Source organism: Streptoalloteichus hindustanus (assembly GCF_900129375.1).
Classification (GTDB): Bacteria; Actinomycetota; Actinomycetes; order Mycobacteriales; family Pseudonocardiaceae; genus Streptoalloteichus; species Streptoalloteichus hindustanus.
On record NZ_FQVN01000001.1, the window covers coordinates 683,857 to 741,336 of the forward strand.

The window sequence follows — 57,480 nt, forward strand, 5'->3', positions numbered from 1 at the left end:
CGGGCGGGGCGTAGCCGCCGGTCGGGTCGGGGTAGCCGCCGGGCTGCTGCCCGTAGCCCTGGTCGTAACCCGGCTGGCCGCCGTAGCCCTGGTCGTAGCCGGGCTGGCCGCCGTAGGCCGGCTGCTGGCCGTAGCCCTGGTCGTACCCGCCACCGGGCTGCTGGGCGTAGCCCTGGTCGTAGCCACCGGGCTGCTGGCCGTACCCGCCGGGCTGCTGGCCGTAGCCCTGGTCGTAACCCGGCTGGCCGCCGTAACCCGGCTGCTGCTGCTGCTGGCCGTACGGGTCGGTGTAGGCCTGCTGCTGCTGTTGCTGCTGCTGGCCGTAGCCCTGGTCGTAGCCGTACTGACCTTGGCCCTGACCTTGGCCGTGCGCGTAGCCCTGGTCGTAGCCGTACCCCTGTTGGCCCTGCTGTCCGTACGGGTCGCCCTGGGGGGGGTACTGGCCGGGTGGCTGGCTCATGGGTCGGTCTCCTGCGGTGCGAGAGGTCGCCGGCCGTTGGCTCGGCGATGCGTCGGGGTCGACGGACGAGCTGGTGCGGAACTGTCCGGTGTGCAGCGCCTCGGAGCGCTCAAGGGAGACTACGACGTCACCATAGGTGTCCCACCCCTGCTCTTCGAGGTGTTCGCGGACGCTGTCCGCCAGCAGACGGGTGAGACGCTCCTCCTCGGCCGCGAGCTGCTGGTGGTCGCCGGGTCCGAGCGTGACGACGTAGTGGTTGGGCGCCAGGAGACGGCCACCGGCCAGCTCCCTGACGTGCACCTCGGCTTCCCGTTGCAGTGCCTGGGCCACCTCCTGCGGTACGACCTGTCCACCGAACACGCGCGCGAAGGTGTTACCGACGATGCCTTCGAGTCGGCGCTCGAAGCGCTGAACGAGGCCCACGGCAACCTCCGTACGAACGGCTCCCGAGTCCGATCGTATCCGTGCGGGACGGCCGAGACAGCCAACTGTTCCCGGAGGAGTGAAGTTGCTGGTCAGGACGGGTGTCGACGAGAAGGGACCCCCCTTGGCGGACCCACTCGCGAAGTCGTGTTAAGCTATCGCAGCCAGCACGGAGGAAGGCCCGAGAGGGAAACTCCGGACGGGCGAGTGGCGGAATGGCAGACGCGCACGGTTCAGGTCCGTGTGTCCGAAAGGACGTGAGGGTTCAACTCCCTCCTCGCCCACAGGCCGAAGACCCGGGATGCCCAGCATCCCGGGTCTTCGTTCGTTCTGGGGCGCGTGTCGGATGCCCCGCGCCGGTTCCGCCATCGGCCCGGTGAGCGGGCCGGGTTTCCGTCGGCGGATCGACCGGTCGGGGTGAACGCCGGGGTGAACTCGGGCGCTCTTCGGGTGGTGCGGTTCGCCCCTCGGCGATGTTCACTCTTTGTTCCGTCCCGCTCACCAGCGGTGGTTCTCGGCTGATTGGCGCCTGGCGTGTCGTTTCCGTCCGGATCGACAACGGCCGCCGGGAATGGCGTCGGTGATTGACGGCGGAAGGTTCTCGCGCGCTATTCGCGTGTTCTGCGTCACTTTTCTGCGCGGTCGCTTTGCTGACCGACTTCGCGTGCCCGTGCGGGACGGGTGGTGCGGCCGATCTTCCGCGAAGCGGTTCGGCGGTCCGGTGCGCTGGGGTTTGACGAAAGTCAGGGGTGGTTGACGGCGTTCGTCCAACGCCGGCCGGCCTCGCTGGTTCCTACCGTCGCGGAGGAGTTGACCAGCGGAAACGTGGAGGACGTGTGATCACGGCTGGGTTGGTGGGCCGGACGGTGGCGTGGGCGGCGGAGGGTGGGGGCGTCGACGACGTGCCCGACGTCAGCGTCGAGTGGTACCGGTCCGTGACCGACATCGCGCAGGGCTCGCCCACCTGGGTGCAGCAGGCACTGGAGATCGGCACGGACGGGGTGATGGCGCTCTTCGCCGTGCTGTTCCTCGCCGCCTGGTGGCGGGCGCGGCGCGGAGACGGGCGGGCGATGGCGCTGGCGCTGCTCGGCCCGGTCGTCACGGTCGCGGCCTACGCGGTGAGCGAGCTGAGCAAGACCGTCATCCAGGAGGAGCGCCCCTGTCGGGCGGTCGCCGGCGTCCTGACCCTCGCGGAGTGCCCGCCCCCAGGGGACTGGTCCTTCCCGAGCAACCACGCCACGTTCGCCGCGGCGGCGGCGGCCGCGCTCGTGGTCGCGTGGCGGCGGACCGCGTGGGTCGTCGTGCCTGCGGCTGTCGCCGCCGCCTTCTCCCGGGTGTTCGTCGGCGCGCACTACCCGCACGACGTGATCGCCGGCTTCTTGATCGGCGTGATCGTGGCGCCGCTGCTGGCGCTGACGCTGGCGCGGGTGGCGCGTCCGCTGGTCGACCGGCTCCGGGAGCACCGCCTGCTCGCCCGGCTCCTGGTCGCCGCCGCGCCGGCTGTCCCGCTCTCGCCCGCCAACCCGGCCGTTCCGGCCAATTCGGCCAACCCGGTCGGTCCAGGGCGGATCAGTGAGGACCAGCCGACCGTCCGGGTCCGTCAGGGCGAATGGCGCGGCGGGCCCCGCTAGGACGGCCCCTGCGGGGACGGGTTCGCCAGCGGGTCAGTCCGTGGCCGGGTGCCGGGAGCGCTCGGGGGTACCAACCCGGCCTCGTGGGCCACGATGGCCGCCTGCACCCGGTTCCGGACGCCCAACCGGCGCAGGATCGCGGTGACGTGGGCCTTGACCGTGCCCTCCACGACGTGGACCCGGCGGGCGATCTCGGCGTTGGACAGCCCGGCGCCGAGCAGCGCCAGCACCTCGCGCTCGCGTTCGGTGAGCGCGTTGGCCCGGTCGCGGGCGTCCGCGCCGCGGGACATCCGCTGGCCGGCCAGCTCGTCGAGCACGCGGCGGGCGACCACGGGGGACAGGTAGGCCGCTCCCTCCGCGGCCGCCCGCACCCCGCTGACCAGCTCGCGCGGGTCGCCGGTCTTGAGCAGGAACCCGCTGGCACCATCACCGAGGGCGCGGGCGATGTAGCCGTCCTCGGAGAACGTGGTGAGGACGAGCACCGCGGTCTCCGGGGCGAGCCGGCGGATCTCGGCCGCCGCGGTCAGCCCGTCGAGGCCGGGCATCCGCACGTCGACCACGGCCACGTCCGGTCGGTGGGCGAGCACGAGGTCGACGGCCTGCCGGCCGTCCGCCGCCTCGGCGACCACCTCGATCTCCCGGTCCGTCGCCAGGATCGCCCGAACCCCCATGCGGACCACGGCCTCGTCGTCGGCCAGCACCACGCGGATCACGCGCTCGTCCCCCCGTTCACCCGGTCGTCGACCCTACTTCCGCCGGGCCGACGCGATCCTTGGCCACCAGGCGGTCGTCCCGGAAGCACAGGCGGAGCAGCCGCATCCGCCCGGCGAACGGGTCCGCGTCCGCGCCGTAGTAGCGGCAGGCCGCGCCGGCGGGCCGCGCCGGCTCCGGCACCGGAGACTGGTCGACCCGGGTTCGCGGCGGGAGGACCGGCTCGACCTCCGAGCGGGGTTGCCCCACGTGCAGCTGGTCGAAGTCGGCGGGCCGCAGCACCGAGGTGGCGGCGTCGTAGACGACGAACGCGATCGTCGTGGCGACCACCCCCAGGGTGACGAGGACGCCGGCGGTGACCGCGGTGACGAGGCTGCGCCGCACCCGTTGGCGCGCCTCGTCCAGCCGGAGCGCCGACTCCGACCGCTCCGCGGGCTCCCGCTCGGGTCCGGGCCGGGCGTCGCCGTGCGGAAGCACCGCGCTCACCGCGAACTCCTCGCCGCGCCAGCCCGCGTCGAAGGCGCCGCCGACCAGTCGGACCCGCTCGGCCAGGCCCACCAGCCCGTACCGGCCGCCGGCGGCGGGCGGGGCGGCCACCGGCGGCCGGCCATTGGTGACGGAGACGCGGGTTTCCCCGGGCAGGTGATCCACCGACACGGTGACGGGCCGGCCGGGCGCGTGTTTCACCGCGTTGGTCAACGCTTCCTGCACCACCCGATACGCGGTACGCCGCACGAGCGGGGGAACCTGACCGCGGTCACCCGTGACGCGCAGCTCGACCGCGACCCCGGAGGCGCGGCTCCGCTCGACCAGGTCGGCGACGTCCTCGCCCGGCCGGTCCGGCGACGGGTGGGTCCCGCGCAGCAGGCCGACGATCTCGGCGAGCCGGTCGGCGGCCGCGGTGACGGCGCTCCGGGCCTCGCCGGCCGCCGTCCGGTGCCGTTCCGCCAGGTCCGGGGCGAGCTCCAGGGCGCCGATCCGCAACGCGACCAGGCCCAGCTCGTGGCCGAGCAGGTCGTGCATGTCGCCGGCCAGCCGGGCCCGCTCCCGCAGCCGGGCCTGCTCGGCCACGATCCGCTGCTCGCGCTCCAGGTGCTCGGCGCGCTCCCACCCCGCGCGCACCAGTTCCCGGTACTGCCGTCGGTAGCGGCCGACGAGCCAGGGCACCACGCCCAGCAGGAGCACACCGGCGACGGCCACGAACGTGGCGCCGGAGTCCGAGGTGAGGAGGGGCACCGCGGCGGCGGCGCCCACGGCCACCGCGCCGAACCCGAGCAGCGCCGGCCGGGTGCCGGGCGACCGCACCCCGGCCAGGTATCCGCTGGTCGCCAGGGCCAGGGCGAACGGCAGGACACCGACCTCGGGGAGGGCCTTGCGGGAGACCATGCAGGCGCACCACAGCACGGCGGCGAGCAGCGTCGACAGCAGCGGTCGCGTCGGCGAGAGCAGACCCACCACGACGGGTGCCAGCAGACTGCCGGCCAGGCTCCACCAGCCGAAGGCGGCCCACGGAGTGACGAACGCGGTCCACGCGGTCGGCAGCGCGAGGACGGCGAACAACAGGCCGGCCTCGACCACCGCGTGCTGCACCGGTCGTCTCCCCGGCTCCACAACCATCACCCCGCCATCGTCCACACCGCGGTTGAGGGCACCCGCGCCGCACGCCGCCCCGGTCTCAGGGAAAGGGCGGCATCTGCGGGCCGGCGACGAGCGTGGCGTCGATCCGGTGGAGGACCCGGTCCACGGCGCGGGGGTCCACCCGCTCGTCCAGCCGCAGTCGGAGCGCCTCCTCCTGGGCGGCGGCCATGAGCTCCTGACCCACCTCGCGGCGGCGACGCGCGTGCCGCCACCCCTCCCGCAGCCGCGGGTCGTCCTGACCCCCGGGCGACAGGCCGACGACGAGGTGGTGGAGGACGGACCGCAGCCGGGCCGCGCTCCGCTCGTCGACGGCGCCGGAGGCGCGGAGGTCGTCGACGCGGTCCAGCACGGCGCGCACGACCCGCACCGTGACCTCCCGCGTCGCGTCCTGGTCCTCGGCGCCGCCCACGCGCAGCAGGCGCACGACAACGGGCAGCGTGACGCCGGGCAGGACCAGCGTTCCCAGCACGGCGACGAAGCCCACCAGGACCAGCTCGCCCCGCGCGGGGACCTCCGCCGGCAGCCCCAACGCCGCGGCGATCGTCACCACGCCCCGCATGCCGGCCCACCCCATCACCACGCCCTCACGCCAGTTCTCCGGCGCGGTCCGCCCCGCCCGGCCGCGCGGCCGTCCCAGCGCCCCGGCCGTCACCATCCAGAGCAGCCGCACGAGGACCAGCACGACGGCCACCGCGAGGCCGACGGCCAGGGTGCGGCCCAGCCGCGGCCCCGCGTCCGCGAGGACGGGCCGCAGTTCCAGTCCGACGACCACGAACGCCACGGCCGTGAGCAGCAGCTCGACGGTCTCCCAGAAGGCCCAGGCCACCACCCGGCCGCCGGCGGTGACCACCGCGTAGGACCGCTGGCCCATGACCAGTCCCACGACCACGACGGCCAGCACGCCCGAGGCGTGGACCGCCTCCGCGCCCAGGTAGGCCCCGAACGGCAGGACCACGGTGAAGGCTCCCTCCAGCACCGGCTCCCGGACCCGGCGCAGGAGCGCGGTGGCCAGCCACGCGACCACGCCGCCGACCGCCAGCCCGGCGAGGACCCCGTAGCCGAAGCCACCCGCCACCTCCGCCCACGAGACGGCGCTTCCCGCGGCCGCCGAGGTGAGCGCGACGTGGTACAGGACGAGGGAGGACGCGTCGTTGACCAGCCCCTCGCCCTCGACGACGGACACCACCCGGTGCGGCAGCCCGAGGCGCCCGGCCACCGCGGTCGCGGCCACCGGGTCGGGCGGGGCGGTGGCCGCCCCGACGGCGAGGGCCAACGGCCACGGCACCTGGGGCAGCGCGGCCGTGACCACCGCGGCCGCGGCGACCGCCGACACGACGACCAGGGCCACCGCCAGCGACGAGATCGACCGCAGGTGCGCGGTGAGGTGGCCGACCGAGGTCTTCTGCGCTGCGGTGAACAGCAGGGGCGGCAGCAGGGTCGGCAGGATCAGCTCCGGGTCGAGGGAGATCCCCGGCAGGCCGGGGACCAGCGCGCACCCCAGGCCGATCCCGGTGAGCAGCACGGGGTGGGGCACGGTCAGCCGTTCGGCGAGCGGGAAGGCGACCACGAGCGCCGCGACGGCGAGGAAGAGGAGCTGGACGTGGTTCACCGGTTCGGCCTCCCCCGGTCAGGGCGTGACCAGTCTCAGCGACGGCCCTCGGTTGCGCCGAACGAGTGGATCGCGAGGAGGTCTCGCCTCACACGAATGGCCGCACCGTTGGGCTGAAGCACGCTGACCGGCCAGCGACCGGTTATCGCTTGCCGCCTGCCGTCGACCGCAGCTGACGGGCCGAACCGACGCGTGTCCCCGGGACCGACTGGTACGCCAGTGACTGCGGGACGAGCGTCGTCACGCGTCGAGCGAGGGGAGGTGGAAGGTTCGTGACCCGCATGCCAGGGCGCACGGCCGTCCAGAACGTCCGTGCCCTGCCCGCCAGCACCGTCCCCCCGGCCGAGCTGCCGGCGCCGGCCGAGCAACTCGCGGCCCGGGCCGCCGAGCTGCTGGGGTGGCGGGGCCTGGTCCTGCCGCCCATGTCGTTACTGGGCCGGCGGGTGGTGCCGGTGGTCGAGCTGGTGCCGGACCGGCACGCCGAGCGGCTGTGCTGGGGCGTCGGGCCGGTGACCGACCGGACGACGGTCTCCACGTGGGTGTGGCCGGAGATGGTGGGGCGGGTCCCACCGCCCGCGGTGCGCCTGGTCGGCGTGCTCGCGCCCGCCCGGCACTGGCGGAGCGCGTTGACCTCGGCCGTGCCGTTCGCCCGGATCTGCTCCGCCGCCGTCGTCCTCCCGGCGTTGGTGACCACCGGGGACGATTACGTCACCAACGGAATGCTGCGCGCCCGCCTGTACGGGGTCGGGGTGCTGACCGCGGACCCCGACGGGGCGGTCGGCCTGGAGCTGCCCGGCAGCACCGATGAGGACCGGGTGATCGACGTGGACCTGGCGACCTCGCCGGCGGTCCGCTGGATGCACGAGGTGCTCTACGACAGGGTGCTGGCGATGACGGCCGCCTCGGCGGACTAGTGCGCGCCGCTCTACGGTGGGGACATGCGCGTGGTGATCGCCGGCGGGCACGGGAAGATCGCACTACGACTGGAGCGGCTCCTCGCGGAGCGGGGTGACGTCGCCGTCGGCATGGTGCGCGATCCCGACCAGGCCGGCGATCTGCACGCGGCGGGCGCGGACGCGGTCGTCTGCGACCTGGAGGCGGCCAGCGTCAACGAGGTCGCCGCGCACCTGGCCGGCGCGGACGCGGTGGTGTTCGCCGCGGGCGCGGGACCCGGCAGCGGCGCCGCGCGCAAGGACACGGTGGACCGGGCCGCGGCCGTCCTGGTCGCCGACGCCTGCCACGTGGCCGAGGTGCGGCGGTACCTGCTGGTCAGCGCGATGGGGCTGGACCGGGCCGAGCGACCCGGGGTGGACGAGGTCTTCGCCGCCTACCTGCGGGCGAAGGCCGCCGCCGAGGAGGACCTGCGGGGGCGCGACCTGGACTGGACGGTGCTGCGGCCGGGCCGGCTCACCGACGAGCCCGGCACCGGTCGGGTCCGGCTCGGCGCCTCGGTCCCGCCGGGTGAGGTGACCAGGGATGACGTGGCGAGCGTGTTGGTCGCGTTGCTGGACGAGCCGCGGAGCGCGCAGCTGACCCTGGAGCTCGTCGGCGGTGACGTGCCGGTGGGCGAGGCGGTGTCCGCCGCTCTCACCTGACTCTCGGCCCGCCGGTGAGCGGGGAGAGCGAAGCACCGTAGCGGCAATTCTCCTTTCTGCCAAAGGCTTTTCTCGTCAGAGCCGGTAGTTGTCCACAGCACTCTTCTGAGCCACCGGTTGGGCGATGCGTTGGTCGGAGTTGTCCACAGGCTCGCGCTGGGGCGTTGGGCGCGGGGGCCTGGGCCGATAGGCTGGAGCAGGGCTCGCCCCCCAGGGCGGGTGGGGGCTGTCCCCGAGTGGGTGGGCCGGGCGCACGGGGGCTCAGGCCGCGGGGCCGAGGACCCGGTCGGTGTAGCCGCCGCGGAAGACTCCCGCCGGGTCCAGTTGTCGGCGCAGGGCCAGGAAGTCGTCGAAGCGGGGATAGCGTTCCCGCAGGTCGGCCGCGGTCAGGTCGTGCATCTTGCCCCAGTGCGGCCGACCGCCGACCGCCCCGCAGACGTCCGCCACCGTCGCGAACCAGTGCCGGTAGGGCATTCCCACGAACTGGTGAGCCGCCAGGTACGCGGTGTCGCGCCGGTGGGCCGTGGACAGCCAGATGTCGTCCGGGGCGGCCACCCGCACCTCGATCGGCATGATCACCGGGTGTTCCAGGCGGGGCACGGCCGCCCGGAGATCCTTGATGACCTCATGGATTGATTCACGTGGAACAGCCCACTCGGTCTCCACGAACCGCACCTGCCGCCGGGTCACGAACACCCGGTGCGAGCGGTCGCTGTACCGGCGCGGGGACAGCAGCGCCCCGCACACCCGGTTGAGCGGCCGCACCAGGGCGGGCACGGCGCGCCCCAGGCGACAAACCACGTCGAGCGCGGTGTTCTCCACCACCTGGTACTCCAGGAAGTGCCGCACTGGGTGCAGCGGCCGCGGCCGCTCGTCGGCCGGCAGCCGGTTGTTCCGCTTCACCAGCGTGGTGTCACCGTGGGCGAAGAAGTAGAACTCGAAGTGGTCGTTCCCGTCCGCCAGTTCGGTGAACCGGTCCAGCACCTCGGGCAGCGGCATCGGTCGCTCGTCCGCCGCCAGCGCGTACCTCGGCACGCAGCGCAGGGTCACCGAGCTGATCACGCCGAGCGCGCCGAGGCTGATCCGGGCGGCGTGGAACAGGTCCGGTCGCTCCCGCTCCGAGCAACGCGCGACCGAGCCGTCGGCGAGCACCAGCTCCAGCGCCGCGACCTGGGTCGCGAGGCCCCCGAGCCGGGCGCCGGTGCCGTGCGTGCCGGTCGAGATCGCGCCGGCCACGGTCTGCTCGTCGATGTCCCCGAGGTTGGCCATGGCCAGGCCGATCCGGTCCAGCGCCGCGTTCAGCTCGCGCAGCCGGGTGCCCGCCCGCACGGTGACCAGGTCGCCGTCGACCGCCAGCACCCCGGACCACTCCCGCAGGTCGAGCGCGACGTCGTTGGTGGCCGCCGCCTCGCTGAACGAGTGCCCGCTGCCGAGCGGGCGCACCGTCCGCCCCTCGTCCGCCGCTCCCCGCACCGCGTCGACGATCTCGCCGAGATCACGCGGACGGACGAACCTGGCGGGCCGCGCCGCGGCGGTCCGCGCCCAGTTCCACCAGGTCGGGGCGGGGGGAGACATGGATCACCTCCGGTGGCGGTGGGGGCGACCGTACGTGAAGGACATTCACCTTTCAAGGGATGGCGGGTTACCGTGCGGGCCGTGACGGCAGACCGGTTCCGGGCCCGCTACGACGCGGCCACGGCCGACATCGACCCCCCGCTGGCGATCGTCGACCGCGCGGCCTTCGACGCGAACGCGGCCCAGCTCCGGGCCCGGTCCGGGGGACGCCCGATCAGGGTGGCGAGCAAGTCCGTCCGGTGTGTCGCGCTGCTGCGTCGCGCGCTCGCCCAGCCCGGCTTCGCCGGTCTGCTGTGCTACTCGCTGGCCGAGGCGCTGTACCTGGTCGACGCCGGGGTGACCGAGGACGCGGTGGTCGGCTACCCCACGGTTGATCGCGCGGCGCTGCGCGCCCTGGCCGCCGACGAGCGCGCCCGTGCGGCGATCACGATCATGGTTGATGACCCCGCGCAGCTCGACCTGGTGACCGCGGCGCTCGGACCGCGCCACCCGGAGATCCGGGTCTGCCTCGAAATGGACGCCTCCTGGCGCCCGGTCGGCGGTGCGCACGTCGGCGTCCGGCGCTCACCCGTGCGCACCCCGCGGCAGGTGGTGGCGTTGGCGCGTCAGGTCCTGGCCCGCCCGGGGTTCACCCTGGTCGGCCTGATGGCCTACGAGGCGCAGATCGCGGGGCTGGGCGACGCCGCGCGGGGCCGGCCGCTGCGCTCGGCCGCGCTGCGCTGGATGCAGCGCCGGTCCATGGCGGAGCTGTCCGAACGGCGCGCGGCCGTCGTGGCGGCGGTGCGCGCGGTCGCCGAGCTGGAGTTCGTCAACGGCGGTGGCACCGGGAGCCTCGAACGGACCGCCGGGGACGAGTCGGTGACCGAACTGGCCGCCGGCTCCGGTCTGCTCGGGCCCACCCTCTTCGACGGCTACCGGGCCTTCCAGCCCCGGCCCGCGGCGTTGTTCGCGCTGCCGGTCGTCCGGCGACCGGCCAGGGGCGTCGTCACGGTCTTCGGCGGGGGCTACCCGGCCTCCGGCGTCGCCCACCGCGACCGGCTGCCCGTTCCCGTGCTGCCCGCCGGCCTGCGGTTGACCGGGACCGAGGGCGCTGGCGAGGTGCAGACACCGCTCACGGGCCCGGCGACGCGCCAGCTCCGCGTGGGCGACCGCGTGTGGTTCCGCCACGCCAAGGCCGGCGAGCTGGCCGAGCGGTTCGCCGAGTTCCACCTGGTCGTGGGGGACCGGGTGGTCGGGACAGTGCCCACCTACCGCGGCTCGGGGCACTGCTTCGGTTGAGCCGGGCCGGGCCGGGCCGGGCCGGCAGCCGGGCGCGGGCCGAACGAGTGATGGTTGCCGCCGGTCGGGTGAAACCGGCCGAACGGGGTCAGGGCGGCTCCCCGATCCGGGCCGAGAGGTAGTCCCTGATCATCGCCTTGGCCTCCGTCACGATCTCCGGAGCGCCCTGCGGGTCGCGGCGGAAGGCCAGGTTCAGCACGGCGTCGGCGGCCTCGACAGCCACCGCGACGGGCAGCTCCAGATCCCGGGGGGCGAGCCCGAAGTGCTGGACCAGCAACGCCGAGATGCGGTCGGCGATCACCGCGTTGTTGTCCTTGCGCTCGTCCAGCAACCGGGGGTCGACCACGTCGCCGAAGTGCAGGCGCCCGAAGCCGGGCACCTCCCGGTGCATCCCGATGTAGATGTCGATGACCGAGTCGACCGCGTCCCACCAGTGCTCGAAGCCGCCCTCCTCGAACCGCGCGAGCACGGTGGCGAGGAACCGGTCCAGGTTGCGCAGGGTCAGGGCCTGCACGACGGCGCGCTTGTCGGGGAAGAACTGGTAGAGCGAGCCGACCGCGACCCCGGCTCGTTCGGCGATGAGGGTCGTGGTCACCCCGTCGTGGCCCAGTTCGTCGATCAGCTCGGCGCACGCGTCGAGCATCCGCTCGACCCGTTGGGCGCTGCGTTGCTGAACCGGTCGCCTCCGCAGCGGGGCGGCAGCAGTGGACACGGGCGGCTCCTGTTGTCGTGCGTCACCCCCCATCTTGCACGCGACGTCCGCGAGCCACTTTCGAGTGAGGCCCATCACCCCTACAATGCGAGAAAGATTCGCGTTTGACGTTCATGTGGGTGACACCCGAGTGGGGTGGTGGCGGTGCCCGACCCAACTCCGCGCGGCCCGGCTCTCCCGCCGTTTCCCGCCGGGTTCCCCTGGGCCGCGGCGACCTCCGCCCACCAGGTCGACGGAGCGGTGGCCGAGGACGGCCGCGGTCCCTCGCTGTGGGACACGTTCTGCGCCACCCCCGGTAGGGGCGCCAGGGGTGAGACCGGCGAGGTCGCCTGCGACCACCACCACCGGCACCCCGAGGACGTCGCGTTGCTCGCCGAGCTCGGCCTCGGCGCGTACCGCTTCTCCGTCGCCTGGCCGCGCGTCCAGCCGGGCGGCGGCCCGGCCAACCCCGCCGGGCTGGACTTCTACGGCCGACTGGTCGACGCGTTGCTGGACGCGGGGATCACCCCGGTCACCACCTTCGACCACTGGGACACGCCCCAGTCGGTCGAGGACGCCGGTGGCTGGTTGAGGAGGGGCCCCGCGCACCGGTTCGCCGGCTACGCGGCGCTGGTCGCCGATCGCCTCGCCGACCCGGTGCCCTGGTGGATCACGCTGAACGAGCCCTGCGTTGTCACGATGCTGGGCTGCGGCCCCGGCGAACACGCGCCCGGCCGGACGCTCCTCCTCGACGCGCTGCCCGCCGCACAGCACCGACTCCTCCCGCACGGCCTTGCGGTGCAGGAGTTGCCCACCGCTGGCGCGCAGCGGGTCGGCATCGCGAACAACCACACACCCGTGTGGGCCGACAGCGCCGATCCGAGCGACGCGGCCGCGGCCGCCGCCTACGCCGACCTGCGCAACTGGCTGTACGCCGATCCGCTCCTCGTGGGCGCCTACCCCGATGCGTGGTTCGCCGGCGGGCTGCCGCTGATCGCCCAGCCCCTCGGCTGCTACGGCTTCTACGGCCTCAACCACTACGCCCCGACCCGCGTGCGAGCCGCGCGCCAGGGCAGCCCCTTCCCGTTCGACCTGGTTCAGATCACCGGGCGGCCCAGGGCCCACTCCGGTTGGCCCGTGGTGCCGGAGGGGCTGCTGGAGGTGCTGCTCGCGTTGCGGGCCCGCTACCGGGAGGCCCTGCCGCCAGTCCTCGTGACCGAGAACGGGTGCGGCCACGCCGACGTGCCGGGTGCCGACCGGACCGCCCACGGTCCCGCCCGCACCGACTTCCTGCGCGATCACCTCGCCGCGCTGCGCCAGGCCGTGGCTGACGGGGTCGGTGTGCGGGGCTGCTTCGTCTGGTCGCTCCTGGACAACTCCGAGTGGGCCGAGGGCTACGAGCAGCGCTTCGGCCTGGTGCACGTCGACTTCGACACCCTCGCCCGCGCTCCCAGAGCTCCTTCCGCTGGCTGCGGCGAGCCTGCGGGACGGCGCCGCCGACGGGGGCGTCAGCTCCCGTCTCCTCGCGGCCTCCGGCCGGCGCCCCGACCTGGACGGCGCGACGCCGACATGACCAAGGCCCCGGTCCCGGTCCTGCGGACCGCACCCGTCAACCACGTGCCCGCGTCCCGGACGACGCCCAGTCGCTTCGAGGGCAGAACCCGGTGCGCGGTGCGAAAGGCGGGTGGCCCACACCGTCCTCTGTGGACGCTTCCTGGCGGGGTGGGCCGGTGACCCGTCGAGCGAGGAGAGGGACATGTCCACCACGGAACCCCTGACCGGCCGCCGCTGGACCGAGGCGGACATCGGTCGCACCGAACTGCGGCCCACCTACCGGGCGGACCTCCGGCGCACGAGCCGGGACGTCTTCGCCGACGCCCCCCACCTCGACTTCTCGCGGTTGAGCTGGAAGGACGTCGGGCGGCCGTACCGGGTGGAGAACTGGTCCCGGGAGCGGCTGGCCTGGGAGGCCGAACACGGCGAACAACTGCCGGTTCCCCGGGCGTGGGCCATGTTCAACCGGTCCTTCCAGTCGTTGTTCGACGAGGACCCGGTGGCGTCACGGGTCGCCGCTCTGCGCAGGGCGGGGCTCAAACTGTCCACTTTGGACGTTCGGGCCGCCTACGCCGCGATCGGCGAGGTGGTGCGCTCCTCGGTGTGGAACCAGGCGCACCGCGTCGGAGACACGGTGTGGGACCCCAGGGCGAAGCGGTCGCTGTTCGCCGGGCTCGACCTCGTCCGGCCGCGCGTCCTGTTCCTGGGCGCCGCCGACGGGTACGAGGCCATGCTGCTGTCGGCGATGTACCCGGGCGGCGAGGCGGTGCTGGTCGACTACGACGAGTACTGCGTCGAGGGCAGGTTCGGCGCGTTCCCGGTGGAGTACCCGTTCCTCGGCGTCGATCCGGCGACCGGGCACGAGAAGGTCTGGTACCGGGACCAGATGAACATCTCCTACGTCGTCTCGGACATCCGCGATCTCGACTTCGGCCCCGAGTTCGACGTGGTGGTCTCGATCGGCCTCGTCGAGCACTTCCCGGACGAGTACAAGCCGCTCGCGTTCGACTGGCACCGCCGGTTCCTGCGCCCCGGCGGCTACGCCGTCCTCACCACCCCGCGCGTGGCCGCCCGCACAAAGGCCTTCTACCTGCTCTTCGGCGACCTGATGAACTTCTCCTACCGCGAGTTGCAGAACGTGGCCCAGCTCGGCCTCTACGCCCACGAGAACGGCTTCGAGGTGCTGCGGCACGGGGTCATCAAGTCGCACAACGGGATCGTCTGCCGCTCGCGCTGAACCGGTCCCCCGGGAACCGACGTCTGCGGGCCGTCCGACACGAAGGAGGACCGCCGGCCACTGTCGGGAGGGGTGAGTGGCCGGCGGTCCTCCTCTTCCCTTCTTTCGGGGTTGTGGCGCGGCCGCACGGAGGGACCCCGGGTGGAGGGCGGGGGTGGGGTCCGGTGCGGACATCGCGCCACGGGCTGCGGCCGGGAGGACAGCCGCGCTCGGAGGGGGAGCGTGGTGTTCGCGGCGGTGCCCGTCCGGGGTCACGGGCACCGCCGCGAGGTGGGATCCGCGGACCGACGCCGGTCGGGGGGAGGGGAGTGCGGCGGCATCGGCCCGCGGAGCTCGGGTGTCCACGGGGTTCGTGTGTCCACTGTGGAGTTGTGGGTGGCGGGGTTTCGGTGGTCCCGGCCCGTTGGCGGCGCCGGGGCTGTGTTCTCCGCTCGCTGGCGGGAAAACCGCCGACGTCGGTTGCGGTTGTCTCGGCGGGCTCGGCGCGCGCCTTGAGGGGCGGTGAGCCGGGTTCATCCGGGTCGGGGGTTCTCCCCGCGGTGCTTGCCTCGAACGGTGGATCAGCGGTCGAGGCCGGAACACCGGGTGTCCACTGTGCTCTTGTCGCTCGTGTCGTCGCTGTTGTCGTTGGCGTCGCTGGTGTCTCTGCCGTCGCCCCCGTCGCGTCTCCGGCCCTCGGGGCGGGCCGGGGGCATCGGGGTCAGCGGGGTCAGCGGGGTCGGGATGGGTTCCGGCGGTCCGGTCCGATGCGGTCGGGGGTTCGCCCGGTCCGGACCGCCGCCCACATGGCGGCTGTTCGGCCCGCGGTCAGGGTGGGGCCTGGCCCGCGGGAGTCCGACCGCCAGCTCAGCGGACCGGGCCGAGGCGACCGGCCGGCGCGGCGTGGTTCGGGTGCGCCGCCCTCCGGTGCGGGCCCGGTGCGGGCGCGTGGACCGACCGCGTGACCGGGGGCCGGGCCCCGGGCGGGGCGGCGACCTCCGCGTCGGCGGCGTCGCGACGCGTCTCCCGGTGGTGCCGCGCCGGACGCGGCGCCAGGCCACCGGCCACCAGGTGCTCGTAGGCGGCCTGCCAGACCGCGCACGGCGCCTTCTGCTGCCGCCACCGCGTCGAGCACTCCGGGCAGTTGCCCCGCTCGTCCGGCTCGTGGGCCGCGAGCACGGCCCGCCAGCCGCGGGTCAGCCGGGGCAGCTCGGAGCGCGCCACCGAGAGCAGGGAGGGGGCGTCGGCGCGGTTGGCCAGCTCGGTCAGCATGTCGAGCCGTTCCCACACCGCGTTCCGCAGCACCTGGCCCAATATCTCGTCCACCTGAACGTCACCGTCACCTTCCCGCCTGTTCGGCGGCTTCGCGCAGGGCGTCCCGCAGCCGGCGGAGCTGGCTGGCGGACAACACCGCGGTCTCGCCGGGCGGACCGACGAGCACAACCCTGTCCCGGTCGACGAGCACCGTGAGGTGGCACTGGCGGTTGGCCGCGTCCCGACAGCCGATCCGCCACCGGTGGCGGCGGTAGGGACGCCGTTGTCCCCTGGTCTCCCCGGAGCACCGCTGGCGCGGGTTCCGCTCCGGGCGCCGCCACCGCGTGGAACTCCCGTCCCCGCTGTCCCCACCGCTCGCTGCGGGGGTCGGTGACGCCAGTTCCACGGCCGTTCTCCTCACGGTGCCCGTCCCGTCCGGTCCGTCTCCGGCCACCGTCCCCGGTCGCCGGGCCCGGTCGTCTCGCGACGCCGGGGGCTTACGGTTGCCAAGGTTGGGACGAAGTCGGTGGTGGGGGGAGCTCACAGCGCCGATCGGCGCAACCGCCACGATGAGCGGTCGGGGGAGTTCAGCCCGGCTGATCAGGCTCACCGATCAACCCTTCACCACCCTGGAGCAGTGCCCCTACTCTGCCGATGGGCCCGTCACACGGGGAGGAGCCGCAAATGAATGTCATCGGTTCCCAGGGGTCTCCCGTTACACCAGACCCCGATGTCTGGGAACAACGGGAGATGCGCGACGCGCTGGCGCAGCGGGACATCAGCACGGTCTACCGCCTGCTGCGCCGCGTGGGCGTGTCCCAGCGGCAGATCGCCGCGCTGACGGGTCAGTCCCAGTCCGAGGTCTCGGAGATCCTCAAGGGACGGCAGGTCATGGCGTACGACGTGCTGGCCAGGATCGCCGACGGACTGCGGATCCCGAGGGGGTACATGGGCCTCGCCTACGACGAGGTCACACGGGTGAGGGTCGCCGAGCGGATCGGCGACTCCCAGGCCGAGGAGGAAGAGTCGGTGAAGCGTCGGAGGTTCCTCGCGCACGCCGCGGCCGTGACCATGGGGGCGGCCGTGCTCGGCTCGGACGGCGGGACCTGGGTCCCCAGTCCGGCCCACACTCCGGCGCCCGCGCGGATCGGGTTCACGGACGTCCGCCAGGTGGAGGCGGCGACCAGGGCGTTGCGGGCGCTCGACTACCAGTACGGCGGCGGCTTCTGCCGGGACGCCGTCGTGGCGCAGCTGTCGTGGGCACAACAACTCCTGCAGGCGAGCGCGCAGGAGCGGGTCAAGGACCGGCTCTACGTGGCGCTGGCCGACCTGCACGGCCTCGCGGGCTGGACGGCGTTCGACACCGGGCTGCTGGACTCGGCGCGCGACCACTACGGCCGGGCGCTGGAGTTCGCGAAGCAGGGCGGCGACAACACGCTGGTCGCGAACCTGCTCTACCGGATGGGGCGCGTCTACCTGCACGACGACTCGCCGGACGACGCGCTGAAGATGTTCCAGCTGGGGCAGATCGCGGCGCAGGAGACGGCGTCGGACCTCACGGTCTCGTTGCTGTGCATGAACGAGGCGTGGGCCTACGCGATGATGGGCCGCGAGGAGCAGGCGATGAAGCTCGTCGGGATGGCCAGGGACAGCTACTGCAAGGGCCAGGACGAGCCGGTGCCGATCTGGCTGAAGTTCTTCGACCAGAACGACTTCCACGCGATGGTCGGCACCATCCACACCGCGTTGGCGCACAACGTGGACCCGGGCAGGCACACCAGGATCGCGATCCCGGAGCTCACCAAGGCGATCGAGGGCTACGGCTCGGCGATGGCCCGCAGCAAGGCGTTCAACCTGACCTCGCTGGCGCTCAACCACGTGCTGGAGAACGACGTGGACCGGGCGCTGGTGGTGGGGCAGCAGGCGCTGGAGTCCAGCGACGGGGTGAAGTCGAAGCGGATCGGCGACCGGATGAAGCCGCTGCACAAGGAGGCCGTGGCCAGGGCGACCAACCCGCACGCCAGGGACCTCGCCGACCGCATCGCCCGGTTCCGGTTCGACGCGGCGTGATCCGCGCTTCGTCGGTCGGTTCGGTGCGGGCGGTCGAGGCGGAGTCGGGGTGACCCCGGCGGTGCGGGCACAGCGGGTGGGGCCCTCCTCCCGACGGGGACGTCGGGGCGCGCGGAGGGCGCGGTTCGGGCGGGCGGAGCTGGTCGAGGTGTTGGCGGCGGTCTGCGGGGCCGCCGGTCTCGACCCGGTGGGGGCGACCCTGGTCCGGGTCACGAACAACGCGGTGTTCCGGTTGGCGCGCCAGCCGGTGGTCGTCCGGATCGTGGCCTCGCGGGCGCTGCGGCACCGGGTGGCGAAGGTGGTGCGGGTCGCCGAGTGGCTGGCCGAGCACGACGTGCCGGCCGTGCGGTTGTGGGACGGGGTGGCGCAGCCGGTGCGGGTGGGGCCGCACCGGGCCACCCTCTGGCACGCCGTCCCCGAGGTGGGGGGCCGGCCCACCGCGGCGGACCTGGCCCGGCTGCTGCGGCGGTTGCACGCGTTGCCGCCGCCGGTCCCGCTCCCGCCGTGGGAGCCGCTGGACGACGTGCGGCGCCGGATCGCCGACGCCGAGGAGCTGGACCCGGACGACCGGGCCTTCCTGGAGCGCCGGTGCGCGGAGCTGGCGGCGGAGCTGGACGGGCTGGAGTGGGTGTTCCCCCGCGGTCCGGTGCACGGCGACGCGCACCTCGGGAACCTGATCCCCGGCCCGGACGGGCCGGTGCTGTGCGACTTCGACTCCACGTGCGTCGGGCCCAGGGAGTGGGACCTGACGCCGATCGCCGTCGGCCAGCTCCGGTTCCGGCGGACGGGCGCGCAGGAGGAGCTGGCGGCGGCCTACGGGTTCGACGTCACGAGGTGGAGCGGCTTCCCGGCCCTGCGGGCGGTCCGGGAGTTGAAGCTGGTCACGAGCGTGCTGCCGGTCCTGCGGAGCCACCCCGAGGTCCAGGCCGAGCTGCGGCTGCGGCTGCGGTCCTTCCGGTCCGGCGACACCTCCGTGCGGTGGACGCCGTACCGCTGATCGGCCGCCGCGGCGGGTCCGTTCCGCACCCGGCGCAATACCGCGCGCCGGGTGGTAACGCAAGTTGGCTGGCGAGCGACGTCAGCAGCGACATGGCCGGCGCGGACGGGGGGAGACGCGTGCCCGCGCGGGCGAGACCAGGCACACGAGGCGGGACGGCACGTGGTGGGAACCGGCAGGCGGCACAGGTTGGGCTGGCGGGCGCGCCGGGCGGTGCGGGCCGCCGCGCTGCTGGACCGGGTGGTGGACAGCCAGCTCCCGCTGCTCACCGGTCTGTCCGAGGCCAGCCGTCGGCACTCGGCGGACTACCTGGCCGAGCTGGTGATGTTGGCCCAGGCCTACCGGCACTACGCGGCGGGCTGGATCGACCGCAGGGAGCTGGACCGGCGGGGGCGGGCCGCGGTAACCCGGCTCGACCAGCTCCGGCGGGAGCGGCCCTCGGCCTCACCCGAGCAGCTCACCGGCCTGGACTGACCGCTCGTCGCTCATCCGTCACCTGATCAGGTGGTTCACTCGTCAGTCGGGCGAGGGCGGCCTCGACGAACCGGGGCTGCCCGGTGCTGACGCCGTAGAGCGCCGCGTTGGCCGGTCCGAGCGAGGCCAGGGCCACGACGTGCCGGCGCGCGCCCGGCCACAGCTCGCCGCCGTGCCGCTGGTAGCCGGCCAGCAGGAGGTCGAGCAGCTCACCGCCGAAGGCGGCGTGGACGTCCTGGAAGTCGAGGCCGGGATCGCCCACCCGGGCGTCGCCCCAGTCGAGCAGGCCGACCAGCCGCGCGCCGCGCTCGTCCTGCCCGTCGTGCTCGACGAGCAGGTGGCCGGGGTGGGCGTCGCCGTGGACCAGTGCGCTGCGCGGGGGGAAGCAGTCCTCGTGCAGCCACCGCTGCCAGTACCGCCACCACCGGTCCGGCACCGGGACGGCGGCGCGGAGGCGGGTCAGCCGCTCGGCGATCTCGGCGCGGTCGTCCTCGGGCGAGCCGTGGGGGAGCCCGGTGGCGGCGGCCCGGTCCACGTCGATCCGGTGCAGCGCGACGAGCGTGCGGGCGAGCTGGTCGACGAACTCGGCGCCGAACCGCTCCTTCGGCACGTGCCACTCGTGGACGAGGGTGTCGGGGTCCTCGGTCGCCGCCACCTCGCCGGGCAGCCGCGGGTACGCCGCGAACCGGGGGGTGCGCAGCCGCCAGTCCGGGACGGCGACGGGCAGGACGGGCCGGACCAGGTCGAGCACCCTGCCCTCGGGGGCCATCAGCTCCGCGACCTCGGCGCGCCGGGGCGCGCGCACCACCCAGGGCACGCCGTCGGCGTCGAGCGCGTGCAGCACCAGGTAGTCCCAGCCGCTCCGGTCGAGCCGGGCGGTCTCCGGCCGCAGCGCCAGGCCTTCCTCCCGGGTCGCCGCGAGCAGGTCGTCCGGGGTGGTGAGCGGATCGTCCAGGGTGCGCACCCAGTGACGTTAGAGCGCGCCGGCGCGGTCGGCCGATCGGTTTTCGCGGCCTGGTCGGTGACCGGTCGCGTGTGGAGGACGCCGTGCGGCGGGAGGAGCGGGCCGTCGACCCGCCCGGTCTGTCCGGCCCGGTCTCTCCGGTCTGTCCGGTCTGTCCGGTCAGCCGACCGCGATCCCGGTCGGCGTGCGGGCGAGGACGGCCGCGAGCCCGAGGGCCAGTCCCATGACGACGAGCTCGGCGGTCACCCAGGCCGCGAGCGGCGTGGCGCGGTGCGCGACCACCAGGGGCAGGAGGCGACGGCGCACGTGACCGCCGAGCGCGGCCAGCGCCAGCAGGCAGGCCGTCTTGGCCAGCACGAGCACGCCGTACCGCGTCAGCACCAACGCCTCGGGGAGCTCACCGGCGAGTCGGACCACCGCCGTCACCAGCCCGCTGAGCACCACCGCGACCACGGCGGCGGTCGCGAGTCGGGAGAAGGCGGGCAACGCCGTCGCCAGCGCTCCCCGGCGCGGGACGACCAGGGACAACAGGGCGCCGAGCCCACCGACCCAGACGGCGGCCGCTGCCGCGTGCACGCCGATCGCGACCACCGACAGGGTGTGGTGCGCCATGTCGGCGGCGTGCCCGGTGAGCGGGGTCGGCAGCAGCCCGAGCAGGGCGGTGGTCGCGCCCAGACCAGCGGGCGCCGACCGCCCCGCCAACGCGGCGAAGTGGGTCAGCGCGACCAGGAGCGCGCACGCGGTGGTGACCAGGAGCGCGCGGCCGGCGCTCACGGTCGTCGCGTACTCCACCACCGTGGCGGTGTCGACGGACAGGCCGCTTCCCGCCAACTCGGCGGTCTGGAGCCAGAGCAGCACCAACGCGGTCGCCGCCCACCCGGCCCCGAGCACCACCCCGGCCCGGTGCGCGACCACCCGGACCGGGTCGACCTCCCTCGGCCGGGCCCCGCGCAGCAGCCAGGGCAGCGTGCCGAGGCCGACCGCGGCGACGGCCGCGAGGTCCATCACCAGTCGGGTCATGGGGAGGACGAGGCGAACCGCGGCCCCGGGCTCGGGCAGCCCCGGCACGGGCGGAACCGCGTCGGCGGTCCACCACGCGCCGAGGGCCGCGCCGGCCAGGGCGGCCAGCGCCGCGCCGCCGAGGCGGCGCGGCGCCCGGGCCGGGGCCGCGGTTCGGGACACCGCCAGCCTTAGCCGCGGCCGAGGCGGAACGCCACGCCCACGCCCGCGCCCAGCAGCACGACCGCGCCGACGATCCACGGCCAGACGGGCGTCCCGCCGGAGCCGGAGCCGCCACCGTCACCCGACGCCGGGGCGGCGGCGGCCGTGGTGGGCGCCGCGACCGGCGTGCCGGTGCCCGCGGCGGTGACCGTGAACTTCACCGAGCCGGACACCGGGTGGCCGTCCGCCGAGAGGATGCGGTAGCCGACCGTGTACTGGCCGGCGGGGCCGAGGGCGTCGAGCGCGGCGGTCACCGCGGTGCCGTCGACCTTCGCCTCCTCGGCCCGGTAGTGCCGGCCGTCCGGTCCGGTGATCGTCACGGTGTTGAGGTTGGCGCCGCCGGCGCTCTGCTGGACGGGTTGGTCGAACACGAGCTTGACCTGCCGGGGTCCGCTCTCCAGCGTGGCGCCCTCCTTGGGGTCGCTGCTGACGAGCACGTTGTGCGCGAGCGCCGGGCCGGCGCCCAGGACCAGGGCGAGCCCGGCCAGGAGCAGCGCGGCGAGGGTCCTGCGCATCAGGCCTTCCTCCTGCCCCTGGCCGCCGCGCCCAGCCCGAGGCCGAGGCCGAGCGCGCCCACGGCCAGACCGGCGCCGCCGAGCCAGCGCGCGGCGTTGTCCGTCCCGTCGGTGGCGGCCGCGTTGGTCGTGGCGGCGCCGGTCGCGGTGGCCTGGCTGTCCTCCTTCTTGGCGACCAGCTTCAACGCCGGAGCCGGGAAGTTGGGCTCCTCGCCGCCCTTGGCCGGCGGCGGCGCGTCCCAGCGGACGACCTCGCCGTTGTCGTAGGTCTGCACGGCCGGCAGGACGAGCTGGTCGGCGTCCTTGGGGAGCTGCCCGAGGGAGACCTCGAACTCCTGGAACTCGCCGGGGTTGATGCGGGTGCCGCTGTCGGCGGTCCAGGTGATCGCGCTGACCACCTCCTCGATCTTGCGGCCGTGCGACTCGATCGGCTTGTCCAGCTTCGTCTTGGTCACCTCGGACTTCCATCCGGGCAGCGGCTTGGTGAGCACCGAGGTCAACGGCTTGTCCTTGGGCAGCGTGACCTCCAGCTTCACCGTGCCGGCGGTGGGCCGCTCGTTGGGCACGCGGAAGGCGACCTTGGCGTAACCGCCCTGGGCGGCCTCGCCCGGCTGGACGGTGACGTGCGCCGAGGCGAGCCCGGCGGAGGCGAGCAGGGTGGCGAGGCCGGCGGTGGTGAGGACGCCGGCGCGCACGAGGAAACGGTGTGTCGACATAGCTCCTGATCTCCGAAAAACGCAGGGGGACGGCCGCGGGGGAACGGCCGGTGTGGGACGCGATCAGGAGCGCGCGGGTGGGCCGCGCCGGGTGTGGACCCGGCGCAGCAGGACGTCGAGCGGGAGCGGGACCGTGCCGATCGGCACGCTGGCCAGGCGGAGCGGCGCCCACGCCGGGGGCGGGGCGAGCCGCCGGGGCAGCAGCATCGCCAGGGCGGCGGCCACGGCGAACACGGCCCGCTCGGCCCCGACCAGCAGGGCCGCCGTCAGCAGGGTGGCGACCACGTGCGTGGCGACCATCCGGGACGGGTCGAACCCGGGCGGGGCGTGGTGGGCTCCGTGCCCGGCGAGGGCCTGGAGCAGCACGTGCAGGAGGACCTGCGAGCCGCCGAGGGCGGCGAGGATGGCCGGCGCGCTCCGCCGGCGGTCCGCCATGGCCGTGCCCGCGCCGGCCATGAGCACCGTGAGGACCGCGGCGAGCCCGGTGTCCGGCACCGAGCCGCCGGCCGCCGCGTGGGCGGCGACGGCCAGGGTGGCGGAGCTGAGCGCCAGCGCGGCCCCACGGGCCACGCGCAGCACTCCCCGGGTCGGGGCCAGCCTCACCACCACAGGTGAGGAGCGTAGGTGGCCGCGTCCCCCGCATGGCAGCCCCCGCCTGTGGCAAGCACCGCAACGGCCCAGCAGGCAAGTGACGGGCGTCCCAAAAAAGGTGTCTGTTTGGCCACGGGTGGGTGGGTGACGGTTGACCTCGTTGCGCCGAATGGGTCACGGTGGGTGAGTTGCCGGCGGTCGGGGCCGGCCGGGCCGCGCGCCCGGCGGGTTCGCTGGTGACTCGCGGGACGTCACAGCCGTGGCGTCGTCGTTTCCTCCTGACCGCCGGGAGCCACAGGTGTTCCCTTTTGGAAAGGAGGCGGCGCCTGGAAAGGGCGCCGGCAGTCGTGTCGACGGATATTGCAGACAAACGACCGACGAACGACCACGGCGACAACCACGAACGACCCACCGAACTGCCCGGGGACGCGCCCGAGACGGGACCCGGGGGGGAAAGCGCAACCGAACAACCCGCCAGGACCGATCCGGTCGTGTTCGGCGTGGCCGCGGCGCTCGCGGTCGCGTTCGTCCTGTGGGGTGTGTTCGGCACCGACTCGCTGGGGCGTGTGGCGAGGTCGGCTCTGGACTGGATCATTCAGAAGGCCGGTTGGGGCTTCGTGCTGGCCGCGACCGGGTTCGTGGTGTTCGCGTTGTGGCTCGCGTTCAGCAGGTACGGACGCATCCCACTCGGTAGGGACGGCGAGAAACCCGAGTTCCGGACGGTCTCCTGGGTCGCGATGATGTTCAGCGCGGGCATGGGGATCGGCCTGATGTTCTACGGCGTCAGCGAGCCGCTGGCGCACTTCACCAGCCCACCACCGGGCACCGTGGAGCCGGGCAGCTCGGCGGCCGTGCAGACCGCCATGTCCACCACCCTGTTCCACTGGACGCTGCACCCGTGGTCGATCTACGCCGTGGTCGGCCTCGCCATCGCCTACGGCAGCTTCCGCCGGGGGCGCTCGCAGCTCATCTCCTCGGCCTTCGCCCCGCTGCTCGGTCGGCGCAGGGCCAACGGCCCGGTCGGGAAGGCCATCGACGTGATGGCCATCTTCGCCACCCTGTTCGGCTCGGCCGCCTCGCTCGGCCTGGGCGCGCTGCAGATCGGCAGCGGCCTCCAGGCTGCGGGGTGGATGAGCGGCGACATCGGCACCGGCGTGCTGGTCGCCATCATCGCGGTGCTCACGGTGTGCTTCGTGGCCTCGGCCGTCTCCGGCGTCGCCAAGGGCATCCAGTGGTTGTCCAACGTGAACATGGTGCTGGCCGTGCTGCTCGCGGTGTTCCTGTTCGTGGTGGGCCCCACCGTGCTGGTGCTGAACCTGCTGCCCACCTCGGTGGGCGAGTACTTCCGCGACCTGGCCGAGATGTCGGCCCGCACCGCGGCCAGCGGTGGTGACGCCACCGGCAAGTGGCTGGCCGGCTGGACCATCTTCTACTGGGCGTGGTGGATCTCCTGGACGCCGTTCGTCGGCATGTTCATCGCCCGCATCAGCCGGGGACGCACCATCCGGCAGTTCGTGAGCGGCGTGATCCTGGTGCCGAGCCTGGTCAGCCTGGTGTGGTTCGCCGTCCTCGGTGGCTCCGCCATCGACCTGCAGCGGTCCGGCACCGACGTCGCCGGGCAGGCCACCCAGGAGTCGCAGCTGTTCACGGTGCTGCACCACTTCCCGTGGGCGACGGTGACCGGGGTGCTGGTCATGGTGCTGGTGGCGATCTTCTTCGTGTCCGGCGCCGACGCCGCGTCGGTGGTGATGGGCACGCTGTCCCAGCGCGGCTCGATCGCGCCGACCAGGGGAGTGGTCATCTTCTGGGGCGTGCTCACCGGCGCGGTGGCCGCCGTGATGCTGCTGGTGGGCGGCAGCGACGCGCTGACGGGGCTGCAGAACATGACGATCATCGCGGCGGCGCCGTTCGTCGTGATCATGGTCGCGTTGTGCGTGTCGCTGGCCAAGGACCTGCGCACCGACCCGCTCGTGCGGCGGCAGGAGCAGGTCGCGGCCGTCGTCGACCAGGTGGCCAGCCAGGTCGAGCACCGCACGGACGGCCACCCGGAGAAGGTCGCGCGGCGGATCGCGGCCAGGGCGGTCAAGGCCGTGATGGAGGAGATCGACCGCGGCTCGGCCGAGCGGGCCGGCGAGCGGGGACGCTCGCGCCGCAGGACCCGCGCGGGGGGAGGGTCGTCCCGACACTGACGGCACTGAGTCCGACGTCACAGCGGTCGGACGTCACACCCGGGGCGGGATGACCCGCTCGGGTGTGCTCGGGCGGGGCGTGCCCTCACGGACAGGTGAGGACGCGCCCCGCCCGCGTCCGTCGTGCGGTTCTCCTCACACACCCAGCCGGCGGAGCAGCTCCGACTCCAGGGCCACCAGCTCGCCGGCCACGGCGCGGTGCGCGGCCCTGCGCCGCGCCGAGGGCATCCGCTCGGCCGCGCGCACCGCCGAAGCCAGGTCCCCGAGCCGCCGCTCGCTCTCGTCGGCGAAGCGCTGGGTGTCCGCGTCGTCGTGCCGGGCCCGGAGCTCCGCCAGCACGCCCGCGACACCCGAGATGCGCGCGTGCAACGCACCGCCCCTGCCGCTGAACGCCGCGAGGGACTCCACCGGAACCCCGAGCCGGCGGGCGCGTGCCCGGTCGTAGCCCTCGCGCACCACGGCGGCGGCCCGCAGGGCGACCGGGAGGACCACCGGCCCGAGCACCTTGGCCAGTCCGAGCAGCCGTTTCGCCCGAGCGGGCGTGACCAGTGGCAGCCGTTGTCTGTCGCGCGCCATCCGACCACCTCCACGTCCACCCTAGGCCGGTCACCCTAGGACGGCGGCCCCCTCGCCCACCTCGCGGCACGCCGCGTGGGAGATCCACCAGACCGGCCTACCCCGAACGTCGTAGGCACGGCTTAGGCTCGTTCCCATGAGGTCCTCGGTGCTGCTCGACGCCGGCGTGGTCAGCCGCTGTCGGCGACGGGTGCACCTCGAGCACGACCCGGCCATGGCGGACGTGCCGAAGGCGCCACCCGACCCGACCGCCGAGCAGCGCAAGGCCGACGCCGCCGCCCACCGGCGTGCTGTTGCCGACCGCATGGCCCGGCTCATCGGCGCCGAGTGGACCGAGATCCCCCGCTCGGCCCCGTCGGCCGACCGGGAGCGGGCCACCCTCGCCGCGGTGCGCGGCGGAGCCCGGTTCGTGTGGTCGCCCCAGCTGCCCAGCGACCCCACCGGGGGCCGCCGCGGCGCGGTCGACCTGATCGTGCGGGTCGGCGACGGCTACGTGCCGGTGCTCGTGGTGCGGCACAAGGTCAGCGACCCGGGCAGCGGGGCGCGGACCAGCCCCCTCGCGGAGCCGTTCCCGGACGGCGCCCGCACCGACCCGCTGCGCAAGGTCCGCGCGCAGCCCAGGGACCAGCTCCGGCTCGCCCACGCGGTGCGCATGCTCCAGGCCGCGGGCCTGATGACCAGCGGCCGGGCGACCGGGGGCGCCGTCGGGATGGACGCCGACGTGGTGGTCTGGCACGACCTGGAGGCGCCGACCTGGCCGGGCGGGCGCACCGCCCTGGCGGAGTACGACGCGCGGTTCGCCGACCGCCTCGCGGTGGCCGCGGCCGCGGCCACCGGCGCTCCGGCGTTGGCGCGGCCCTCCCGGGTCGTGGAGTGCCGCACCTGCCCCTGGTGGCCGACCTGCGAGAGCACGCTGCGCGAGAACCGGGACGTGAGCCTGGTCCTGCGCGGCGAGGACGCCGTCGCGCTGCGCGCCGCCGGGTACGCCACGGTCGACAGGCTGGCCGCGTTGGACCCGGAGGGCGAGCCGCCCGCGCCGATGGTGGGCATGCCGTTCCCGGACGCCGTGCTCCTGGCCAGGGCGTTCCTGCGGGACTACTCGCTGGTCCGGCGGGTGCCGGAGGTGACGGTGCCCAGGGCGGACGTCGAGGTCGACGTGGACATGGAGAGCTTCGGCGACTCCGGCGCCTACCTGTGGGGCTGCTGGCTCTCGGGCGCCGACGTGGGCGAGCCGGCCGGCTACCGGGCGTTCGCGACCTGGGAGCCGCTGCCCACCGACGACGAGGCCCGCTCCTTCGGCGAGTTCTGGACCTGGCTGACCTCGGTGCGGCTGCGGGCCAGGGCGCGCGGCCTGACCTTCCGCGCCTACTGCTACAACGAGCTGGCCGAGAACCGCTGGTTGCTGGCCTCGGCGGACCGGTTCGCCGGCAAGCCCGGCATCCCGGACGCCTCGGCCGTGCGGGAGTTCATCTCGTCGAACCAGTGGGTGGACCTGTTCGGGGTGGTGCGCGACCAGTTCCTGTGCGCGCACGGCAAGGGCCTGAAGACGATCGCGCCGGCGGCCGGGTTCGCCTGGCGCGACCCGGAGGCCGGCGGCGAGAACTCGATGCGCTGGTACCGGGACGCGGTGGGCATGGACGGCCAGCCGCCGGACGAGACCCAGCGCCAGCGGTTGCTGGACTACAACGAGGACGACGTCCGCGCCACCCACGCGCTGCGCCGGTGGATCACCGATGGTGGTCCGAACGCCATCCCCTACACCGGGGACCTCTGACTGTCCTCTGTGGACAGACCGGGTGCCGTCTGCCACAGAACGACGAAGGCCACTTTTCCGCGCTGACACGGGAAAAGCGGCCATCCACGTCGACCAGGCCCCGAAGTCAGCCCCCACCCGTCCCGGGGGGCGAGCCCCGCTCCAGCCTATCCGCCGCCCGGGGCGCTCCGAAAGCACGCGCCCCGGGCCTGTGGACAACTCCGCCGGGCCTCACCCGACCGTCGGGTGACTTCACTCCGTGGCACAACGAGGCCGCGAGGCTGTGGACAACTGTTCGCCTCGCCGCCCCGTTCGTGCTAGGCCACGAACGGGGCGACCGGCCGTGGCTGACGGTGAGATCAGCGGGGCGCCATCCGCAGCGCGCCATCCATCCGGATGACCTCGCCGTTCAGGTAGTCGTGCTCGACGATCGAGACCGCGAGCTGGGCGTACTCCTCGGGGCGACCGAGGCGCTTCGGGAACGGCACGCCCGCCGCCAGACCGGCGCGGAACTCCTCGGTGACACCCGCCAGCATCGGGGTGTCGATGATCCCCGGGGCGATCGTCATCACGCGGATGCCGGACGAGGCCAGGTCCCGCGCCGCCGGCACGGTCATCGCGGCCACGCCGCCCTTGGACGCCGAGTAGCCGATCTGGCCGATCTGCCCCTCGAACGCCGCCACCGACGCCGTGTTGATGACCACGCCGCGCTGGTCGTCGGCCAGCGGCTCGGTCTTGGCGATCGCCTCGGCGGCCAGCCGCAGCACGTTGAACGTGCCGATCAGGTTGATCTCGACAATCCTGCGGAACAGGTCCAGGTCGTGCGGACCCTGCTTGCCGAGCACCCGCCCGGCCCAGCCCACCCCGGCGCAGTTGACCACGATCCGCAGCGGGGCGCCGGATCCCGCGGCCTGGTCCACCGCGGCCTGGACCTGTCCGGCGTCGGTGACGTCGGCCGCCACGTAGGTGACCCCGTCGACCCGCTCCGCCTTCTCGATCGCCGCTGGCAGGTCCAGCGCGAAGACCCGGGCGCCGCGCGCGGCCATGGCACGGGCGGTGGCCCCGCCGAGGCCCGAGGCGCCACCGGTGACGATCGCGGCGGTGTCCGTGATCTGCATGTGCTCCCCTCTCCGTCGAGGTGCCGGAGGATGGCCGGCTCGCGGTGAGGCTAGTGCGTCGCGCCCCGGCGCGGAGCGGTGGTGTGAAGCAGAACAACGAGTGGCAACGCGGCCACCAGCGCGAGTCCGACGAACACCAACGCGATCCCGATCAGCTCCATGGCACCAGACTGGCCGCTGACCGCGTCCGGCCGCGTCGCCTCGGGGGAGGGTCCTCGACTGCCGCCCTCGGTGGACCGGGCGTCACCCCACAGGATGATCTGACCCTGAGACCCGTGGGGATCTCCCGGAGACCTCCCGCACGGCCGGACACGGCTTCAGGGCTTTCGCGCGGCACCGGCTCCAGCGGGCCGGCGGGCGGGTGTCCCGGTCAGCGCCGTCCCGGCGGGCAGATCGCGTCGATCTCCCGGAGGTCCTCCGGGGTGGGCCGCCAACGCCCGGCGGCGGCGTTGGCGCGTACCTGGTCCGGGGTGGTCGCACCGGCGATCACCGTGCCCACGGCCGGCTGGGCGGTCAGCCAGCCGATGGCGACGTCGAGCATCGCGAGGCCGCGGGCGGCGGCGAAGGCGCGCAGCCGCTCGATCCGGTCCCACGGGGCGTCCGCCAGCAGCCGCTCCCTGCCGACGAGCCGCGACCCCGGCGGCGGCGCGGAGTCCCGGTGGTACTTGCCGGTGAGCAGACCGTTGGCCAGCGGGAAGTACGGCACCACGCCGAGGCCGAACCGCTGGCAGGCGGGGATCACCTCCCGCTCCGCCTCCCGCTCCAGCAGGGAGTAGTGGTTCTGCGCGGAGACGGGCGCGGCCGCGCCCCTGGTCCTGGCGGTCCAGCCCGCGTCGGCGATCTGCCAGCCGGCCAGGTTGCAGTGGCCGACGTACCGGATCTTCCCCTCGTGGACGAGGTCGTCCAGCGTGGCCAGGGTCTCCTCCAGCGGCGTGGCCGGGTCCGGCCGGTGCAGCTGGTACAGGTCGATCCAGTCGGTGCCGATCCGCCGCAGCGACGACTCCACCGCGCGCCGCACGTACCGGCGGGAGCCCCGCGCCCCGAAGTCCGGCCCGTTCGCCCCCTGCATGTCCAGGCCGAACTTGGTGGCCACGACCGCGTGCTCCCGCCGCCCGGCCAGCGCCTGGCCCAGCAGCTCCTCGCTGCGCCCGCGCGGCGCGCCGTACACGTCGGCGACGTCGAAGAACGTCACCCCGGCCTCCAGCGCCGCGTCGACCACGGCGCGGGCGCCCGCCAACGTCTCCGTCCCGGTGCCCGGTCGGCCGAGGTTGTTGCAGCCGAGGCCGACAGCACTGACCACCAGACCCGAGTCACCCAGGCGTCGCTGCTCCACGAGCACCAGACCCTACGACGACTATCAGCCCCGAGTCACCACGTGGTCGCGGGCGGTGACAGGGGTCAGCGCCTCGTGCGCCGCGGTTCACCCTGCCGTCGCGGCCCGGCCATCTCGCGCTGCCAGCCTTCCGGGTGGCGACCTCAGCGAGGGGTGATCGTGATGTTCACTCGACGGATCGCGGTGGTGGGGGCGGGCTACGTCGGCCTGACGACGGCGGCCTGCCTGGCGTCGCTGGGGCACCGGGTGTGCTGCGCCGACGTCGACGAGGTCAAGGTCGGCCAGCTGCGGCGCGGCGAGGTGCGCATCCTGGAGCCGGGGCTGCCGGAACTGGTCGCCGCGGGGGTCGCCGCGGGCGGCCTGCGGTTCGTGGTCGGCGCGGCGTCCGCCGTGGACGACGCGGACACGGTGTTCCTCTGCCTGCCCACCCCGAGGGGCGGTGACGGCGCCGCCGACCTGTCAGTCGTCGAGTCGGTCGTGGCCGAGGTGCGGGACCGGCTCTCCCCGGGGTGCGTCGTGGTGACGAAGTCGACGGTGCCGGTGGGCACCGCGCGGCGGCTGGCGGCGCTGCTGGGCAGGGACGACGTGGCGGTCGTGTCGAACCCGGAGTTCCTCCGCGAGGGCAGCGCCGTGCCGGACTTCCTCGGCCCGGACCGGATCGTCGTCGGCTCGGACGACCGGGGGGCGGCCGAGCGGGTGGCCGCGCTGTACGCCCGGCTGGGCGCGCCGACCGTCCTGACCGACGCGGCCAGCGCCGAGATGGTCAAGTACGCGGCGAACTGCTTCCTCGCGATGAAGGTCAGCTACGTGAACGCGCTCGCCGAGCTGTGCGAGCGGCTGGGTGCCGACGTGGTGGACGTGACCGAGGGGATGGGCCACGACCGGCGCATCGGCCGGGCCTTCCTGCGCCCCGGCCCGGGGTGGGGCGGGTCCTGCCTGCCGAAGGACACGGCGGCGCTGGCCTCGGTCGCCGTCGGGCTGGGCGTCGACTTCCCCCTGCTGGCGGCCGCGATCGAGACGAACGTCCGGCAGCGGGGCCGGGTGGTGGCCAAGGTCAGGGCCGCGGTCGGCGGAGCCCTGCGCGGCGCGCGGTTGGGGCTGCTCGGGCTGACGTTCAAGGCGGGGACCGACGACCTGCGGGACTCGCCCGCGCTGGCCGTGGCCGAGCTGCTGGCTGGCGAGGGCGCCGAGCTGACCGCCCACGACCCGGCGGTGCCGGCGGCCGACCCGAGGACGTCCGGTGTGGTGACCCTGGTCGACGACCCGTACCAGGTGGCCAAGGACGCCGATGCCCTCGTGCTGCTCACGGACTGGCCCGAGTTCCGGGGACTGGACTGGGCGCAGGTCGCCGAGCTGATGGAACGACGCGTCGTGGTCGACACCCGCAACCACCTCGACCCGGAGGCGCTCCGCGCCGCCGGCCTCGACTGGCACGGGGTGGGCCGCCGCCCCGTCCGCTGCTGAGCTCGGCCCTCCTGGACCCGGTGCGTCCCAGACCCGGTCCGGTGAGGCAGGTTCACCCGCAGAGGCTGGCGTGTCGCCTCCGGCTTTCCCCGCCTGTCCGCCCGCCCACCTGCGATCCTGAAATCAGGGGTTCCCCCTGGTAACACCGTTTTGGACGTATCGCGAGTCAGGGGTGGCGCGATCTGCGACCACACAGTGCCTCAGCGACGTTGGCGTATCGATTCAGTAGTGCCTTCCGGCGTTCCTGCGCGGCCGCGGAGTCGTTAGCGGGGTTAACGAACTGGCTCTTTCACCCTATGGTGTGGGTCGTGTTCACCACCCGCCCCGAACTCGTCGGCACCCACGGCATGGTCGCGAGCACCCACTGGTTGGCCTCGGCCGCCGGCATGGCCGTGCTGGAGGACGACGGCAACGCGTTCGACGCCGCCGTGGCCGCCGGGTTCGTGCTCCAGGTCGTCGAGCCGCACCTGAACGGGCCGGGCGGCGAGGTCCCGGCGGTCTTCACCACCGCCGACGACCCGCGCCCCCGGGTCCTCTGCGGGCAGGGCGTCGCGCCGGCGGCGGCCACGGCGGCCCACTACCGCGACCTCGGGCTCGACCTGGTGCCGGGCACCGGTCTGCTCGCGGCCACGGTCCCCGGGGCGTGGGACGGCTGGCTGCTGCTGCTGCGCGACCACGGCACCAAGCGGCTCCGCGACGTGCTCAGGTACGCGATCGGCTACGCCAGGAACGGCTTCCCGCTGGTGCCGAGGGTCCACGACACCATCGCCACCGTGGAGCGGATGTTCCGCGAGCACTGGCACAGCTCGGCCGAGCTGTGGCTGCCGGGCGGCCGGGTTCCGCTCGCCGGCGCCCGGTTCGCCAACCCGGTGCTCGCCGACACCTGGGAGCGGCTGCTGGCGGAGGCCGAGGCGGCCGGCGCCGACCGGGACGCCCAGATCGAGGCGGCCCGCCGGGCGTGGGCAGAGGGCTTCGTGGCGGAGGAGGTCGACCGGTTCGCCCGCACGGCGGTGCGGGACGACTCCGGCCGCGACCACGCGGGCGTGCTGACCGGCGCCGACATGGCCGCGTGGCGCGCCAGCGTCGAGGACGCGCTGACGGTCGACCTCCCCGGCGGGTGGACCCTCGCCAAGTGCGGCGCATGGAGCCAGGGGCCGGTGCTGGCGCAGCAGCTGCTCCTGCTGGAGGGCTTCGCCGACCGTCTGTCCTATGTGGACGGAGTGCCCACGGTGGAGACCGTCCACCTCGCGGCGGAGTGCGCCAAGCTCGCCTTCGCCGACCGCGAGGCGTGGTACGGCGACAGCGACGACGTGCCGTTGGCCGACCTGCTCTCCCGGGACTACGCCGCCCAGCGGCGCGCGCTCGTCGACGGGACCGCGTCGCTGGAGCTCCGCCCCGGCTCGCCCGGCGGCCGCACGCCCCGCCTGCCCGCCTTCGTGGCCGAGGGGGTCGGAGCGGGTGGCGCCGACATGCCGATGGGCACCGCGATGGGCATCGGGGAGCCCACGGTGGGCCGCACCGGCACCACCCGGGGCGACACCGTGCACGTCGACGTGGTCGACCGCTGGGGCAACCTGATCTCGGCGACACCGTCCGGCGGCTGGCTCCAGTCCTCGCCCACGATCCCCGCGCTGGGCTTCTGCCTGGGCACGCGCGCGCAGATGTTCTGGCTCGACGAGGACTCGCCCAACGCGCTCGCGCCCGGCCGCCGCCCCCGCATCACCCTCACGCCGTCCCTCGCCCTGCGCGACGGCGAGCCCACCCTGGCGTTCGGCACCCCCGGCGGCGACCAGCAGGACCAGTGGCAGCTCTGCTTCTGGCTGGCGCACGTCGTCGGCGGGCTCGACCTCCAGGCCGCGATCGACGCCCCGGCCTGGCACTCGACCGCGTTCCCGTCGTCGTTCTACCCCCGGTCCTGGTACCCGGGCCAGCTGGTCGTGGAGTCCCGGCTCGGCGCGGATCTGGTGGCCGAGCTGCGCGACCGGGGGCACGACGTGGTCGACGCGGGGCCGTGGTCGCTGGGACGCCTCTCGGCGGTGTCCCGCGACCCGGTGAGCGGCCTGCTCCGCGCCGGCGCGAACGCCCGGGGCATGCAGGGCTACGCCGTCGGCCGCTGATCCGCGCACACCGCGACGCGCTCGAAGCTCCGGGGTGCCGGGGGCCGTCAGCGCACCTTCGCGCCGACGTGCAGGGCGACGCCGTCCCGCGCGGGGACGTCCGCGCGGAACCACCCGTGGGCGTCCACGACGTAGGTGGGGCCGGTGCAGTGGCCCGCCGTGAAGTCCCCGTGGACGACGTCGCAGTACGTGCCGGCGGGCAGTGAGGTCTGGAACGACCTCCCGGTCACCGCGTGCCCCTCGTCGCTGAGGACCAGGAAGCCCTTGGCGCCCCTGCCGAAGGCGACGAGGTCGTTCCCGTTGTCCCACCAGTTCGTCACGGGTTCGCCGCGCACCACGTTGTGGAAGGCCACCATGTTCGCGATCACCCGCCACCGGTGCTCGCAGCGCCAGCGGTTCGTGAAGCAGGTGGTGTCGGCGGTACGGCCGGACACGTCGGTCGGCGGCCCCTCGTCGACGTGGGCGTACTCGTAGCTGCTCATCACCTTCGGGACTCCGTACGGCCAGGCGAGCGTGAACGCGTTGGCCAGGGCGTAGCGGGCGTTGTCCCGGAAGGTCAGCACCGGCGAGTGCCGCTGCGTGTCGTGGTTGTCGGTGAACACCACCGCCTTGGCCGAGGGCAGGGGCGACCCGAAGGACCGGAGGTGGGCGAGCCGCTCCTGGTTGAAGATCCGGGCGAGGTCCCAGCCGTACCGGAACTCCAGCACGTCGCCGTTGCCGGTGTACTCCTCCGGGGTGATCGGCTCCCCGGCTCCCGGAATGACCTCCTGGTAGAGGTACGCCGGCCGGCGGAGCCGACCGGCGATCGCTGCGATGTCGGCGGCCGGCACGTGCTTCGCGGCGTCGACGCGGAAACCGTCGACGCCCAGCGAGAGCAGGTCGTCGAGGTAGCCGGCGATCCGGTTCCGGACGTGCTCGGACCCGGTGTCGAGGTCCGCGAGGTCGAGCAGCTCGCAGTTCTGCACCTCGTACCGGTCGCGGTAGTTCCGGATGTCGTCGTCGCCGTGCCGCCCGCAGTGGTGGAAGTCCCGCTCGCGGTAGATGCCCGGGTACTCGTAGTGCGAGTAGCGGGAGCCGCCGCTGCCGACGCCCGGCCTGGTCTGGCTGGTCATGTGGTTGATCACGGCATCCACGTGGACGCGCACGCCGGCGGCGTGACAGGCGTCCACCATCGACCGGAACGCGGCCCGGTCCCCGCGCCGGCTCGCGATCCGGTAGCTGACCGGCTGGTAGTCCTGCCACCAGGGATGGCCGGGGAGCACCACGTGCTCCTGGGGAGGCGACACCTGGACGGCGCCGTAGCCCCGCGGCCCGAGCACGTCCCGGCACTCCCGGGCGACCGAAGCCCAGTTCCACTGGAAGAGCTGGACGATCACGTCGTTGCGCGGCGGCGGAGCGCCGGCCGCCACGGGCGCCGCGCTCAGCACCCCCGCGACGAGCAGGACCACCAGGACCAGGACACGTGGGCGCTTCATCGGGCCTCCGCGTGGGCACGGGATCTCTGCCATTGGAGATCCCGCGCCCAGCCCCGTCAATGAACCAAACGGGCCCCGCCACCCCGCACAGCCCGTCCCACTCCGGCGACGGGCACGTCGACGAGAGAGCCGGTCGGAAGCCACCGATCGGGGCCCCGCGTCTGGGTAGTCTGCTGCGGTGCGTACCGAGTCCCCACCAGCCACCGTTGGCGCTGTCGCCCTCTGGGGCAGCAGTGACCTACCGGGGCTCGGTGACCAGGTGTTTCCACAGGTACTCGTCCGTGAGCTGGCGCGCCGGCTGCCTGGCTGGCGGTTGAGTCTCCTCGCCCCGTTGGGCTGGGAGCGGCCGGTCGTCACTGATGGTGGTCTGGTGGCGGCGCCCCTGGGGGAGTACTCCCCTGCTCGCGTCGACGGCATCGCGTCATCGGCCCACCTCAGCGTGGTGGCGCCGACCTTCCCCCTCGGCGCGGAGCTCGCCCACTACTACGGCGGCGACCGGTCGGTGGACGGGAGGGAGTTCTTCTCCCGCGGTCTTGGCGAGGGTCCGGAACAGGACCATCCGGTGTTGCCGACCCTGGTGCGCGTTTCCGAGGACGTGCCCGCGGGACTGGTGGCCTGGTGCGCGAGGCAGCCGCTGACCGCGGTGCGTGACCGGCGGTCCAGGGACCGCCTCGTCGCCGCTGGGGTGGGCGAGGAGATCGCGGTGGTGCCCAACCCGGCGGTGCTTCTCGGTGACCTGGCCAGCCCCTCGGTGCTGGTCGCCCGGGTCGGCCACCTGCGGCAGCTCGGCGAGTTGCCCGACTCCGAGTTCCTGGTGGTGCACGTCGTCAGTCCGGTGACACCGGACCTGGTGGCCGCGGTCGAGAGAGTACGTGACCGACTCGGAGCCGTCGAGATCGTCGTCCTGACGACGGGCGTGGCCCACGACGAGCTCGCGCTCCCGCCCGCGTGGCGCCTGATCGGCACCGACCTCGTCGTGGAGGACCGTCTGGCGGTGTTGGACGCGGCTCGCGCGGTGATCGCCGCGGACGAGCACGTCGCGGCCGTGTCCTCGGCCCTGGGCCAGGACTGGGTGCTGCTCGACCCGACCGGGGAGCAGCGGTGGCCCGTCCTGGAGTTCGCGGGTGAGGACCAGGTCGTCACACACCCCGAGGAGATCCTGAGCGCGGCGTTCGCGCCACCCGACGCCGCCGACCGGCTCGCTTCCGCACAGCGGGTGCTGAAGTCCCATCTGGACCGCATCGCCCAGATCGCGCAGGACGCGCTGGCCGCGCGAGGTGGGGACCTTGAGCGGCGGATGGCGGATCTGGCCGGTGAGAACCACGCGTTGCGAACCGCCCACCGCCGCCTCCGAGAGCGGATGCTGGTCGAGCGTCAGGCACTGGTGGACGAACTGGCCACCACGTGGCAGGAGGGGGAACGCGTCGCGCGGGAGGCCGACGAACTGCGTGAGCAACTGGCGCGGTTGCGCGCTGAACTCGCACACGAGCGTGAGCTGCACGCCGCTCTTGCGGCCCGCCACCGCGACGCGCTGGAGCAGCGCGCCGCTGTCGAGTCGGAGTTGGCCACACTTCGCCAGACCAAGCTGCTGCGGTGGTCCGAGCCGTTGCGCGAGGTGTACGGAAAGATCCGCCGGCCATGACAGGAACGCCGCGCATCACCTTCGTCCTCGTCTCCTACGGCGGCCGCGACCTCGTGGTGCGCTGTCTCGAGTCGCTGGCCGAGCACACAACCGAGCCCTACGAGGTGGTGGTCGTCGACAGCGCCTCCCCCGACGGCACCGGTGAGTGGCTGGCGGAGAACCTCACCACCGCCGAGGTCCTGAGGATGTCGACGAACCTCGGGTTCGGCGCCGGGTGCAATCTGGGAGTTCAGCACGCCCGGACCGAACTCGTGTGCTTCCTCAACGCTGACGTGGAACTCACGGCTGGTTGGCTGGAACCGCTGCTGCGGATGCTGGACGACAACCCGCGCGTCGGCGCCGTCGCTCCGCTGATGATGAACGCTGACGGCAGCGTGCAGGAGGCGGGCAGTGTCATCGGCGGTGACGGTTGGTGCCGCGCCTGGGGGGACGGGGACGCCGACGCCACCCCGCTGACGTTCCCCCGCGAGGTGGACTACGCGTCCGCGGCCTGCCTCGTGGTGCGACGTAGGGCCTTCTGGCAGGTCGGGGGGTTCTCGCCGGAGTACGAGATCGCCTACTTCGAGGACGTCGACCTGGCTCTGCAGTTGCGCGAGCACGGCTGGCAGACCTGGGTTCAGCCGTCGGCCCGCGTGGTGCACGCCCGACACGGGACCAGCTCCTCGGCGCGGGCCACGGAGCTGATGCGGCTGAACCACGGCGTCTTCACCCGGCGGTGGCCCGAGGAGCTGGCGAAACGTCCGCCGGTGGTGGGTGTCCAGGAGCGTCCGCACCAGCTGTCGTGGCTGCGCGACCGGAACGCTCCGTACCGTGTGCTGCTGGTCGACGACCGGGTGCCGCAACCCGACAGGGGGCGGGGAGACCCGCGCACGATGGCGGTGGTCGACGCCTGGCGGGACGCTGATCCCGCCGCCCGGGTGACCTTCTTCGCCGCCTCTCCGGAGCGGGCCGAGGACTATGCCCCGGCACTCCGGGCGCGGGGGATCGAGGTGGTCTACGGGGTGGAAGACCCCGTTCGCTGGGGGCGGGAACGTCTCGGCCTGTACGACGTGATCGTCGTTTTCCGGCCGCACAACTTCGTCGCGCTCGGGCTTCCGCTGTCCGGCACCCAGCCCCAGGCGGTGCGCGTGTACGACTCGGAGGCGTTGTTCCACCGACGTCCCGCGCAGTTCTTCGAGACGGCGGAGAGCACGGAGGAACGGCGACGGTACGCGCTCGAGGAGCGGCGGTTGCGGGAGGAGGAGGTCGCTGCCTTCACCTGGGCCGACGTCGCCGTCTGCGTCAGCGAGGACGAGGCGAGGTGGGTGCGGCAGGTGGCACCCGGCACACCGGTGCACGTGGCGTGCTATCCCATCGACGTGCCCGGCGACGTGCCCGGGCTGGAGCGGCGCGAGGGACTGGTTTTCTTCGGTGGGTTCGACAACACTCCGCGGACGCCCAACGAGTTCGCTGTGCTCGAACTCGCGAATGACGTGCTGCCCGTGCTGCGCGACCGGCACCCCGGGCTGCGACTGCGGGTGGTGGGCGCGGACCCGTCCCCCGCGGTCCGCGCACTGAGCGGACCGCTGACCGACGTCCTCGGGCGGGTTCCCGATCCGCGGCCCTGGTTGTCCACCGGCCGCCTGCACGTGGTGCCCATGCGCTACGGAGCCGGAGTGAAGATCAAGTTTGTGGACTCGATGGCGGCGGGTCTGCCGTTCGTGACAACTCCGGTCGGCGGTGAGGGACTGCACCTCGGCTGGACGGCTCGGCACCTGGTCGCCGAGTCCGCCGCCGAGATGGTCGAACTGTGCGACCGCCTGCTGCGGGACGACGTTCTGTGGACCGAGGTCCAGCAAGCGTTGCTCGACATCTGCCGTACGCGGTTCTCCCCGGAACACTTCCGGGACAACATGTCAGCGGTCATGGTCGACTGTGGAGTGCTGCCACCAGCACCGACGGGCGTGCACACCGCCTGTTGAGATTCGGTGTCGGCCGTGCTGGGTGTTCTGACGGGCAGGACACCCAGCACGTGCCCGCACTCAGTCGAGGGCGTCCTGCGCTGGTGGTGGCAGGGCCGTCCGCTTCCCCCGCTGCGCTCGCCACCGCAGAGCGGCCACGAGCAGTCTTCGTTCGGCTCCGGAGTTCTCGGGCCTGGCCCGGGTGCGGTAGGGCAGCGGGACCTCGGTGCGGGCGGCGAGTTCGACGAGCGGAAGCAGGCGGTGCTCCACGTCCGCCAGCTTCCGAAGCTCTGCCCGGACGTCGTCGGCGATCCGGTTTCCCCGGCGTAGCAGCAGTGTCTCCGCGAACTGGGCGACTCGCCGCAGTTCGTACTCCACGACGGCCTCCAGCTCGGCCTGCTTGTCGGCGCCGAGTCCGGCATCCGCGCCCAGCCCGACTCCGATCAGGCCGAGCAGACCCGGGAGCCCATCATCGAGTCGATCGTCCCGTTGCCCGGTGACGTTGTTGGCGTGCTGGCGGTAGGACTGCAACGCCCGCCCCACGAAGGCGATCCGACCAGCGACCAACGCGCTGGCCGCGATCCACTGGTCGTGGAACGCCGAGGGAGTGCCCGGCGGGAACGGCAGTACCTGTTCCCGGAGCAGATCAGCGCGGAACAGGCTCGCCGCGCCGGTGATCCTGTTGAGGAGCAGCAACGACGACACGTCCGTCCACTGGTTGCTGCGGGTTCCCCAGAACGAGGGCGCGGTCATCTCGCCGTGCTCGTCCACCAGGCGCATGTCGCAGTAGGCGAGTTGAACGTCCTCGTCGGCGAACTGCTCCAACAGCACGGCCAACTTGTCCGGATCCCACACGTCGTCCTGGTCGCACAACGCCACCAGTTCCGCATCGGTGGGGACGAGCTGGAGGACTCGCTCGAAGTTGCGGTAGAAGCCGACGTTCCGCTCATGCCCGACAACGACGAACCGGTCGTCGTCCTCGGTCAGCTCGCGCAGCAGTGCCAGCGTGTCGGGGCCGGAGGCGTCATCACCGAGAACGCACACCCAGTTCTGGTGGGTCTGGGCGCGCAGAGAGGCGATCTGCTCGCTGAGGAACCTGCGATCCGGACGGTAGGTGGCCAGGCAGATCGCCACCCGGGGCCCTTCGTGGGGCCATTCGACCCGCACCGCGGGAGTCCGGGAGGCGGGCTCCAGCTTGAGTGCCGGGAGCGGACGGGTTGCCACCCAACCGTCGGAGAGCTCGACCCGGAGTGCGAGGGGAAGCGTGGTCGGGCTGGTCACGGCGGGGATTGACAGGCGCGCCCGAATTCCGCTTCCGGCGGGAACCCGCAGCCCGATCGCGCCGAGCGCGTTGACCACGTCCGGACGAGGATGCCCGAGAGTCGCGCGGTGCTCCTGTCCCCCCGCCACCACGCTCACCGACCGCACGGGGAGCTGGTCGTGCGTGACCCACCCCTCCAGTTCGACCACCTGGCCCCGGCCGACCACCACCGGCCCCGTCGGCATCTCCACCGAGTGGCGCAGTCCCGCGTCCCGGTTGGCGACCCGCCGGACCCGCCGGCCCAGCACCGAGGCCAGCCCGGGCGCGATCCGGCTGGCCCGGCGCAGGATGCCGTCGGGTTCGTCGCCGGCGCGGCCCAGCGCGAGGTCGCGCACTCCGCGAGCGGCCCTTGCCGCGGGCCACAGGTAGCGGTGTCCGGTGCGAACCAGCGACGAGTGCTCCAACGCGTCCAGCCTGGTCCGGATCCGCCGAAGACGGCCCATCAGCTGGTCGGTGTTCCGCGCGGCCTCGATCCGGAGCTGGTCCGCCTCCGCCCGCGCCCGCTCCGCCTCGGCCCTGGCCTCGGTGGCGAGGTGCAGATGCCACTGGTTCTCCTCGGTGGCCTTGGCGAGCTCCGCGAAGGCCAGCCCCAGGCGGCGGTCGAGTCGGGCCAGTTCGGCTCTGGCGACCGACAGCTCGTGGTCCACCTCCTGCCGCCGCCGCTGCTCGTCGGCGAGCAGTTCGTCCGCTTTGCGCTGGTGCCGCACTGCCTCGTCGCGCAGGGCGGTCAGCTCGGTCTCGGTGTCCGGGAGTCGCAGGGCGGAGTCGTGCAGTGCGGGCACGCCTCCGTTCAGCTCCCACAACCTCGGGCGCCCCGGGACGCCGACGCCGGCCTCGATGGAGGAAGCGACCCGCGCCGCCGGGACACCGGTGACCAGTTCCTGCAGCGCCGCCTCGGCGGCCACGAGCTCAGCCCACCGCTGGTCCACGACGGGACCCAGCCCTGCTGCCTCGGCGAGCCGGCGCAGCAGGTCACCGAGGGTCGAGTCCGCCGGCCACGGGTGGGCGGCGCCGCTGTGGTGGACCTCCCTGGCGAACTCCAGCAGGCCACGCGCCATCGCCAGCTCGGCGTCGACACCGGTGCCAGCACGCCACTCCAGGTCCACGCGCCGGGTGGAGCCGTCCACACCGATCATCACGTTGCCCGGGTGGACGTCGAGGTAGTCCGGAGGCAGGACCGCGACGTCCGGGCGGCCAGGCAGGTAGGGATGACGTTGGTCGGACTCGGAGAGGGGCCTGGCTTCGGCGAGGCAGGTGTCGCGCCACAGCCCGAGCAGGCGGCCCAGCTCGGACTCGTCCTCGCGGTGCAGCGCTGACAGCAGTTCCCCGTCCAGCGGGCGGCCGGGAACCCACGGCTCCTGGTCGTCGACCTGCTGCCGCAACCAGGATTCGTCAGCTCCACCACCACCGGTGACGGTTTCCAACGCGAGCGAGCGCGTCAGCCGACGAGTCCGGCGCCACGGTGGCCGCCGGGCCGCGCTCACCAACCAGGCCAGTCCGGGATCGGTGAGCGCCTCGATCGCCTCGGCGGAGCGCGCCGCCAGCACCAGGAACGAGGGCGCGACGTCGGCGGCGATGCCCTCGGCGAGGGCGAGTCGGTGCAGCGGCCGTCCCGGCAGGACTCCGGGAGCTCCACCGAAGGCTCCCAGCAGGGGGTCCCTGACCAGTTTGTCGACCACCTCGGGAGCGTCGGGGCGCTCCAGCAGCGCCATGTCCACCACGACACGGGGAAGCCGGTAGTCGGGGTAGGGCAGCATCCAGCGCTGAGCCACCAGCCCGGCCTCAGCCAGCATCGCCGAGAGGGCGTTGCGGGTCCAACTCCGGGGAGTGGCCGCCGCGCCGGGAAAGACGGTCAACCCGAGCCAGGGCTGGCCTTCTCGCCCCTGCGACTGCCCGAGGAGGTGCCCGAGGCCGAACTGGTTGTCGACGGCCAACACCAGGACACCCTGCTCCGCCAGTGCGTCGGCGACCGTCCCCAGCAGTGCTCGGGGACCGCCAGGGCTGGCCGTCGCCCGTTCCAGCTGACCGGCCAGCAGGGCGAGGTCGAAGGGGTCGCGCTCGGCCAGCGCCGCCTCCGCCTCCGCCCGCACGACCTCCACAGTGGACAGATCACGACAACGTTCCCTCGCCGCCGCCGCGAGTTCCGCGCCGCTCTCGACGCCGAGCACCCGCAGACCAGCCTCACCGAGCGCCCGGGTGAGCGCTCCGCTCGCGCATCCGACCTCGACGGCGCGCAGCCCCGGCCGCAGCCGCAGCGGAGCGAGCAGACCGAGCCGCTGGGGAGAGAAGTGGTAGCCCAGGTCGAAACCGGTGACCTGCCCGGCGAGCTCCGTCGAGTCGGTTCCCACGTCCTGGGCGGCCCGCAGCGTGGCCAGCACTTCCGCCTCGATGGGGGAGGTGGGCTTCGGGGTGTCCGTCATGTCACCTTCTGGCCGCTCGCCGGAGTCACTTCGCCGGGTGTTGTTCGAGCTGCTTGGCGAGCAGGGCCTCGAACTCCTTCTTCGCCGCTTCGGCGTCCTTGCCGTACGCCTCCACGCGGATCACGCCGTTGGACGTGGTGTAGTGCGCCCGGTAGGAGGTCGTCAGGTTCTTGTCGTTGGCGGGCAGCACCCGGGAGACGACCTTGTCGTTGGTGCTGGGCAGGGGCTCGTACTTGGCGTTGGCGTAGTACTGGTCGAGCAGCCCGAGGAGCCTGCGGGGGTCCACGCCGTTGGTACCGGTGAAGGCCCACAGACCGGCGCGGAGCTTGTCGCCGTCGGCGTCCGCGTTGACGACGTAACCGCTGATCTCGGTGACCCCGTTCTCCTTGAGGAGCTTCGCCTCCTGCTCGGTGGGGGCCTTGGCCTGCACTGCTTCCGCGATCGGCATCTTCCGGTTCAGCACCGGTTTCCCGTCCTGCTCGACGAACGGTCCCGCGGGGCGGGGCTTGGCCGAGCTCGTCGGAGACGCGGACTGGCTGCTTCCGCTGGCCTCCGGCTGCTTGTCCGAGGCCGACCCGCTGGTGGCGAACCACCAGATGCCGCCGCCGATGCCGAGCAACAGCACCACGACCGCGACGATCGCGATGATCCGGCCAGCCTTGCCGTCACCCTTGCTGTCGTCGAAGACCTCGGGCCCCTGCTTGAGCCAGCCCGGGTTTCCGAAATCCGGAGGCAGCTCCGAGTCCGCCCAGGGGGCGGTGTTGTTCGGGTTCGCCGGGTTGGGCGGCATGCCCCACCCCGGCGTCATGCCGGGCTGGTTCGCCGGTGCCGCGGGGAAACCGTACGGCGGGGAGGTCGGCAGTGGTTGCCCGCCGCGCACGACCTGGGTCCGGTCGGCGTCCGCGCCGCGGACGACCTGGGTCTGGTCTCCCGACACCACCTGAGTCGCGTCCGCGGTGGGCGCCGCTCCCTCTGCCGGGACCGGGTCCATGACCTGGGTGTTCTCGGGGCTGTTGTCCCATCGGAATGGTGTGGGGGAGAACGTGGCCGGTGTGGGAGAGGCGTTGCCGGCGGGGGAGGGGGACTGCCCCGGCACCGCCTGCTGCGACGCGGCGGCCTGCAGCTGCCCGCGCCGCTGGCGGTACTCCTCAGCGGAGATGTGGCCCGCCGCCAGAGCGTTGTCGAGCTGTTGCAGCTCGTCTTGCCAGGACATCAAACGCCTCCCCATCCGAGGTCGGAGTAGCGGTCATTCTGCCGAACGGCCTTCTTCGGCCGAACACGCATTCGCTCCCCCAGGAACAACGCCTGCCAGGTGGTGACTGTCGTCACCCCCGTGGCCGCCTCGGCCACTCCACGTGCTGACTACATGGTTAGCACCACGCGTGGCAGCAGCGGTACGAGGAGTGTGCCGATTTCTTCGCCAAACAGTTGGTCGTCTCGAGCTGCTCGTCATCGGTGAACCACACGAGTGGTCGGGGCGATTATCTCCCTGGCCGCGGTGGACATGAGCAGAACGGCCCGGTTGGCCCATCGCGCCCTGCCCGTCGTCGCTGTGTGCGTCCGCCCGGCTCCCCGCACCGTGGTTTCCTCGTTCTCGTTCAGCGCGCCGGCATCGCTTCGAGTGCCTGTCGCGCGGTCCGTCTCAACGCCTCGGCCAGCGCCGGCTCCTCGCCGCCGGCTCGGGAGACCCCAATCCGCACCACGGCGTTGCCCGAGAGATAGGTGGCGCGGTAGAGCGTGCGGTCCGCCGCGACGAGCCGTGTCACGCTCACCTCGGTGGGCAGACCACTCTGCTCGACCGGGGTGAGGCCGCCCCTCCGGTGGAACTCCCGCAGATCGCTCGCCAGCTTCTCCGCCTTGTCCGACGAGTTGGTGTTGAACACGAGGACCGCGTACAACGCCCCGTTGTCCGCCGAACCGGCGTAGGCGACCCTCGTGGAGCCGTGCGCGTTGAGGAGTTCGACCTCGAGATCGTTGAGGAGGTTACGACGCTTGGCCTCCACGGGGGACAGCATGCCACCGTCCAGTCTGACACCGGGCAGCGTGGGCAGCCGGTCCACCTCGATCTCACCACGGGGCTCGACCGCCGCCTGGGGGGTGGAGGCGGAGCTCGGGGTGGCCGAGGCGGGCTCGTAGCCGCGCCACCACCACGCGCCGCCCGCACCTGCCGCGAGCACCAGCAGGGCGGCAAGGAGGAGGCGACGTCGGTGAGGACGCCGCGGCCGCGCCGACGTGAAGACCTCGGCACCTGTCCAGCTCACCTGCGGACTGGTGTTCACCCGCTCCACGGACAGCGGTTGGGGAGGTGCGCCGGCGGGCGCGCTGGGCAGGCCCGACCGCGGGATGACCTGTGTCCGGTCGGGGTCCGGGATGACAGGAGGTCGTGCGGAGAACGCCAGCGGTGCAACGGCTGGTCCGCCTCCCGAGACGCGCGCCAGAAGCTCGTCTCGTTGCCGTCGGTGTTCGTCCTCGGAAATGCTTCCCTCGGCCAGCGCGCTGTCCAGCCTTCGCAACTCATCCTGCCACTGCATGCGCAACTCCCGACGGGTCAGCGAGAACGGGGAACGGCCTCTGTCGCACGCGCTCGCCCCTGGTTCTCGCCGGGGCGGCGTCGACGTGGATTCGTCCGCGGCTCCAACCACTTTCGGTACCACTTGTTGATCGGCATCTCGACACAGCGGTACAGCAGTTCGGTTGCGACCCCGACTCCGACCAGTGCCACCAGCAGCGCGGCGACCCATCCGATCGAGGGAGAGAGTAGGGCCAGCAGGGGGTAGGCCGCGACCTTGTGGGCCAGATAGACCGAGTACGTGCGGCTGGACAGGGTTCGCACCCAGGGACGGGTGACGATCCGTCCTCGCGAGGGGCCCACCAGCAGCACGACGAGCATGACCAGCGCCACGATCCGCGGGTTGGCACTGCCGCCGGGAATCGTCTCGTTGGTCAACGTCGCGCGGACGAAGAGCAGGAAGTGCACCGCGCCGAGGCCGATCCCGGCCGCCGGTGCGAGCTGGCCGGACCGGACCAGTGAGACCAGCTGTCCGAGGAACATGACGGGGAGGAACGTGATGATGACCCGAAGTTGGTGCTCCGCCGGGGTGTCCTGGGTGTTGATGAGCGACAGCAGCACCGACACGGTGGTCGCGCCGATCGCCGGCGGGAGCCAGGGCCAACGGCGCAGCAGGGGAATCGTGGCCGCCACGAAGAAGTAGAAGGAGAACTGCACCGTCAACGACCAGGTGACATCGAGGACGACCGGTGTGTCGGGCAGGAAGTAGTTGACGAGAAACATGTTCGCCACCACGTCGGCCAGGTCGTAGTCCTCGCTGGTCATCAGCAGGCCAGCCGTCGCCAGGGGCCAGGCGGCGAGCACGGTGACGGCCAGGGCCGGGACGAGCCGGGCGGCCCGACGTCCGAGAAACTGCAGTGGGCGCTCGCGTAGCGCGACATGTGTCGTCACGATCCCGCTGACGATCAGGAACGTCGTGATACCGAGGTTCGCGAGATCCGGTTCCAGTCGCAACGGCCGGACCACCAGCGCGTTGACGGCGTCTCCCACCGGCCAGGGGTGGTGCGCGTGCAGCAGCCACCCCGTGAGGTGGATGTAGAGAACGCAGAACGCCGCGAGCACCCGCAGGAGGTCGAGACCGTGCAGGTAGCGATTGCCTTTCCGGGTTGACGAAGGAGCGCCGGTCACCGGCTGCCCCTCGGTCGAAGTGCAGACCTCGTCACGAAGTCACCGGCTTCCGTCGCGATGGCGACCGCGGAGGCGGCGGTGACAGCGGTCAGCGCCATGGGAAGTCGGGTGTGGAGCGCGTCGAGTACGGGGTAGCAGACAACCCCTGGGAGGAGCACCAGCCACTGGGCTCGGTCGGCGATCCACCGAACAACGCTGTTCCGCGCGACGCGGTCCGCCGTCCGGCCACTGGTCCGCACGGTGACGAGGAAGAGCAGCACGGCGAAGAGGAACGTCACCGGGTACCACCAGTGCCGGAGGGTCGCATGGGTGTTGGAGATGGCGGCGGACACGACCCAGGCCAGGAGACCGAGGGACGTCCCGAGGTACGAGCTGATCTCTCTGGCCCACACCTGGTAGGCGACCTGGCCGATCACGACGAGCGGGAGAAACGCCACGATCTCGGCGACCCGGTGCGTCGGGCCGGGAGAGACACCCAGCACACCGACGGTGGATACGGCCACGAGCTGGGCTGCCGGTGCCAACCAGACAACGCGACCGGTGCGGCGGCTGGCGGAGGCGAGGAGGGAGCCCGCGATCTGGACCAACACCAGCCACGCCAGCGGAAGCAGTGGTGCGGCCTGGGGAAGCACCTGGTCAGCCAAGGTCACCGCGCCCAGGGCGTGGAGGAGATCAGGTTGGGGAACGGTGTCGGGACGCGTGAGCACGTCCGCTCCGAAGGACAGCGCCCCGATGGCGACCACAGTTGCCACGACAACGGGGAGCCAGTGACCGAGCAGACGGCGGATGCGGTCCTTGGCGCATTCTCCGCGGGCGTGAGCGGCGGCCTCGTCCCAGCCGTGGGTGAGGAGCAGGAGACAGAGACCGAAGCCGCCGAAGTCCTCTCCGATCCCCAGCGCCCGGTTGAGCCACTCCCGAGCGGTGTCCACCAGCCAGAGCGGTTCCGCGTGTTCCGCCAGCCACAGACCGAGCAAGGAGTAGACGACCAGGGTCGTTCCCAGAGCGCGTAGCAGCAGGACGCCAGCGGGGGCGAGCGAACTGTCGAGAAGTCCCGACCGGGCGAGAACAGGGTGACGCCGCGCTCTCACGTGGCCACCGGCAGATTTCGTACCTGCTGTTCCAGAAGAGCGTTGAAGGCCGGGGTCACGTCGTTCGCGACGGGGCCGTAGCCCTCCACAGCGATGACCGCAGCGCCTGCCACGTAGAACGCGCGATAACTGATCGGCCCGCGCTTCCCCTGAGGCAGTGGTTGTTGTCGGACCCGGACCCCTTTCGGCGCGTCCTTCCGAAGTGTGAAACCGACCCGGTCGAACAGGCCGTCGAGATCATTGAGCAACCGCTGTGCGCTCTCGTGATCATCCGTGAGGAACAGATAGGTGCCTCTGGTGATTCGTTCGTCGCGCGTCGCCCAGGCCTCCACGTGATCCACTTTGTGGCGGTCGAGCAGTTCCTTCTCGACCGGGGCGACGACCTGGGAGTTGGCGGGTGCGGACAGTCGGCCGTTGACCGCGAGCACGAGCGGCCCGGGAGGCATCACCAGTGGCTTCCCCCGGGGCGGCGGCCCCGGCTGCCGCGGGTCCGGGGAGCCGAGCACGGGGCGCAGCTCGGCCATGGCCCTGGCCGACGGGTCGGTACCCCCGCCCCACCCCACCCAGGCGAGCAGGCCCAGCCCTCCGAGCAGGACGAGGGTGGTGGTTGCGGCGACCACACGACGGAGTTGGTCGCGGACGCTCATCATCCCCCCTGCGGCTGTACTGCGGCCTGCGATGCTCGCACTCCGCTCATCGTCAATTCGGGCATAGTGTCCAGGTTGTTACCCCAATGGGGGGATATCACTTCCGTGAACACCGTGCGCATTGATCAGGTAACAAGAGGTCGAATATTCACCGGCGCCCGCCGCGGCGGCTCTAGGCTGGCTGTATGACCTGGTTCGGACGGGACGTGACGGAGCTGGTCAGCGCCGAGACGGCGTTGCCCGGCAGGGCGGAGGCGGTCCGGGTCGCCGAGCGGCACGCGGTGTACCCGGAGCGGCGGATCGTGCCTCCTTTCCCGGAGGGCATGCGCACCGCGGTCTTCGGGCTCGGGTGTTTCTGGGGCGCGGAGCGCCGCTTCTGGCAGACGCCCGGCGTGTGGTCGACCGCGGTGGGCTACGCGGGTGGGCACACGCCGAACCCCACCTACGAGGAGGTGTGCGGCGGGCGGACCGGGCACGCCGAGGTCGTCCTCGTGGTCTTCGACCCCGCCAGGGTGTCCTACGAGGAGCTCCTGCGCGTGTTCTGGGAGGCGCACGACCCGACGCAGGGGATGCGCCAGGGCAACGACGTGGGCACCCAGTACCGGTCGGCGATCTACTACGCGGACGACGAGCAGCGTGCGGCCGCCGAGTCCAGCCGCGACGCCTACCAGCAGGCCCTCACCGCCGCCGGCCACCGCGAGATCACCACCGAGATCGCGCCGCTGCGCGACTTCTTCTACGCCGAGGACTACCACCAGCAGTACCTCTCGGACGCCAAGAACCCGCACGGGTACTGCGGCATCGGTGGCACTGGCGTCTCGTGCCCCGTCGGTCTGGGGGTCGCTGACAACGGCTGACCTGCCCGCTCGCCCGGTTCTCCGCACCTGCTCCTGATCGCGGAAGACCAGCGGTGGCCGCGGAAAGCACGTCGTGGTCCCTCGGCCGCATCGGTGGGCGCCGGCACCGGCCTCCGGGGCGCACTCAGGACCGGCCGAAGGACCGCGGCGGGCGTCAGGCACGATGGCCGCCGTGGAACGGCCCGAGCTGACAGTCCGCCCGGAGTGGGGGCAAACCGGCGACGTGTACTTCCCGGTCGCCGCCCTCGTCGAGGGCGAGTGGTGGGTGTTGCGGATCAACAACTTCCCCAACCACCCGCTCTGGACGCTGTTCGTCGGCGGCCGGCGCCGCTTCGACCTCAACGACGCTCCGGCCACCTGGGCGAACCCCGCCGGCCGCGACCACAAGAAGATGCCGGCCGACCTCGCGGCCGAGGCGCTCCGCCCGGTCCGGGACCTCGTCGCCTACGGGAGCGAGTACGGGCTTCCCTGCGAGGACCCGCGTTGCTGCGGGTGACCGCTCAGCCGCTGCGGTCGGGCCCGGCCCTGGTCAGGTCGATCCGCAGCAGCACGCGCCGCTCGGCCCGCATCGCCTCGCGGTACTCGTCCCAGTCGGGGTGCTCGCCGGAGATCCGGCGGTAGTAGTCCTCCAGGCCGGGGAGCGCCTCGGGGAGCGACACCACCGTCGCGACACCCTCCACCTGCGCCCACCGGCCGAAGAACCCGTCCGGCAGCACACAGATCCACACACGCGGGTCGCGCCGGATGTTGCGCACCTTGTAGGCCGCCTCCCGCGTGCTGACCACGAGTCGATCCCGGTCGTCGAGGGCGACCAGCACCGGGGACATCTGGGGTGTGCCGTCAGCGCGTGTCGTGGCGAGCACGGCGCGGTGCTGGGCGCGGACGAGGGCTCGGGCTGTGTCCAGATCCACAAGGCCATCCTGCCCCCGGGCGGTGAACGGCGCCGGAAAACCAGAAGTGGGAAGGCGACTGGGTCGCCTTCCCACTTTTTGGAGCGGACGACGGGACTCGAACCCGCGACCCTCACCTTGGCAAGGTGATGCGCTACCAACTGCGCTACGTCCGCCAGCGCCTTCCGGCGTGCGGGGACTACTTTAGCGGACGTCTCGGCGAACTCCGAATCGCCCCCCTCCGAGGGCCAGTCCGGTGCGGAGCGCGCCCACCGCCTCCACCATCGCGTCGCGGGCGTTGGGGTCGACACCGAGCGTGTTGGCGAACCCGTGGAACAACCCCCTGTGCCTGCGCACGACCGCGGGGACGCCGGCCTCGCGGAGGCGCTCCGCGAACTCCTCGCCCTCGTCGCGCAGGGGGTCGAACCCGGCGGTGGCGACGTAGGTCGGGGGGAGGCCGCTCAGGTCGTCGGCCAGGAGCGGGGACAGCCGGGGGTCCGACAGGGCGGAGCGGTCCGGCGCGTAGTGCTCCAGGAACCAGGTGATCTGCCGTTCGCCGAGGAAGAAGCCCTCGGCGAAGAGCCGGCGGGACGGACGGACGCGGGTGGCGTCGAGCGCGGGGTAGAGCAGGAGGAGGAACGCGGGACGCGGGCCCTCGGACCGGCTGGTCAGGACGCTGATCGCGGCCGAGAGGTTGCCGCCGGCGCTGTCGCCGCCCACGGCCACGGCGTCGGGGTCCGCCCCCCACTCCTCGGCGTGGTCGACCGCGTGGCGGAAGGCGGCCTCCGCGTCCTCCACGGCGGCCGGGAAGCGGTGCTCGGGGGCCATGCGGTAGTCGACCGCCAGGACCCGGAGTTCACCGTGCTCGGCCAGGAAGCGGCACACCACGTCGTGACTGTCCAGGTCGCCGACCACCCAACCTCCGCCGTGGAAGAACACGAGCAGGGGCGACCCCGTCGGCAGGTCGGCCGGCTCGTAGAGCGCGGCACCGATCGGACCGCGCGGGCCGGGGATGGTGAGCTCCCGGCGGCGTGTGGAGCTCCGCCAGGCCGCGTTCAGCATCTGGGTGAGGTGGCCGAAGTCGGTGCGGGCCAGGGGAGCGGGCCGGGTGGCCTCGAACCCGGTGTTCATGAGCCACTGGAGGCGCAGGACGAGCTGCGCGCTGGGCGCCATGACCTGACCGTCGACCCGGATGGGACGGCCGGCCAGCAGGCGCAGCAGGGGCACCGGGAGGTTCAGGAGGCCGCGCGTCGCCAATGCGCGCCACCGGGCCGGGATCACGTTCAGCGGAAGGTGCATGCCCCGTGAAGTTACTGGCAAGTAGGGTAACTGTCGTCAAGCTTTCGTGTCGGCTCCGTCACCCCGCCGACTGGCCCATGATCGGCGAACGGCACAATTCCGGAGATCGCCTGCTGCTCAGGGCCCGCCTCGGCGGAGGTTAGGTGGACACGACATTCACCCACGCGGAGCATCGCGTGCGAGGTACCGTTGACTCACGCTCGGTGACCGGTCGGGGCGGATGCGTGACCGTCCGCCTCACCCGGGTCTGGTCGAGGAGGCGGCGATGACTCGGCTGGTGCGTGGTGCGGACGGTCGGATGTGGACCGTGCGCACCCGGATGGAGTGGAGCAACCCGGCCACCGCCGACGACTTCGAGCACGACGTGAGCGGTGGGCAGGCGCCCGGCGTCATCATGGCCGTCCTGCTCGGTCTGCTGGTCGTGGCGCTGGTGTGGTGGACGCCCGCCTCGGTGATGGTGCCCGCGTGGCTGATCCTCGCGTTGACCCTGGTCGTCGGCTTCTTCCCGGCCCGGTGGGCGCTGCGGCGGCCGTGGACGGTGGTGGCGGAGACGCCGGGCAACCTGGAGGACCGCCCCGCCGAGCGGTGGGTCGGCCAGGTGCGCGGTGTGCTCAGGGTGCGCCAGGAGGTCAGCCGGATCGCCCGCAACATCGAGGTGTTCGCGACCCCGGACCGGGACGGCGTGGGGCCGCTGCAACCGGTGGAGTGAGCGCCGGGTGGCTTTCCCCTCCGTCAGGTGATCTCCAGCCTTGCCCTGCGGCGGTCTGACTACTTCCTGGTTATGTGTCGCACGATTGGGTGAAGCCCCTCGGTGTGGGCTCCCCGTCCTGGGTGGGGTGTAGTCGGTTTTTCGCTGCTCTCCGCGGTTACCCACATCACCCTGAGTTGTCCACAGGCTGGTGGTGGACGGTGGGGCCGTGGGCCCGCGCTCGATAGGCTGGTGCAGGGGTCGCCCCCCAGGGTGGGTGGGGGCTGTCCCGAGAGCGGAGAGGCAGAGCGCCGCCTCGGGCTCTGCTGGGGTGGGGGACGTGCTGCCACACTGGGCGGGTGCCTGAACTTCCCGAGGTGGAGGCGTTGGCGCACCACCTCCGCGAGCACGCCGTCGGTCGTGCTGTCGCCCGGGTCGACGTGGTCTCGCTCAGCGTCCTCAAGACCGTCGACCCGCCACCGCCGGCCCTCGTCGGCCGCCAGGTCACCGGCGCCACCCGGCACGGCAAGCACCTCGACGTCGACTGCGACGGACTGCACCTCGTCGCCCACCTGTCGCGGGCCGGCTGGCTCCGGTGGCTCGACACCACCGCCGCGATGCCGCCCCGCCCCGGCAGGGGGCCGCTCGCGCTGCGTGTGCACCTCGGGCCGCCCGGCGAGGGACCCGGGTTCGACCTCACCGAGGCCGGCACCCAGAAACGCCTCGCCGTGTGGATCGTCCACGACCCCGCCGAGGTGCCCGGCGTCGCCCGGCTCGGCCCGGACGCGCTCGCCCTGTCCCGCGACGAGCTGGCCGAGCTGCTGGCCGGCCGCACCGAGCGGCTCAAGACCGCGCTCACCGACCAGTCCCTGGTCGCCGGCGTCGGCAACGCCTACTCCGACGAGATCCTGCACACCGCCCGGCTCTCGCCGTACGCGACCGCCGGCCGCCTCGACGACGACGCCCTCGACCGGCTCCACGGCGCGCTGCTCGAAGTGCTGACCGGCGCGGTCGACCGATCTGTCGGCCAGCACGCCGCGCGCCTGAAGGGTGAGAAGCGGTCCGGGCTGCGGGTGCACGGGCGCACCGGCCTGCCCTGCCCCGTCTGCGGCGACACCGTGCGGGAGGTGTCCTTCGCCGACCGCTCCCTCCAGTACTGCCCCACCTGCCAGACGGGCGGCCGTCCCCTGGCCGACCGCCGCATGTCCCGGTTGCTGAGGTGACGGTTGCTGAGGTGACGGCCGCGCCGGTCAGCTGACGATGAGCACCTCCAGCGCGCGCGGCCCGTGCACGCCCTCCACCCGGTCCAGCTCGATGTCGCTGGTGGCCGACGGCCCGCTGACGAACGTGAGGGGGCGGACCGGGTCGAGTCGGGCCAGCGCCTCGGGAACCGTGCCGACGACCTGGTCCGCGCGCACCACGCACAGGTGGTAGTCCGGAACCAGGGTGAGCGCCCGGCGGCCCTGGGTCGCCCCGGCGTCGAGCACCACGGTGCCCGTCTCGGCGATCGCCACCGCGCAGCCGGTGAGCACCCCGTCGGCGCGGTCGAGCTGCTCGACGGTCAGCGGGGGGTCGTCGAGGTGCCACTCCACGTCCGGCACCCGCCACTCCTCCGGCAGGTCCGTCGGCCCCAGCATGATCCGCACGCGGCGGCGGGTCAGCAGCGTGCCGACCGCGTCGGGCAGGTCGGCTGAGGCGACCCGCCGCACCACGGCCCGGTAGCCGGCGACCCGCCGGGCCAGCAGCTCCACGACGTCGCGGTGCTCCCGGCGGGCGTCGTAGTCCCGGGGGATGCGGACCCGGGGGCGGTCCGGCCCGATGGCCGCCCTGATCCGCCCCAGCACCTCGGAGCGCGCGGACGCGTGCGGGTCAGCCACGGGTGCGCCTCCACCAGGCCCGGAACGACTCGCGGGGCGGCGCGGGCACGTCCCGCGCCGAGGTCCAGCGCGAGCCCGGCCACGGCAGGCGGCTGATCCGCCCCTGCCGGGCCAGCAGCCGGGCCAGCGAGCCGGCGCGTTGCGCTGCCTCGAACCGCCGGGGGTCCCGCATGATCCAGCCGAGCGCCGCCATCGCGGCGGCCTCCGGCGACGCCCCGCTCTTCGCGGCGACGACCTTCGACCGCAGGTGCACCAGGACCCGGGGGATGTCGATGCGCACCGGGCAGACCTCGAAACAGGCGCCGCACAGCGAGGACGCGTAGGGCAGCGACGCCTGCTGCGGGTCGGAGAGGTCGCCGAGGAGCTGCGGGGTGAGGATCGCGCCGATCGGCCCCGGGTACACCGAGCCGTACGCCTGGCCGCCGGTCCGCTCGTAGACCGGGCACGAGTTCAGGCAGGCCGAGCAGCGGATGCAGCGCAACGCCTGCCGGCCGACCTCGTCGGCGAGCGCGTCCGTGCGGCCGTTGTCCAGGAGCACCAGGTGGAAGTGGCGCGGGCCGTCGCCCGGCGTCACCCCCGTCCACACCGAGGTGTAGGGGTTCATCCGCTCCGCCGTGGACGAGCGGGGGAGGAGCTGGAGGAGGACCTCCAGGTCCCGCCAACTGGGCACCACCTTCTCGATGCCCATCACGGTGATCAGCGTTTCCGGCAGGGTCAGGCACATCCGCCCGTTGCCCTCGGACTCGACGACCACCACCGAGCCGGTGTCGGCGACCGCGAAGTTGGCCCCGGAGACCGCCACCCGCGCGGACAGGAACTTCAGCCGCAGGTGGTGCCGGGCCGCGTCGGCGAGTTCCCGGGGGTCGTCGGTCAGCCCGGGCGAGGCCGACGGCATCTCCCTGCGGAAGATCTCCCGGATCTCCGCGCGGTTGCGGTGGATCGCCGGAACCAGGATGTGCGAGGGGCGGTCGCGGCCGAGCTGCACGATCAGCTCGGCGAGGTCGGTCTCGACCGGCCGGACCCCGCCGGCCAGCAGCGCCTCGTTGAGGCCGATCTCCGCGGTGGCCATCGACTTCACCTTGACGACCTCGTCCGCGCCGGCCGCCCGCACCAGCCGCAGGACGATCGCGTTGGCCTCGTCGGCGTCCCTGGCCCAGTGCACCACGCCGCCCCGCGCGGTCACCGCCGCCTCCAGGCGCTCCAGGTGGACGTCGAGGTTGGCCAGCGCGCTGTCCTTGATCGCCGCGCCCGCCGCGCGCAGCCGCTCCCAGTCGGCCAGCTCGGCGACCGCGGCCGCGCGCTTGTCGCGGATGGTGTGGGTGGCCTTGCGGAGGTTGCGCCGGAGCTGGGTGTCGCCGAGCGCGGCGCGGGCCGCCTTCGGGAAGGTCGGGGTGCCCAGCCACGTCACGCCGGTGCCGGCCACGGCTCCTCCTCGGTGCTCGCCAGGATCTCCGCCAGGTGCACCGGGCGCACGCCCACCCGCATCCGGGACAGCCCCCCGCCGATGTGCATCAGGCACGAGTTGTCACCCGCCGTCAGCACCTCCGCCCGGGTCTCCGCCACGCACCGCATCTTGTCGGCCAGCATCGCGGTCGACACCTCGGCGTTCTTCACCGCGAAGGTGCCGCCGAACCCGCAGCACGTCTCGGCCTCGGGCAGGTCGATGAGGTCCAGGCCGCGCACCGCGGACAGCAGGCGCAACGGGCGGTCGCCGACCCCGATCATCCGCAGCGAGTGGCACGTCGGGTGGTAGGTGACCCGGTGCGGGAAGTACGCGCCGACGTCGGTCACGCCGAGGACGTCGACCAGGAACTCCGAGAGCTCGTAGGTGTTCCTGGCCGCGGCGTTGCGCGGGGGGGAGGTCGTGACGAGTTCCGGGTGGAACTCCCGCACCATCCCCGCGCAGGACCCGGAGGGCGCCACCACGGCGTCGTACCCGGCGAAGATCGCCGCGTACCGCTCGGCCAGCTGGGCGGCCTCGGCGCGGTAGCCGGTGTTCAGGTGCATCTGGCCGCAGCAGGTCTGGTCGAGGGGGAACTCGACGCGGCAGCCCAACCGCTCCAGGAGGCGGGTCGCGGCGATGGCGGTGGTCGGGAACAACGTGTCGGTCAGGCAGGTCGCGAACAGCGCGACCCGCACCGAGCTCGATCCCCGCGTCGACACCCTGATCACCCTGCCGGCCCGGATTGCCGCTGTCCAGGCCGACATCGGATGACCCGACCCCCGGCGCGCGGCCCGGCCCGGCCCCTCCACCGGACCCGGCCCCTCTCCAAGACCAAGATGTCGTCACCGGGGCCGGACCGCGACAGCTTGTGCTCACAACTTTCACCCGATCGGATCACGTGAGGTTGCTGCCGACGGTTGCCCCGGGCCCCCGCCGCCCCCCAGCATGGTCGCGTGCGCGAGCTGCTCATCGAGCAAACGACGCCCACCCTGCTCGCCACCGTCGCGGTGCTCGGCCTGTTCCTCATGTTGTGCCGGGCCCGCAGGGTGAGCACCTCGGTGGAGAACGCCACGCTGGACGCGCTGCACCGGGTCTCCCGGGCCGCGCCGGCGTTGCAGGACGGGTTGACCGTGTCCACGGCGGAGGCGGCCGCGCCGCACCTGCGGGAGCTGCTGGCCTGCGTCGCGGTCGCGCTGAGCGACGACCAGGGCCAGCTCCTGGCGTGGGACGGGGAGGCGAACCACCACTACGCCGACCTGACCGAGTCGTTCGTCAAGGTGCTCGCGACCGGCAAGCGGGAGCTGATCGACCACACCGAGCTGGGGTGCGAGATCCCCCGCTGCCCCATGCGGCACGCGGTCGTCGTGCCGCTGCTCGTCGAGGGCAGGCCGACCGGCGCGCTGACGATCGTGGCCTCCACCAACGGGAAGCGGCTGTGGCGCGCCGCGGAGGAGGCCGGCGCCTACGTGTCGATCCAGCTCTCCCTCGCCGAGTTCCAGGAGTCCCGGGCCCAGCTGGCGATGGCCGAGGTCAAGGCGCTGCGCGCGCAGATCTCGCCGCACTTCCTCTACAACGCGCTCACGACGATCGGCTCGCTGGTGCGCACCGACCCGCAGCAGGCGCGGGAGCTGCTGCTCGACTTCGCCGACTTCACGAGGTACTCCTTCCGCACGGCCGGGGAGTACACGACGTTGGCCGACGAGCTGCACAACATCGAGCGCTACCTGACCCTGGAGCAGGCCCGCTTCGGCGAGGACCGGCTGCGGATCGAGCTGCAGATCTCGCCGGAGGTGCTGCCGGTCTCCCTGCCCTTCCTCGCGTTGCAGCCGCTGGTGGAGAACGCGGTGCGGCACGGCCTGGCGAGCAAGCGGGAGGGCGGCACCATCAAGGTCGTCGCGGCGGACGCCGGCGCCGAGGCGGTGATCAGCGTCGACGACGACGGCGTCGGCATGGACCCCGACCGGTTGCGCGAGGAGCTCTCCGACGCCCACCTCACCGGCGCGCACGTCGGCCTCGGCAACATCAACGCGCGGCTCATGTCGGCGTTCGGCAAGGACTACGGCCTGATCGTGGAGACCAACTTCGGCGCGGGCACCAAGGTCATCATGCGGGTGCCGAAGTTCCGGCCCGGCGTGCACGCGCAGCCGCCGGCCTGGCAGATCCTCGAGGACGGCGACGACCGGTACGACCCGTTCGGCGACTACCGGGAGCGGTCGGGCGCGGCGTTCGACGACGCCGAACTCCCGGTTCCGGCCCAGCCCAAGCTCCGGGTGGTGGCCTCCCCGGAGCAGTCCCGCGTCGGGTCGCCCTGACCCGTCCCACCGGCCGGTTCCACCGATCCGTTCCACCGACCCGTCTTCGTTGGCCTGTCCCGTTGGCCCGGACCCGGGGCGGCGGACGGCGCACGCCTCGTCCGCCGCGCCTGGCTGTGTGCCCCCGACGTCGGTGCGCCTCGCCGGCAG

General features: G+C 73.1%; 48 protein-coding genes and 2 tRNA genes (1 of these 50 only partly in view). 21 read left to right on the plus strand and 29 right to left on the minus strand.

Annotation, left to right across the window (positions count from 1 at the left end):
* On the minus strand, positions 1-883 hold the 5' portion of the coding sequence (locus tag BUE43_RS03255) for a DUF3662 and FHA domain-containing protein (protein WP_073479782.1). Its footprint begins 311 nt before the window's first position; only the first 883 of its 1,194 coding nucleotides appear in the window; it begins with the start codon at positions 881-883; the stop codon falls past the left edge of the window.
* 201 nt (positions 884-1,084) lie between these two features.
* Between BUE43_RS03255 and BUE43_RS03260 the strand changes: the two genes are divergently transcribed.
* Both BUE43_RS03260 and BUE43_RS03265 read left to right on the plus strand, forming a co-directional pair.
* A tRNA-Leu gene (locus tag BUE43_RS03260) sits at positions 1,085-1,167 on the plus strand.
* 552 nt (positions 1,168-1,719) lie between these two features.
* Entirely contained in the window at positions 1,720-2,514 is a 795-nt protein-coding gene (locus BUE43_RS03265; protein ID WP_234995502.1) for a phosphatase PAP2 family protein, read from the plus strand.
* Here the strand turns inward: BUE43_RS03265 and BUE43_RS03270 are convergent.
* The 3 genes from BUE43_RS03270 to BUE43_RS03280 all read right to left on the minus strand — a co-directional run bounded on the left by BUE43_RS03270 (position 2,511) and on the right by BUE43_RS03280 (position 6,472).
* Entirely contained in the window at positions 2,511-3,227 is a 717-nt protein-coding gene (locus tag BUE43_RS03270) for a response regulator (RefSeq protein ID WP_073479783.1), read from the minus strand. The genes BUE43_RS03265 and BUE43_RS03270 overlap by 4 nt on opposite strands.
* A gap of 16 nt (positions 3,228-3,243) precedes the next feature.
* Positions 3,244-4,815 carry a sensor histidine kinase gene (locus BUE43_RS03275; protein WP_143173917.1) on the minus strand — a complete coding sequence of 524 codons (1,572 nt, stop codon included), beginning with the start codon at positions 4,813-4,815 and terminating at the stop codon, positions 3,244-3,246.
* Positions 4,816-4,900: 85 nt separating this feature from the next.
* Positions 4,901-6,472 (minus strand): cation:proton antiporter, encoded by a 1,572-nt coding sequence (locus tag BUE43_RS03280; RefSeq protein WP_073479784.1) that lies wholly within the window; start codon positions 6,470-6,472, stop codon positions 4,901-4,903.
* Positions 6,473-6,753: 281 nt separating this feature from the next.
* Between BUE43_RS03280 and BUE43_RS03285 the strand changes: the two genes are divergently transcribed.
* Positions 6,754-7,386 (plus strand): hypothetical protein, encoded by a 633-nt coding sequence (locus tag BUE43_RS03285; protein ID WP_073479785.1) that lies wholly within the window; start codon positions 6,754-6,756, stop codon positions 7,384-7,386.
* A 24-nt stretch (positions 7,387-7,410) separates the two neighbouring features.
* Complete coding sequence (locus BUE43_RS03290) at positions 7,411-8,067, plus strand: NAD(P)H-binding protein (protein WP_073479786.1); 657 nt, start codon at positions 7,411-7,413, stop codon at positions 8,065-8,067.
* 261 nt (positions 8,068-8,328) lie between these two features.
* On the opposite strand, the gene BUE43_RS03295 is transcribed toward BUE43_RS03290, so the two are convergent.
* Positions 8,329-9,642: a D-arabinono-1,4-lactone oxidase gene (locus tag BUE43_RS03295; protein WP_073479787.1), complete on the minus strand. Its 1,314-nt coding sequence runs from the start codon at positions 9,640-9,642 to the stop codon at positions 8,329-8,331.
* A gap of 81 nt (positions 9,643-9,723) precedes the next feature.
* On the opposite strand from BUE43_RS03295, the gene BUE43_RS03300 reads away from it, so the two are divergent.
* Positions 9,724-10,920 (plus strand): amino acid deaminase/aldolase, encoded by a 1,197-nt coding sequence (locus tag BUE43_RS03300; protein WP_143173918.1) that lies wholly within the window; start codon positions 9,724-9,726, stop codon positions 10,918-10,920.
* 88 nt (positions 10,921-11,008) lie between these two features.
* On the opposite strand, the gene BUE43_RS03305 is transcribed toward BUE43_RS03300, so the two are convergent.
* Positions 11,009-11,665, minus strand: coding sequence for a TetR/AcrR family transcriptional regulator (locus BUE43_RS03305; RefSeq protein WP_073480238.1), 657 nt, complete (start codon positions 11,663-11,665; stop codon positions 11,009-11,011).
* Positions 11,666-11,776: 111 nt separating this feature from the next.
* Between BUE43_RS03305 and BUE43_RS03310 the strand changes: the two genes are divergently transcribed.
* Positions 11,777-13,345: a family 1 glycosylhydrolase gene (locus BUE43_RS03310; protein WP_083959355.1), complete on the plus strand. Its 1,569-nt coding sequence runs from the start codon at positions 11,777-11,779 to the stop codon at positions 13,343-13,345.
* Positions 13,346-13,367: 22 nt separating this feature from the next.
* Entirely contained in the window at positions 13,368-14,402 is a 1,035-nt protein-coding gene (locus tag BUE43_RS03315; RefSeq protein ID WP_073479790.1) for a class I SAM-dependent methyltransferase, read from the plus strand.
* A gap of 846 nt (positions 14,403-15,248) precedes the next feature.
* Here BUE43_RS03315 and BUE43_RS34940 read toward each other — a convergent pair.
* The gene (locus tag BUE43_RS34940; protein ID WP_234995504.1) at positions 15,249-15,707 is read right to left on the minus strand and encodes a hypothetical protein; all 459 of its coding nucleotides are present in this window, start codon (positions 15,705-15,707) and stop codon (positions 15,249-15,251) included.
* Positions 15,708-15,720: 13 nt separating this feature from the next.
* The gene (locus BUE43_RS03330; protein WP_073479792.1) at positions 15,721-16,041 is read right to left on the minus strand and encodes a hypothetical protein; all 321 of its coding nucleotides are present in this window, start codon (positions 16,039-16,041) and stop codon (positions 15,721-15,723) included.
* Between the two features lie 278 nt (positions 16,042-16,319).
* Between BUE43_RS03330 and BUE43_RS03335 the strand changes: the two genes are divergently transcribed.
* The 3 genes from BUE43_RS03335 (at position 16,320) to BUE43_RS03345 (ending at position 19,176) form a co-directional block, all read left to right on the plus strand.
* Positions 16,320-17,705 carry a helix-turn-helix transcriptional regulator gene (locus BUE43_RS03335; protein WP_073479793.1) on the plus strand — a complete coding sequence of 462 codons (1,386 nt, stop codon included), beginning with the start codon at positions 16,320-16,322 and terminating at the stop codon, positions 17,703-17,705.
* Between the two features lie 76 nt (positions 17,706-17,781).
* Positions 17,782-18,702: a phosphotransferase enzyme family protein gene (locus BUE43_RS03340; RefSeq protein ID WP_073480239.1), complete on the plus strand. Its 921-nt coding sequence runs from the start codon at positions 17,782-17,784 to the stop codon at positions 18,700-18,702.
* A gap of 165 nt (positions 18,703-18,867) precedes the next feature.
* Positions 18,868-19,176 carry a hypothetical protein gene (locus tag BUE43_RS03345; protein ID WP_234995505.1) on the plus strand — a complete coding sequence of 103 codons (309 nt, stop codon included), beginning with the start codon at positions 18,868-18,870 and terminating at the stop codon, positions 19,174-19,176.
* On the opposite strand, the gene BUE43_RS03350 is transcribed toward BUE43_RS03345, so the two are convergent.
* From BUE43_RS03350 to BUE43_RS03370, 5 genes are all read right to left on the minus strand, one after another.
* The gene (locus BUE43_RS03350; RefSeq protein ID WP_083959259.1) at positions 19,160-20,140 is read right to left on the minus strand and encodes a macrolide 2'-phosphotransferase; all 981 of its coding nucleotides are present in this window, start codon (positions 20,138-20,140) and stop codon (positions 19,160-19,162) included. The genes BUE43_RS03345 and BUE43_RS03350 overlap by 17 nt on opposite strands.
* Before the next feature lie 159 nt (positions 20,141-20,299).
* Complete coding sequence (locus BUE43_RS03355; protein ID WP_083959260.1) at positions 20,300-21,322, minus strand: CopD family protein; 1,023 nt, start codon at positions 21,320-21,322, stop codon at positions 20,300-20,302.
* Positions 21,323-21,330: 8 nt separating this feature from the next.
* A complete protein-coding gene (locus tag BUE43_RS03360) occupies positions 21,331-21,876 on the minus strand; it encodes a copper resistance CopC family protein (RefSeq protein ID WP_073479795.1) in 546 nt (181 codons plus the stop codon).
* Entirely contained in the window at positions 21,876-22,592 is a 717-nt protein-coding gene (locus BUE43_RS03365; protein ID WP_073479796.1) for a YcnI family copper-binding membrane protein, read from the minus strand. Before BUE43_RS03365 ends, BUE43_RS03360 begins: the two co-directional genes overlap by 1 nt.
* A 63-nt stretch (positions 22,593-22,655) precedes the next feature.
* Positions 22,656-23,201 (minus strand): hypothetical protein, encoded by a 546-nt coding sequence (locus tag BUE43_RS03370; RefSeq protein ID WP_234995506.1) that lies wholly within the window; start codon positions 23,199-23,201, stop codon positions 22,656-22,658.
* A 398-nt stretch (positions 23,202-23,599) separates the two neighbouring features.
* Between BUE43_RS03370 and BUE43_RS03375 the strand changes: the two genes are divergently transcribed.
* Complete coding sequence (locus tag BUE43_RS03375) at positions 23,600-25,372, plus strand: BCCT family transporter (protein ID WP_083959357.1); 1,773 nt, start codon at positions 23,600-23,602, stop codon at positions 25,370-25,372.
* A gap of 135 nt (positions 25,373-25,507) precedes the next feature.
* Here BUE43_RS03375 and BUE43_RS03380 read toward each other — a convergent pair whose 3' ends face one another.
* A complete protein-coding gene (locus BUE43_RS03380; protein ID WP_073479797.1) occupies positions 25,508-25,948 on the minus strand; it encodes a DUF6474 family protein in 441 nt (146 codons plus the stop codon).
* A gap of 136 nt (positions 25,949-26,084) precedes the next feature.
* Here BUE43_RS03380 and BUE43_RS03385 point away from each other — a divergent pair, with 136 nt between their 5' ends.
* Complete coding sequence (locus BUE43_RS03385) at positions 26,085-27,722, plus strand: TM0106 family RecB-like putative nuclease (protein WP_073479798.1); 1,638 nt, start codon at positions 26,085-26,087, stop codon at positions 27,720-27,722.
* A 338-nt stretch (positions 27,723-28,060) separates the two neighbouring features.
* Here the strand turns inward: BUE43_RS03385 and BUE43_RS03390 are convergent, their stop codons facing one another.
* Entirely contained in the window at positions 28,061-28,819 is a 759-nt protein-coding gene (locus BUE43_RS03390; protein ID WP_073479799.1) for an SDR family NAD(P)-dependent oxidoreductase, read from the minus strand.
* Between the two features lie 370 nt (positions 28,820-29,189).
* Complete coding sequence (locus BUE43_RS03395) at positions 29,190-30,152, minus strand: aldo/keto reductase (protein ID WP_073480243.1); 963 nt, start codon at positions 30,150-30,152, stop codon at positions 29,190-29,192.
* A gap of 162 nt (positions 30,153-30,314) precedes the next feature.
* On the opposite strand from BUE43_RS03395, the gene BUE43_RS03400 reads away from it, so the two are divergent.
* Both BUE43_RS03400 and BUE43_RS03405 read left to right on the plus strand, forming a co-directional pair.
* A complete protein-coding gene (locus tag BUE43_RS03400; RefSeq protein WP_073480244.1) occupies positions 30,315-31,616 on the plus strand; it encodes a UDP-glucose dehydrogenase family protein in 1,302 nt (433 codons plus the stop codon).
* A 296-nt stretch (positions 31,617-31,912) separates the two neighbouring features.
* The gene (locus BUE43_RS03405) at positions 31,913-33,733 is read left to right on the plus strand and encodes a gamma-glutamyltransferase family protein (protein WP_073479800.1); all 1,821 of its coding nucleotides are present in this window, start codon (positions 31,913-31,915) and stop codon (positions 33,731-33,733) included.
* Between the two features lie 47 nt (positions 33,734-33,780).
* Here BUE43_RS03405 and BUE43_RS03410 read toward each other — a convergent pair whose 3' ends face one another.
* Positions 33,781-35,208 (minus strand): alpha-amylase, encoded by a 1,428-nt coding sequence (locus tag BUE43_RS03410; protein WP_073479801.1) that lies wholly within the window; start codon positions 35,206-35,208, stop codon positions 33,781-33,783.
* A 370-nt stretch (positions 35,209-35,578) separates the two neighbouring features.
* On the opposite strand from BUE43_RS03410, the gene BUE43_RS03415 reads away from it, so the two are divergent.
* Entirely contained in the window at positions 35,579-36,850 is a 1,272-nt protein-coding gene (locus tag BUE43_RS03415; RefSeq protein WP_143173919.1) for a coiled-coil domain-containing protein, read from the plus strand.
* Positions 36,847-38,811 (plus strand): glycosyltransferase, encoded by a 1,965-nt coding sequence (locus BUE43_RS03420; RefSeq protein ID WP_073479803.1) that lies wholly within the window; start codon positions 36,847-36,849, stop codon positions 38,809-38,811. The genes BUE43_RS03415 and BUE43_RS03420 overlap by 4 nt, the downstream gene beginning before the upstream one ends.
* A gap of 60 nt (positions 38,812-38,871) precedes the next feature.
* Here BUE43_RS03420 and BUE43_RS03425 read toward each other — a convergent pair whose 3' ends face one another.
* The 6 genes from BUE43_RS03425 to BUE43_RS03450 form a co-directional block, all read right to left on the minus strand.
* On the minus strand, positions 38,872-42,531 hold the full coding sequence (locus BUE43_RS03425) for a glycosyltransferase (RefSeq protein WP_073479804.1): 3,660 nt from the start codon (positions 42,529-42,531) through the stop codon (positions 38,872-38,874).
* A 25-nt stretch (positions 42,532-42,556) separates the two neighbouring features.
* A complete protein-coding gene (locus BUE43_RS03430; protein WP_073479805.1) occupies positions 42,557-43,744 on the minus strand; it encodes a hypothetical protein in 1,188 nt (395 codons plus the stop codon).
* Between the two features lie 385 nt (positions 43,745-44,129).
* Positions 44,130-44,792: a hypothetical protein gene (locus BUE43_RS03435; protein WP_159447681.1), complete on the minus strand. Its 663-nt coding sequence runs from the start codon at positions 44,790-44,792 to the stop codon at positions 44,130-44,132.
* 287 nt (positions 44,793-45,079) lie between these two features.
* Entirely contained in the window at positions 45,080-46,228 is a 1,149-nt protein-coding gene (locus BUE43_RS03440; RefSeq protein ID WP_073479807.1) for an acyltransferase family protein, read from the minus strand.
* Positions 46,225-47,316 (minus strand): hypothetical protein, encoded by a 1,092-nt coding sequence (locus BUE43_RS03445; protein WP_073479808.1) that lies wholly within the window; start codon positions 47,314-47,316, stop codon positions 46,225-46,227. Before BUE43_RS03445 ends, BUE43_RS03440 begins: the two co-directional genes overlap by 4 nt.
* Complete coding sequence (locus BUE43_RS03450; protein ID WP_143173921.1) at positions 47,313-47,963, minus strand: hypothetical protein; 651 nt, start codon at positions 47,961-47,963, stop codon at positions 47,313-47,315. The genes BUE43_RS03445 and BUE43_RS03450 overlap by 4 nt, the downstream gene beginning before the upstream one ends.
* Positions 47,964-48,148: 185 nt before the next feature.
* Here BUE43_RS03450 and msrA point away from each other — a divergent pair, with 185 nt between their 5' ends.
* Together msrA and BUE43_RS03460 are read left to right on the plus strand one after the other, a co-directional pair.
* Positions 48,149-48,820, plus strand: a complete 672-nt coding sequence (gene msrA, locus BUE43_RS03455; protein ID WP_073479810.1) for a peptide-methionine (S)-S-oxide reductase MsrA — start codon at positions 48,149-48,151, stop codon at positions 48,818-48,820.
* 172 nt (positions 48,821-48,992) lie between these two features.
* Positions 48,993-49,316 (plus strand): hypothetical protein, encoded by a 324-nt coding sequence (locus BUE43_RS03460; RefSeq protein WP_200797346.1) that lies wholly within the window; start codon positions 48,993-48,995, stop codon positions 49,314-49,316.
* 4 nt (positions 49,317-49,320) lie between these two features.
* On the opposite strand, the gene BUE43_RS03465 is transcribed toward BUE43_RS03460, so the two are convergent.
* The 3 genes from BUE43_RS03465 to BUE43_RS03475 all read right to left on the minus strand — a co-directional run bounded on the left by BUE43_RS03465 (position 49,321) and on the right by BUE43_RS03475 (position 51,009).
* Positions 49,321-49,731 (minus strand): PPOX class F420-dependent oxidoreductase, encoded by a 411-nt coding sequence (locus BUE43_RS03465; protein WP_073479812.1) that lies wholly within the window; start codon positions 49,729-49,731, stop codon positions 49,321-49,323.
* 79 nt (positions 49,732-49,810) lie between these two features.
* A tRNA-Gly gene (locus BUE43_RS03470) sits at positions 49,811-49,886 on the minus strand.
* Between the two features lie 28 nt (positions 49,887-49,914).
* Positions 49,915-51,009: an alpha/beta hydrolase gene (locus BUE43_RS03475; RefSeq protein ID WP_073479813.1), complete on the minus strand. Its 1,095-nt coding sequence runs from the start codon at positions 51,007-51,009 to the stop codon at positions 49,915-49,917.
* 265 nt (positions 51,010-51,274) lie between these two features.
* On the opposite strand from BUE43_RS03475, the gene BUE43_RS03480 reads away from it, so the two are divergent.
* Together BUE43_RS03480 and BUE43_RS03485 are read left to right on the plus strand one after the other, a co-directional pair.
* Positions 51,275-51,718, plus strand: coding sequence for a DUF983 domain-containing protein (locus BUE43_RS03480; RefSeq protein ID WP_073479814.1), 444 nt, complete (start codon positions 51,275-51,277; stop codon positions 51,716-51,718).
* Between the two features lie 338 nt (positions 51,719-52,056).
* Positions 52,057-52,920 carry an Fpg/Nei family DNA glycosylase gene (locus BUE43_RS03485; RefSeq protein WP_073479815.1) on the plus strand — a complete coding sequence of 288 codons (864 nt, stop codon included), beginning with the start codon at positions 52,057-52,059 and terminating at the stop codon, positions 52,918-52,920.
* Positions 52,921-52,947: 27 nt separating this feature from the next.
* Here BUE43_RS03485 and BUE43_RS03490 read toward each other — a convergent pair whose 3' ends face one another.
* The 3 genes from BUE43_RS03490 to BUE43_RS03500 are packed head-to-tail and all read right to left on the minus strand — an operon-like array spanning position 52,948 to position 55,737.
* Positions 52,948-53,574 (minus strand): LutC/YkgG family protein, encoded by a 627-nt coding sequence (locus BUE43_RS03490; RefSeq protein WP_073479816.1) that lies wholly within the window; start codon positions 53,572-53,574, stop codon positions 52,948-52,950.
* Positions 53,567-54,997, minus strand: coding sequence for a lactate utilization protein B (locus BUE43_RS03495; protein ID WP_073479817.1), 1,431 nt, complete (start codon positions 54,995-54,997; stop codon positions 53,567-53,569). Before BUE43_RS03495 ends, BUE43_RS03490 begins: the two co-directional genes overlap by 8 nt.
* Positions 54,979-55,737, minus strand: a complete 759-nt coding sequence (locus tag BUE43_RS03500; protein ID WP_073480245.1) for a (Fe-S)-binding protein — start codon at positions 55,735-55,737, stop codon at positions 54,979-54,981. The genes BUE43_RS03495 and BUE43_RS03500 overlap by 19 nt, the downstream gene beginning before the upstream one ends.
* A 234-nt stretch (positions 55,738-55,971) precedes the next feature.
* On the opposite strand from BUE43_RS03500, the gene BUE43_RS03505 reads away from it, so the two are divergent.
* Positions 55,972-57,330, plus strand: a complete 1,359-nt coding sequence (locus tag BUE43_RS03505; protein ID WP_073479818.1) for a GAF domain-containing sensor histidine kinase — start codon at positions 55,972-55,974, stop codon at positions 57,328-57,330.
* The last annotated feature ends 150 nt before the right edge of the window (positions 57,331-57,480 follow it).

What these genes read in the sequence shown, in the direction of transcription:
- BUE43_RS03420 (WP_073479803.1), top strand. Translation starts at nt 36,847, where the DNA reads ATGACAGGAACGCCGCGCATCACCTTCGTCCTCGTCTCCTACGGCGGC.
- BUE43_RS03290 (WP_073479786.1), top strand. Translation starts at nt 7,411, where the DNA reads ATGCGCGTGGTGATCGCCGGCGGGCACGGGAAGATCGCACTACGACTG.
- BUE43_RS03380 (WP_073479797.1), bottom strand. Translation starts at nt 25,948, where the DNA reads ATGGCGCGCGACAGACAACGGCTGCCACTGGTCACGCCCGCTCGGGCG.
- BUE43_RS03400 (WP_073480244.1), top strand. Translation starts at nt 30,315, where the DNA reads ATGTTCACTCGACGGATCGCGGTGGTGGGGGCGGGCTACGTCGGCCTG.
- BUE43_RS03410 (WP_073479801.1), bottom strand. Translation starts at nt 35,208, where the DNA reads ATGAAGCGCCCACGTGTCCTGGTCCTGGTGGTCCTGCTCGTCGCGGGG.
- BUE43_RS03425 (WP_073479804.1), bottom strand. Translation starts at nt 42,531, where the DNA reads ATGACGGACACCCCGAAGCCCACCTCCCCCATCGAGGCGGAAGTGCTG.
- BUE43_RS03335 (WP_073479793.1), top strand. Translation starts at nt 16,320, where the DNA reads ATGAATGTCATCGGTTCCCAGGGGTCTCCCGTTACACCAGACCCCGAT.
- BUE43_RS03385 (WP_073479798.1), top strand. Translation starts at nt 26,085, where the DNA reads ATGAGGTCCTCGGTGCTGCTCGACGCCGGCGTGGTCAGCCGCTGTCGG.
- BUE43_RS03315 (WP_073479790.1), top strand. Translation starts at nt 13,368, where the DNA reads ATGTCCACCACGGAACCCCTGACCGGCCGCCGCTGGACCGAGGCGGAC.
- BUE43_RS03360 (WP_073479795.1), bottom strand. Translation starts at nt 21,876, where the DNA reads ATGCGCAGGACCCTCGCCGCGCTGCTCCTGGCCGGGCTCGCCCTGGTC.
- BUE43_RS03285 (WP_073479785.1), top strand. Translation starts at nt 6,754, where the DNA reads ATGCCAGGGCGCACGGCCGTCCAGAACGTCCGTGCCCTGCCCGCCAGC.
- BUE43_RS03295 (WP_073479787.1), bottom strand. Translation starts at nt 9,642, where the DNA reads ATGTCTCCCCCCGCCCCGACCTGGTGGAACTGGGCGCGGACCGCCGCG.
- BUE43_RS03390 (WP_073479799.1), bottom strand. Translation starts at nt 28,819, where the DNA reads ATGCAGATCACGGACACCGCCGCGATCGTCACCGGTGGCGCCTCGGGC.
- BUE43_RS03480 (WP_073479814.1), top strand. Translation starts at nt 51,275, where the DNA reads ATGACTCGGCTGGTGCGTGGTGCGGACGGTCGGATGTGGACCGTGCGC.
- BUE43_RS03365 (WP_073479796.1), bottom strand. Translation starts at nt 22,592, where the DNA reads ATGTCGACACACCGTTTCCTCGTGCGCGCCGGCGTCCTCACCACCGCC.
- BUE43_RS03430 (WP_073479805.1), bottom strand. Translation starts at nt 43,744, where the DNA reads ATGTCCTGGCAAGACGAGCTGCAACAGCTCGACAACGCTCTGGCGGCG.
- msrA (WP_073479810.1), top strand. Translation starts at nt 48,149, where the DNA reads ATGACCTGGTTCGGACGGGACGTGACGGAGCTGGTCAGCGCCGAGACG.
- BUE43_RS03475 (WP_073479813.1), bottom strand. Translation starts at nt 51,009, where the DNA reads ATGCACCTTCCGCTGAACGTGATCCCGGCCCGGTGGCGCGCATTGGCG.
- BUE43_RS03450 (WP_143173921.1), bottom strand. Translation starts at nt 47,963, where the DNA reads ATGAGCGTCCGCGACCAACTCCGTCGTGTGGTCGCCGCAACCACCACC.
- BUE43_RS03405 (WP_073479800.1), top strand. Translation starts at nt 31,913, where the DNA reads ATGGTGTGGGTCGTGTTCACCACCCGCCCCGAACTCGTCGGCACCCAC.
- BUE43_RS03305 (WP_073480238.1), bottom strand. Translation starts at nt 11,665, where the DNA reads ATGGGGGGTGACGCACGACAACAGGAGCCGCCCGTGTCCACTGCTGCC.